This window comes from Actinoplanes sp. NPDC051513, assembly GCF_044454685.1.
Taxonomy (GTDB): domain Bacteria; phylum Actinomycetota; class Actinomycetes; order Mycobacteriales; family Micromonosporaceae; genus Actinoplanes.
In genome coordinates this window covers 38,772-94,704 of the sequence record NZ_JBITDW010000002.1, presented here as the reverse complement: position 1 = coordinate 94,704, position 55,933 = coordinate 38,772, and the positions used below count along the sequence as shown (strand labels likewise).

Annotated in this window: 52 protein-coding genes (1 of these 52 running past the window's edge); 26 read left to right on the top strand and 26 right to left on the bottom strand. The window is 71.5% G+C overall.

Annotation, left to right across the window (positions count from 1 at the left end):
- Positions 1 to 755, top strand: partial view of an ABC transporter permease gene (locus ACIA5D_RS05760; RefSeq protein ID WP_396028693.1) — the 3' portion only. 415 nt of this gene lie to the left of the window's left edge; 755 of the gene's 1,170 nt are visible here — the last part of the coding sequence; its start codon lies off the left edge, out of view; the stop codon is at positions 753 to 755.
- A gap of 151 nt (positions 756 to 906) precedes the next feature.
- Here the strand turns inward: ACIA5D_RS05760 and ACIA5D_RS05755 are convergent, their stop codons facing one another.
- Positions 907 to 1,767 carry a TolB family protein gene (locus ACIA5D_RS05755; protein WP_396028692.1) on the bottom strand — a complete coding sequence of 287 codons (861 nt, stop codon included), beginning with the start codon at positions 1,765 to 1,767 and terminating at the stop codon, positions 907 to 909.
- Positions 1,768 to 1,795: 28 nt separating this feature from the next.
- On the opposite strand from ACIA5D_RS05755, the gene ACIA5D_RS05750 reads away from it, so the two are divergent.
- A complete protein-coding gene (locus ACIA5D_RS05750; RefSeq protein WP_396028691.1) occupies positions 1,796 to 2,722 on the top strand; it encodes a patatin-like phospholipase family protein in 927 nt (308 codons plus the stop codon).
- Here ACIA5D_RS05750 and ACIA5D_RS05745 read toward each other — a convergent pair.
- The 7 genes from ACIA5D_RS05745 to ACIA5D_RS05715 are packed head-to-tail and all read right to left on the bottom strand — an operon-like array spanning position 2,710 to position 11,199.
- The gene (locus ACIA5D_RS05745) at positions 2,710 to 5,007 is read right to left on the bottom strand and encodes a beta-glucosidase (RefSeq protein WP_396028690.1); all 2,298 of its coding nucleotides are present in this window, start codon (positions 5,005 to 5,007) and stop codon (positions 2,710 to 2,712) included. The two genes, ACIA5D_RS05750 and ACIA5D_RS05745, sit on opposite strands and share 13 nt — an antisense overlap.
- Positions 5,008 to 5,015: 8 nt before the next feature.
- A complete protein-coding gene (locus ACIA5D_RS05740) occupies positions 5,016 to 6,020 on the bottom strand; it encodes a BadF/BadG/BcrA/BcrD ATPase family protein (RefSeq protein WP_396028689.1) in 1,005 nt (334 codons plus the stop codon).
- Positions 6,017 to 7,318 (bottom strand): glycoside hydrolase, encoded by a 1,302-nt coding sequence (locus ACIA5D_RS05735; RefSeq protein WP_396028688.1) that lies wholly within the window; start codon positions 7,316 to 7,318, stop codon positions 6,017 to 6,019. Before ACIA5D_RS05735 ends, ACIA5D_RS05740 begins: the two co-directional genes overlap by 4 nt.
- A 2-nt stretch (positions 7,319 to 7,320) precedes the next feature.
- Complete coding sequence (locus ACIA5D_RS05730; protein ID WP_396028687.1) at positions 7,321 to 8,097, bottom strand: 6-phosphogluconolactonase; 777 nt, start codon at positions 8,095 to 8,097, stop codon at positions 7,321 to 7,323.
- A 5-nt stretch (positions 8,098 to 8,102) separates the two neighbouring features.
- Entirely contained in the window at positions 8,103 to 8,915 is an 813-nt protein-coding gene (locus ACIA5D_RS05725; protein ID WP_396028686.1) for a carbohydrate ABC transporter permease, read from the bottom strand.
- Between the two features lie 2 nt (positions 8,916 to 8,917).
- Positions 8,918 to 9,856 (bottom strand): carbohydrate ABC transporter permease, encoded by a 939-nt coding sequence (locus ACIA5D_RS05720; RefSeq protein WP_396028685.1) that lies wholly within the window; start codon positions 9,854 to 9,856, stop codon positions 8,918 to 8,920.
- Positions 9,857 to 9,858: 2 nt separating this feature from the next.
- Complete coding sequence (locus tag ACIA5D_RS05715; RefSeq protein WP_396028684.1) at positions 9,859 to 11,199, bottom strand: ABC transporter substrate-binding protein; 1,341 nt, start codon at positions 11,197 to 11,199, stop codon at positions 9,859 to 9,861.
- A gap of 118 nt (positions 11,200 to 11,317) precedes the next feature.
- On the opposite strand from ACIA5D_RS05715, the gene ACIA5D_RS05710 reads away from it, so the two are divergent.
- The 6 genes from ACIA5D_RS05710 (at position 11,318) to ACIA5D_RS05685 (ending at position 15,603) form a co-directional block, all read left to right on the top strand.
- Positions 11,318 to 12,037, top strand: a complete 720-nt coding sequence (locus ACIA5D_RS05710) for a GntR family transcriptional regulator (RefSeq protein ID WP_396028683.1) — start codon at positions 11,318 to 11,320, stop codon at positions 12,035 to 12,037.
- 38 nt (positions 12,038 to 12,075) lie between these two features.
- Complete coding sequence (locus tag ACIA5D_RS05705) at positions 12,076 to 13,434, top strand: FAD-binding oxidoreductase (protein WP_396028682.1); 1,359 nt, start codon at positions 12,076 to 12,078, stop codon at positions 13,432 to 13,434.
- Positions 13,435 to 13,613: 179 nt separating this feature from the next.
- Complete coding sequence (locus tag ACIA5D_RS05700) at positions 13,614 to 14,153, top strand: hypothetical protein (protein ID WP_396028681.1); 540 nt, start codon at positions 13,614 to 13,616, stop codon at positions 14,151 to 14,153.
- Positions 14,150 to 14,464 (top strand): STAS domain-containing protein, encoded by a 315-nt coding sequence (locus ACIA5D_RS05695; protein WP_396028680.1) that lies wholly within the window; start codon positions 14,150 to 14,152, stop codon positions 14,462 to 14,464. Before ACIA5D_RS05700 ends, ACIA5D_RS05695 begins: the two co-directional genes overlap by 4 nt.
- A 113-nt stretch (positions 14,465 to 14,577) precedes the next feature.
- The gene (locus tag ACIA5D_RS05690) at positions 14,578 to 15,390 is read left to right on the top strand and encodes a BTAD domain-containing putative transcriptional regulator (protein ID WP_396028679.1); all 813 of its coding nucleotides are present in this window, start codon (positions 14,578 to 14,580) and stop codon (positions 15,388 to 15,390) included.
- A 9-nt stretch (positions 15,391 to 15,399) separates the two neighbouring features.
- Positions 15,400 to 15,603 carry a hypothetical protein gene (locus tag ACIA5D_RS05685; RefSeq protein ID WP_396028678.1) on the top strand — a complete coding sequence of 68 codons (204 nt, stop codon included), beginning with the start codon at positions 15,400 to 15,402 and terminating at the stop codon, positions 15,601 to 15,603.
- 51 nt (positions 15,604 to 15,654) lie between these two features.
- Here ACIA5D_RS05685 and ACIA5D_RS05680 read toward each other — a convergent pair whose 3' ends face one another.
- A complete protein-coding gene (locus ACIA5D_RS05680; protein ID WP_396028677.1) occupies positions 15,655 to 16,074 on the bottom strand; it encodes a hypothetical protein in 420 nt (139 codons plus the stop codon).
- A gap of 219 nt (positions 16,075 to 16,293) precedes the next feature.
- Between ACIA5D_RS05680 and ACIA5D_RS05675 the strand changes: the two genes are divergently transcribed.
- The 4 genes from ACIA5D_RS05675 (at position 16,294) to ACIA5D_RS05660 (ending at position 22,204) form a co-directional block, all read left to right on the top strand.
- On the top strand, positions 16,294 to 16,863 hold the full coding sequence (locus tag ACIA5D_RS05675; protein WP_396028676.1) for an RNA polymerase sigma factor: 570 nt from the start codon (positions 16,294 to 16,296) through the stop codon (positions 16,861 to 16,863).
- 96 nt (positions 16,864 to 16,959) lie between these two features.
- Positions 16,960 to 19,899 (top strand): AfsR/SARP family transcriptional regulator, encoded by a 2,940-nt coding sequence (locus tag ACIA5D_RS05670; protein ID WP_396028675.1) that lies wholly within the window; start codon positions 16,960 to 16,962, stop codon positions 19,897 to 19,899.
- A 57-nt stretch (positions 19,900 to 19,956) separates the two neighbouring features.
- Positions 19,957 to 20,337, top strand: a complete 381-nt coding sequence (locus tag ACIA5D_RS05665) for a hypothetical protein (protein WP_396028674.1) — start codon at positions 19,957 to 19,959, stop codon at positions 20,335 to 20,337.
- A 13-nt stretch (positions 20,338 to 20,350) separates the two neighbouring features.
- Positions 20,351 to 22,204 carry a RiPP maturation radical SAM C-methyltransferase gene (locus ACIA5D_RS05660; RefSeq protein ID WP_396028673.1) on the top strand — a complete coding sequence of 618 codons (1,854 nt, stop codon included), beginning with the start codon at positions 20,351 to 20,353 and terminating at the stop codon, positions 22,202 to 22,204.
- Positions 22,205 to 22,238: 34 nt separating this feature from the next.
- Here ACIA5D_RS05660 and ACIA5D_RS05655 read toward each other — a convergent pair whose 3' ends face one another.
- Positions 22,239 to 23,885, bottom strand: a complete 1,647-nt coding sequence (locus tag ACIA5D_RS05655) for a S41 family peptidase (protein ID WP_396028672.1) — start codon at positions 23,883 to 23,885, stop codon at positions 22,239 to 22,241.
- Between the two features lie 151 nt (positions 23,886 to 24,036).
- Between ACIA5D_RS05655 and ACIA5D_RS05650 the strand changes: the two genes are divergently transcribed.
- Positions 24,037 to 24,255, top strand: a complete 219-nt coding sequence (locus ACIA5D_RS05650; protein WP_396028671.1) for a hypothetical protein — start codon at positions 24,037 to 24,039, stop codon at positions 24,253 to 24,255.
- 228 nt (positions 24,256 to 24,483) lie between these two features.
- Positions 24,484 to 24,924 carry an SRPBCC family protein gene (locus tag ACIA5D_RS05645; RefSeq protein WP_396028670.1) on the top strand — a complete coding sequence of 147 codons (441 nt, stop codon included), beginning with the start codon at positions 24,484 to 24,486 and terminating at the stop codon, positions 24,922 to 24,924.
- A gap of 12 nt (positions 24,925 to 24,936) precedes the next feature.
- On the opposite strand, the gene ACIA5D_RS05640 is transcribed toward ACIA5D_RS05645, so the two are convergent.
- On the bottom strand, positions 24,937 to 26,190 hold the full coding sequence (locus ACIA5D_RS05640) for a VanW family protein (protein ID WP_396028669.1): 1,254 nt from the start codon (positions 26,188 to 26,190) through the stop codon (positions 24,937 to 24,939).
- 45 nt (positions 26,191 to 26,235) lie between these two features.
- Positions 26,236 to 28,695 carry a GH36-type glycosyl hydrolase domain-containing protein gene (locus tag ACIA5D_RS05635; protein ID WP_396028668.1) on the bottom strand — a complete coding sequence of 820 codons (2,460 nt, stop codon included), beginning with the start codon at positions 28,693 to 28,695 and terminating at the stop codon, positions 26,236 to 26,238.
- A gap of 139 nt (positions 28,696 to 28,834) precedes the next feature.
- Here ACIA5D_RS05635 and ACIA5D_RS05630 point away from each other — a divergent pair, with 139 nt between their 5' ends.
- From ACIA5D_RS05630 to ACIA5D_RS05620, 3 genes are all read left to right on the top strand, one after another.
- The gene (locus tag ACIA5D_RS05630; protein WP_396028667.1) at positions 28,835 to 29,980 is read left to right on the top strand and encodes a winged helix-turn-helix domain-containing protein; all 1,146 of its coding nucleotides are present in this window, start codon (positions 28,835 to 28,837) and stop codon (positions 29,978 to 29,980) included.
- A 17-nt stretch (positions 29,981 to 29,997) separates the two neighbouring features.
- On the top strand, positions 29,998 to 30,765 hold the full coding sequence (locus ACIA5D_RS05625) for an esterase/lipase family protein (RefSeq protein ID WP_396028666.1): 768 nt from the start codon (positions 29,998 to 30,000) through the stop codon (positions 30,763 to 30,765).
- 249 nt (positions 30,766 to 31,014) lie between these two features.
- Positions 31,015 to 32,004: a hypothetical protein gene (locus ACIA5D_RS05620; RefSeq protein WP_396028665.1), complete on the top strand. Its 990-nt coding sequence runs from the start codon at positions 31,015 to 31,017 to the stop codon at positions 32,002 to 32,004.
- Positions 32,005 to 32,120: 116 nt separating this feature from the next.
- On the opposite strand, the gene ACIA5D_RS05615 is transcribed toward ACIA5D_RS05620, so the two are convergent.
- The 6 genes from ACIA5D_RS05615 to ACIA5D_RS05590 all read right to left on the bottom strand — a co-directional run bounded on the left by ACIA5D_RS05615 (position 32,121) and on the right by ACIA5D_RS05590 (position 37,694).
- Complete coding sequence (locus tag ACIA5D_RS05615) at positions 32,121 to 32,954, bottom strand: ABC transporter permease (RefSeq protein ID WP_396028664.1); 834 nt, start codon at positions 32,952 to 32,954, stop codon at positions 32,121 to 32,123.
- Positions 32,951 to 33,853 (bottom strand): ABC transporter ATP-binding protein, encoded by a 903-nt coding sequence (locus ACIA5D_RS05610; protein WP_396028663.1) that lies wholly within the window; start codon positions 33,851 to 33,853, stop codon positions 32,951 to 32,953. Before ACIA5D_RS05610 ends, ACIA5D_RS05615 begins: the two co-directional genes overlap by 4 nt.
- Positions 33,850 to 34,959 carry a hypothetical protein gene (locus ACIA5D_RS05605; RefSeq protein WP_396028662.1) on the bottom strand — a complete coding sequence of 370 codons (1,110 nt, stop codon included), beginning with the start codon at positions 34,957 to 34,959 and terminating at the stop codon, positions 33,850 to 33,852. Before ACIA5D_RS05605 ends, ACIA5D_RS05610 begins: the two co-directional genes overlap by 4 nt.
- A gap of 35 nt (positions 34,960 to 34,994) precedes the next feature.
- Complete coding sequence (locus ACIA5D_RS05600) at positions 34,995 to 36,224, bottom strand: low temperature requirement protein A (RefSeq protein ID WP_396028661.1); 1,230 nt, start codon at positions 36,222 to 36,224, stop codon at positions 34,995 to 34,997.
- 274 nt (positions 36,225 to 36,498) lie between these two features.
- A complete protein-coding gene (locus ACIA5D_RS05595; protein WP_396028660.1) occupies positions 36,499 to 37,188 on the bottom strand; it encodes a hypothetical protein in 690 nt (229 codons plus the stop codon).
- Positions 37,185 to 37,694 (bottom strand): serine hydrolase, encoded by a 510-nt coding sequence (locus ACIA5D_RS05590; protein ID WP_396028659.1) that lies wholly within the window; start codon positions 37,692 to 37,694, stop codon positions 37,185 to 37,187. The genes ACIA5D_RS05595 and ACIA5D_RS05590 overlap by 4 nt, the downstream gene beginning before the upstream one ends.
- An 82-nt stretch (positions 37,695 to 37,776) precedes the next feature.
- On the opposite strand from ACIA5D_RS05590, the gene ACIA5D_RS05585 reads away from it, so the two are divergent.
- Positions 37,777 to 38,904 carry a PLP-dependent aminotransferase family protein gene (locus tag ACIA5D_RS05585; protein WP_396028658.1) on the top strand — a complete coding sequence of 376 codons (1,128 nt, stop codon included), beginning with the start codon at positions 37,777 to 37,779 and terminating at the stop codon, positions 38,902 to 38,904.
- A gap of 36 nt (positions 38,905 to 38,940) precedes the next feature.
- Here the strand turns inward: ACIA5D_RS05585 and ACIA5D_RS05580 are convergent, their stop codons facing one another.
- On the bottom strand, positions 38,941 to 39,762 hold the full coding sequence (locus ACIA5D_RS05580; protein ID WP_396028657.1) for a helix-turn-helix domain-containing protein: 822 nt from the start codon (positions 39,760 to 39,762) through the stop codon (positions 38,941 to 38,943).
- A gap of 49 nt (positions 39,763 to 39,811) precedes the next feature.
- Between ACIA5D_RS05580 and ACIA5D_RS05575 the strand changes: the two genes are divergently transcribed.
- Positions 39,812 to 40,174 carry a nuclear transport factor 2 family protein gene (locus ACIA5D_RS05575; protein WP_396028656.1) on the top strand — a complete coding sequence of 121 codons (363 nt, stop codon included), beginning with the start codon at positions 39,812 to 39,814 and terminating at the stop codon, positions 40,172 to 40,174.
- 5 nt (positions 40,175 to 40,179) lie between these two features.
- Here ACIA5D_RS05575 and ACIA5D_RS05570 read toward each other — a convergent pair whose 3' ends face one another.
- Positions 40,180 to 40,758 (bottom strand): TetR/AcrR family transcriptional regulator, encoded by a 579-nt coding sequence (locus ACIA5D_RS05570; RefSeq protein ID WP_396028655.1) that lies wholly within the window; start codon positions 40,756 to 40,758, stop codon positions 40,180 to 40,182.
- Between the two features lie 87 nt (positions 40,759 to 40,845).
- Here ACIA5D_RS05570 and ACIA5D_RS05565 point away from each other — a divergent pair, with 87 nt between their 5' ends.
- The 5 genes from ACIA5D_RS05565 (at position 40,846) to ACIA5D_RS05545 (ending at position 46,912) form a co-directional block, all read left to right on the top strand.
- A complete protein-coding gene (locus tag ACIA5D_RS05565) occupies positions 40,846 to 41,727 on the top strand; it encodes an SDR family oxidoreductase (RefSeq protein ID WP_396028654.1) in 882 nt (293 codons plus the stop codon).
- A gap of 146 nt (positions 41,728 to 41,873) precedes the next feature.
- Positions 41,874 to 42,659: an electron transfer flavoprotein subunit beta/FixA family protein gene (locus tag ACIA5D_RS05560; protein ID WP_396028653.1), complete on the top strand. Its 786-nt coding sequence runs from the start codon at positions 41,874 to 41,876 to the stop codon at positions 42,657 to 42,659.
- 20 nt (positions 42,660 to 42,679) lie between these two features.
- Positions 42,680 to 43,663, top strand: coding sequence for an electron transfer flavoprotein subunit alpha/FixB family protein (locus ACIA5D_RS05555; RefSeq protein ID WP_396028652.1), 984 nt, complete (start codon positions 42,680 to 42,682; stop codon positions 43,661 to 43,663).
- A gap of 2 nt (positions 43,664 to 43,665) precedes the next feature.
- Positions 43,666 to 45,786, top strand: coding sequence for a (Fe-S)-binding protein (locus tag ACIA5D_RS05550; protein ID WP_396028651.1), 2,121 nt, complete (start codon positions 43,666 to 43,668; stop codon positions 45,784 to 45,786).
- Between the two features lie 100 nt (positions 45,787 to 45,886).
- Entirely contained in the window at positions 45,887 to 46,912 is a 1,026-nt protein-coding gene (locus ACIA5D_RS05545; protein WP_396028650.1) for a LacI family DNA-binding transcriptional regulator, read from the top strand.
- Here ACIA5D_RS05545 and ACIA5D_RS05540 read toward each other — a convergent pair.
- Genes ACIA5D_RS05540 through ACIA5D_RS05520 form a run of 5 tightly spaced genes read right to left on the bottom strand, consistent with a single transcriptional unit; the run spans position 46,895 to position 52,899 of the window.
- Entirely contained in the window at positions 46,895 to 48,643 is a 1,749-nt protein-coding gene (locus ACIA5D_RS05540; RefSeq protein ID WP_396028649.1) for a glycoside hydrolase family 2 protein, read from the bottom strand. The two genes, ACIA5D_RS05545 and ACIA5D_RS05540, sit on opposite strands and share 18 nt — an antisense overlap.
- Complete coding sequence (locus ACIA5D_RS05535; protein WP_396028648.1) at positions 48,643 to 49,938, bottom strand: family 1 glycosylhydrolase; 1,296 nt, start codon at positions 49,936 to 49,938, stop codon at positions 48,643 to 48,645. Before ACIA5D_RS05535 ends, ACIA5D_RS05540 begins: the two co-directional genes overlap by 1 nt.
- Positions 49,939 to 49,945: 7 nt before the next feature.
- Positions 49,946 to 50,773 (bottom strand): carbohydrate ABC transporter permease, encoded by an 828-nt coding sequence (locus ACIA5D_RS05530; protein WP_396028647.1) that lies wholly within the window; start codon positions 50,771 to 50,773, stop codon positions 49,946 to 49,948.
- Positions 50,763 to 51,623 (bottom strand): carbohydrate ABC transporter permease, encoded by an 861-nt coding sequence (locus tag ACIA5D_RS05525; RefSeq protein WP_396028646.1) that lies wholly within the window; start codon positions 51,621 to 51,623, stop codon positions 50,763 to 50,765. Before ACIA5D_RS05525 ends, ACIA5D_RS05530 begins: the two co-directional genes overlap by 11 nt.
- Positions 51,624 to 51,633: 10 nt before the next feature.
- Complete coding sequence (locus tag ACIA5D_RS05520) at positions 51,634 to 52,899, bottom strand: ABC transporter substrate-binding protein (RefSeq protein WP_396028645.1); 1,266 nt, start codon at positions 52,897 to 52,899, stop codon at positions 51,634 to 51,636.
- Positions 52,900 to 53,264: 365 nt separating this feature from the next.
- Between ACIA5D_RS05520 and ACIA5D_RS05515 the strand changes: the two genes are divergently transcribed.
- Positions 53,265 to 53,750, top strand: coding sequence for a glutathione peroxidase (locus ACIA5D_RS05515; protein ID WP_396028644.1), 486 nt, complete (start codon positions 53,265 to 53,267; stop codon positions 53,748 to 53,750).
- A 31-nt stretch (positions 53,751 to 53,781) separates the two neighbouring features.
- Positions 53,782 to 54,765, top strand: coding sequence for an N-acetylglucosamine kinase (locus tag ACIA5D_RS05510; RefSeq protein WP_396029477.1), 984 nt, complete (start codon positions 53,782 to 53,784; stop codon positions 54,763 to 54,765).
- Positions 54,766 to 54,870: 105 nt separating this feature from the next.
- Here the strand turns inward: ACIA5D_RS05510 and ACIA5D_RS05505 are convergent, their stop codons facing one another.
- Positions 54,871 to 55,791 carry a MurR/RpiR family transcriptional regulator gene (locus ACIA5D_RS05505; protein ID WP_396028643.1) on the bottom strand — a complete coding sequence of 307 codons (921 nt, stop codon included), beginning with the start codon at positions 55,789 to 55,791 and terminating at the stop codon, positions 54,871 to 54,873.
- Positions 55,792 to 55,933: the final 142 nt, after the last annotated feature.

Below are 55,933 nucleotides of genomic sequence, written 5' to 3'. Positions count from 1 at the left end.
CGGCCAAGGTCGCCGCCTCGATCTCGGCGGCGGCGGTGACCGTCACCCCCCTGTCGCCGCCCAAGAACGCCAACGGCCAGCAGCTGATCCTGGGCATCCTCACCAGCATCCTGATCTACATGGCCCTGCTGCTCAACGGGCAGGCCGTGGCCCAGGGCGTCGTGGAGGAGAAGTCCAGCCGCGTCGTCGAGATCATCCTGGCCACCGTACGACCCCGGCAGCTCATGGTCGGCAAGGTGTTCGGCCTTGGCGTCGTCGGCCTGATCCAGGTCGCCGTCATCGCCCTGTCCGGCGTCGCGATCGGCCTCGCCACCGGCTCGCTCGACCTGCACATCACCGCGGCGCTCAGCACCATCATCTGGCTGATCATCTGGTTCCTGCTGGGCTACGCCGCGTACTCGCTCGCCTTCGCCGCGGTCGCCTCCCTCGTCTCCCGGCAGGAGGAGGTCACCGCCGTGGTCACGCCGGTGATGATGCTGCTGATCGTCGGCTACGTCATCGGCATCTCGATCCTGCCGTCCGATCCCGACTCCCAGTTCGTCGCCGTGCTCTCGCTGATCCCGATCTTCGCGCCCACCCTGATGCCCGTCCGGCTGGCGCTCGGCGTGGTCCCGGCCTGGCAGGCCGCGGTCGCCCTGGCCGGCATCATCGCGGTCATCCCGCTGCTGCTCTGGATCGCGTCGCGCATCTACAGCAACGCGGTCCTGCGCAGCGGCGCCCGGGTCCGCCTGCGCGACGCCTGGCGGGCCGCCTAGACACCTCATGAGTGGGTGCGGGCAGGTGGAAGCAGGGTCCCGCTGGCTGAGAGCGGTCGCCACATTGCGAGATACCGGCGGTCAGCGACGGGCCGCACCCGCGGCAACCAGCCACCTCGACCGGGCCATGGCAGCCGGCGCAGAAGCTGCTTCAGCCTGCGGGATAGTCGACGTAGGCGAAGCGGCTCCCGTCCGGGGACCAGCTGTTGACGTTGATGGTTCCCTGGCCGCCGGGCAGTTCGGCGAGCGTTCGCGGCGCGTCCCAGGCGTCGCCGTCGACCAGCCGCAGCTGGACCAGCCGGTCGGCCGGGTGGCCCAGGGTGCCGGGCGGGTAGCTCAGGTAGACCGCCCGGCCGCCGTCGGGGGCGAAGTGCGGGAACCAGTTGACCCGCTCGTCGCCGGTGAGCTGCTGCGGCTCGCGACCGTCCGGGCGGATCCGGGCGATCTGCGCGTGGCCCGAGAACCGCTCGGTGTTGAAATAGATCCAGTCGCCGGCCGGCGTGTACTCGGGGCCGTCGTCCGGTCCGCCGTCCGTCAGCCGGGTGGACGGCCCGCCGTCGCGGCCGATCGTGAAGAGGACGGCGCCCTCCCATCGGTGCTGCTCGATCCCCACGTACACGAGGGTCGCGCCGTCCGGGCTGATGCCGTGCAGGAAATGCAGGCGGTCTTCGTGGGTCACCCGGCGCACCGCGCCACCGCTCAGCGGCGCTTCGTAGATGTGCCCGTCGTCGGCGGAGACGTAGATCGTCTCGCCGCCGGGCGCGAGCACGTGGTCGTTGTTCAACCCCGGCACCCCGGAGAGCGGGATCTGCCGCGGCGGGTCCGAGCCGTCGGCCGGCAGGCGCCAGAGCAGTCCGTCGCCGTTGACGATCAGGTCGCCGTCCGCGGTCCAGTTCGGCGCCTCGAACAACACGGTCGAGCCGGTGTGCGCCGGCGTCGTCGCGCCGGTGCTCACTTCGTACGTGTAAATGCGGCAGACCTGGCCGGCGGCGAGACTGCGTGCGTTCCCCATCGGGAAAGACTCCCACTAGCATCGGATCGTGTCGCGGCGGGTGGCGTTGGCGTTGGGTTCCGGTGGCGCGCGGGGATTCGCGCACATCGGCGTCATCGAGGTGCTCGGCGAGCGCGGCTTCGAGATCGTGGCGGTGGCCGGCTCCTCGATGGGCGCCCTGGTCGGCGGGGTGATGGCCGCAGGGCGGCTGGCCGAGTTCACCGAGTGGGTGACCGGGCTCAAGCAGCGTGACGTGTTGCGGCTGTTCGACCCCAAGTGGTCCGCGCCCGGCATGATCACGGCGGACCGGCTGATCGATCACCTCGACGCCTTTCTCACCGACACACAGATCGAGGACCTGCCGATCCCGTACACGGCGGTGGCCACCGACATCACGGCCCGGCGTGAGGTGTGGTTCCAGCGGGGCTCGCTGCGCTCCGCGATCCGGGCGTCGATCGCCATCCCGGGGCTGATCACCCCGGTGGTCGCCGACGGCCGCGTGCTGGCCGACGGCGGGCTGCTCAACCCCGTGCCCATCGAGCCGACCGCCTCGGTGCCGGCCGATCTCACCGTGGCCGTCTCGCTGCTCGCCCGCCGGCCCGATCACGAGTCCGCCGCTCCGATCCGCACCGCGGCCAAGCGCCCGCGTTCGGCGGAGTGGCGGACCCGTCTGCGGCACGCGATACAGCTGCGCGCCGGCGATCCGGCGGCCCCGGCCACGACGGAGGCTGTCGCGGAGGTGGCCGAGGCTGCCCTTCCGGCCGATCTGCGCCTGGCGGACGTCATCACGAGCTCGCTGGACGCCATGCAGGACATGATTGCCCGGTACCGGATGGCGGGCCTGCCGCCGGACGTGCACATCGCGGTGCCGGTCACCGCGGGCGGCGTGATGGAGTTCCACCGCGCCGCCGAGATGGTCGCCCTCGGCCGCGAGCTCGCCACCAAGGCGCTCGACGACGCGGGCTACCCGCGGTAGCCCTGGGTGAAGCGCGACGAGCCGAGCTCGAGCAGCCGCTCGTCGGGCACCAGCGGCGCGAGGCCGGGGTCGTCGGGCAGCTCGATGCCGGTCCGCAGGCGGATGTCGCGCGACGAGGCGCCCACCTCGATGACGAACTCGCCGCCTTCGCGCCGCCAGGCGCCGTAGCGGCCGTCGCCGCGGTCGGCCGCGACGTCCCAGTAGGCGAAGTCGCGGCCGGCGAGGTCGAAACAGACGCGCGTGCTCTCTCCGGGCTCGAGGGTGACCTTCTCGAACCCGCGCAGCTCGCGCACGGGCCGGCGGACGGCGGCGTCGGGGTCGCCGACGTAGAGCTGGACGATCTCACGCCCGGCGCGGGCGCCGGTGTTCGTCACCGTGCACGAGACGCGTACGGCATCGGCGGTCTCGACGTCGAGGTCGGCGTATTCGAACGTCGTGTACGACAGCCCGTGGCCGAACGGGTAGCGCACGGCCCGGCGAAGCGCGTCGTACCAGCGATACCCGATGAACACGCCTTCCCCGTAGAGCACGGTGCCGCGCTCCCCCGTCCACGTCACGTAGCCGGGGGTGTCCTCGAGCGCCAGCGGGAACGTCTCGGCGACCTTCCCGGCGGGATTCACCCGGCCCAGCAGGACGTCGACGACCGCGCCCGCCCCCGCCTGCCCCGGCAGCCAGGCCTCGACGATCGCGTCGACCCGGTCGTGCCACGGGTCCATGGTCACGGCCGCGCCGTTGGACAGCACCACGACCAGCCGCGCGCCGGTCCGCTCCCGCAGATCCGCCAGCCGCCCGAGGAGAGCGATCTGGTCGGCGGGCAGCGCGAGCGTCGTACGGTCGTCGGCCTCTTGCTCGAAAGCCAGGGGCAGCCCGGCGAAGACGACGATCACGTCGGCGCTCCCGGCCACCGCGACCGCATCGTCGATGAGCCGGACGGCCCGCGCCGACAGCGGACCGGCGGCGACACGTTCGGCCGCCGCGGCCAGGCGCAGCGCCTTCGCGAGCGTGGCCGACCGGCGCGCCGGGCCCGTCCCGTCGTCGACGAAAGCGGCGTCGTGGGCCGCGAGATACGCGTCGAGGTCGTCCTGGTAGGCGTCCTCGGGCGTGTGGACATACCCGGGCGCGTACGCGAGCCGGTCGCCGAAGGCCTCGTTCAGCAGGTCGAGCGCGTTGTCGACCCGGGTCGGGTCGACCCCCGACGATCCGCCGCCCTGGATGCGGGCATGCGCGGCGAATGCGCCGACAACCGCGACCTGGTCGGCGCCTGAGGCATCCATCGGCAGCGCCGGGCCTTCGTTGCGCAGCAGCGTCACACAGCCGGCGGCCGCCTCGCGGGCCAGCTCGTGGTGCTCGTCGGCACGCAGAAGGACAAGCTGCTCACGGGACAGGCGGTCACCGGGCGTCACCCCCAGATCCATGACCGGCCCGTTCACGAGATCGGCGCCCGGGTAGGCACGGGCGACCAGGCGCAGCACCCGGCGGGCCGCCGCGTCGACGACGCGTTCGTCGAGCTCGCCCGAGCGCACGCCGGCCACGATCTCGGCGTCGGTCTTGCCGCCGGCGCCGGGCATCTCGAGGTCGAGCCCCGCGGTCAGCGCGCGGACGCGGTGGTGGACGGCGTTCCAGTCGGAGACGACCAGCCCGTCGTACCCCCACTCGTCGCGCAGCACGTCGGTGAGCAGCCACCGGTTCTCCGACGCGTGCACCCCGTGCAGCCGGTTGTACGAGCACATGACGGTCCACGGATCGGCGGTCGTCACGACCCGCTCGAACGCGGCGAGGTAGATCTCGCGCAGCGTCCGCTCGTCGGCCTCGACCGAGATCCGGGTCCGCTCGATCTCCTGGTTGTTGGCGGCGAAGTGCTTGAGCGACGCCCCCACGCCGACCGATTGCAACCCTTGCACGTACGCGGCGCCGAGCTCACCGGAGAGCAGCGGGTCCTCGGCGAAGTACTCGAAGTTGCGGCCGCACAGCGGCGACCGCTTCATGTTGACGCCCGGCCCGAGCACGACCTGGACGCCCTCGGCCCGGGCCTCCTCGCCGATCGCCACCGCCACCCGGCGGACGAGGTCGCGGTCCCAGGAGGCGCCCATCGCCGACGCGGTCGGGAACCCGGTCGCGGGCACCCACACCATGTCGACGCCGGTTTCCTTGCGCAGCCCGTGCGGGCCGTCGCCGACCTCGATCGCGGGCAGGCCGAGCCGGTCGATGGCCTCGGTGTACCAGTCGTCGCGGCCGGACAGCAGGGACGCCTTCTCCTCCAGGGTGAGGGCGGCGATGTCGATCATGGGGTTCCTTAGAAGGTCGTGAGGAAGTCGTGCGGGTGGTTGTCGCGCACCCGGGCCAGCAGGTCGGGGCCGACAGCGACGCCGCCCTCGGCAAGCGCGTCGAGTACGACGCCGCTCAGCGGTGACGCGTCGGCGACAACCACTCGCGCCGCCGGCGCGACGCGGCCGAGCGCAAGAGTGAGCGCGTCGCGCATCGCCGGGTGCTCGGAGGTGGCGACCGATCCGTTGAGCAGCACCGGCAGCTCGCCGGACGCCAGTTCGACGCCGGCGCGCCGGCTGCACCACTGTGCGTACTTCACGAACGCCTCGGCCTGCGCGGCGACGATGTCCCGGGCGACCGCGTCACCGGCGCCGGCCGCTACGAGCACGAGCCGCGACGCTTGCCACAGGTCCGACGCCGGCCGCGCGCCGAACCGCCGGGTAAAGGCATGGCGCAGCTCCCAGCCGTCCGCCACGCCGTAGAACGAGCACATCGACGAGGTGAGGGCCGTTTCCGGGCCGATTCCCATCCAGGCGCGGCAGACCGCCCGGAGTGCGGCGTCGCCGAGCCCGCTGCCGCCGAGGTGGTCGAAGACGAAGAAGCCGGAGTGCTCCTCGCGCCCGTCCTTGGCACGGGCGGCGACGGCGGGACCGGTACCGACGGTGATCGACGCGGCGACGCCCGATCCGTCGATCAGCCGCAATGAGGCGTACGCGTCGTTCTTGACGCTCCAGCGACCCAGGCCGCCGAGCCGCTCGTGCACGTGGCCGTCCCAGAACTCGGCGTCCTCCGGGTAGTCGACGCCGGCGATCCGGAACGCGGCCGAGGCGACGTCGCCGGGCGTGATGCCGGCGCCGGCCAGCGCGAGGCCGACAGCGCCGAACACGGCCTCGAGCGCGTCGGGAATGCTCGCGGCGCCATAGATGTCGCCGTTGCCGCCGCGGCCGCGGCCCAGGACGGCGCCCTCGGCGTCGGTGACGAGGGCGACCGTCTTGGAGTTCCCGGCGTCGACGGCCAGGTACGCGCGGCTCATTTGAGCAGACGCTCCGGTAGGTAGGCGCGGTGCGCGTACGCCATCTCGTCGTACAGCTCCTCGGCGACCGCGAGCGTGGGCACCATCGGGTTGGCGGCCAGCGCCCGGATGCCGTCGGCCCGGGTGCCCTTCCACGCGGCCTCGGCCGCGAGGTACTGGAACTCGGCGAGCTGCTGCACGAGCCCCCGTACGGCATGCGGCAGTGGCTTCTGCGGCAACGGGCGGACGCCCTGCCCGTCGACGGTGCACCACACTTCCACGACGACATCCTCGTCGAAGCCGGGCAGCGCGCCGCCGATGTTGGGCAGGTTGACCGGCAGCCGGGCGCTCTTGTCGTTGTAGTAGGCGCTCATCACGTCGATCGCCAGCTCGAGCTCGTGAATGCCGCCCCGCGACCGGGCCGGGTCCAGGGAAGGGACGTCGGCGAGCATCTGCTCCTCGTAGTGCTGCCAGTAGCCGGGCAGCGCCGCGAGCAACACTTCGGCTCGCGTCATGGGGGCGGCCTGCGACTCGCGCAGCACCTCCTCGCGGAAGTAGTAGTACTGGAAGTAGTCGGCCGGCACCGACCGCATCGTGGTGGCCAGCCGCAGCATCCGCTTCGCGTGGATGTCGAGGGCCGGGTCGTCCTTGCGCGCCTCCCACGCGGCGTCGAGCAGCGGAATGAGGTCCTGGCCCTCGTACGTGTGCTCGTATGACCAGCAGTTGTGGTTGACCCCGGCCATGACCACGTTCGCCTTGGAAGGGTCGAGACCGGCGGCCCGCAGCACCGTGTTCGGGAACGTGATGGGGCCCTCGCACATCGACCAGATCGTGCGGTCGGTGAACCGGGTGACCGCCTGGGACACGATGTTCACCGGGTTCGTGTAGTTGAAGATGACCGCGTTCGGGGCGACCGCGTCGAGGTCACGGATGATGTCCTCGTAGATGTGGATCGAGCGCAGCGACATGAAGAACCCGCCCGGCCCCTGCGTCTCCTGGCCGATGACGCCGTGCTTGAGCGGGATGCGCTCGTCGAGGGCGCGGGCGGCGAAGTCGCCGGGGCGGAAGCTGGCGAGGACGGCGTCGGCGTCGGTCAGCGCGGCGCGCCGGTCGGTGGTCGACGAGATGGTGATGTCGAGGTCCTGCGCCTTGGCGATCTTCTTGGCGATGGTCTCGACGGCGTGCAGGCGGTCGGGGTTGACGTCCTGGATGACGATCTCGGAGCCGTCGAACTCCTTGCCGTGGGCCAGGATCGACGCCATGGTGCCGGCACCGCGGGAGGATCCGCCACCGATGTACACGAGCTTGATGGATGCCATGATCACTTCTCCGTGAGGGCGGCCGCGTGGTCCGCGATGAGCGTGGGGTTCTTGCATTCGACGACGACGGTGGCCGGCCAGTCCGGCTCGTACTGCTCGGCGGCGGTGATCCGCGCGTACGCCTCGCGCTTGTGCTCGCCGCAGATCACCATGATCACCTCGCGGGAGCTCGCGGCGATCGTGTCGACGCCGACGGTCACCCCGTGGGTGGGCACCATGGCGAGGCGGGTGAACTCGGGGAAGGTCCCCATGTTGTCGCGCCGGGTCGCCTCGCCGAGCGGCGTCACATGCGTACGGGCGTCGCGGGGCGTGCCGGGCTGGTTGAACGCGATGTGCCCGTCCCCGGCCCCGGAGGCCAGCAGGAACAGGTCGATCCCGCCGGCCGCCGCGATGACCTCGTCGTAGCCGGCCGGGTCGGCGGGGTCGGGCACCCAGATCTCGGCCGGCGCCAGGGCGCTCACCTCCGCGATCGGGCCGAGGATCTTTCGCTGCGCGAAGCCGAGGCACGAGTACGGCAGGCCGGCGTCGACGCGCTGGAACGTTCCACTTGCGCCGGGCACGATGTAGTCGTCCATCATCACGATGACCAGGCGCGACAGGTCGGCGCCGCGCGCGGCGTGCCGGGCGAGGGCCCGGTAGGCCGGCATCCCGGTGCGGCCGCTGGGGCAGCCGAGCAGGAAGTGGGCACCGTCGGTCGCGGCCATGCGGTCGAGGATGGTCGTGGCGACCGCGTCGCCCACGGCGTCGGCGTCGGGCAGCACGATGGGTTGAACAGACACGAGGGTTACTCCTTGATCGCGCCGGCCAGCATTCCGGAGATGAATTTGCGCTGGAAGACGACGTAGAGGATGAGCACGGGCGCGGCGACGATGAGGCCGCCGGCGGCCATCAGGTTGATCTGCGTGACGTACCGGCCCTGGAACACGCCGAGGGCGACGGTCGCGGTCTGGTTGTCCCCGTGCAGGAACACCAGCGACAGGAAGTAGTCGTTCCAGGTCCACATGAAGCTGAGCAGGATCAGCGTGTAGATGGCGGGCCGGGCCATCGGCGCCGCCATCGACCGGAGCATGCGCAGCGCGCCGGCGCCGTCGAGCTCGGCCGACTCGAAGGCCGAGCGGGGCAGCGCGCGGAACGCGGCCCGCATCCAGAAGACGCCGAACGGCACGCCCATGCCCAGGTGGATGAGGATGATGCCGGGCAGCGTGTTGGTCAGCCCGTACGTGCGGAACTGGTAGTAGAGCGGGACGATGATGGCCTCGAGGGAGATCATCATGCCGAGCAGGACGACCGGGAACAGCACCTTGTCCCCGACGACGCCCAGCACGCCGAAGGCGTACCCGCCCAGGAGCGCAAGAAGAACCTGGCCCGCAACCACGCACACGGCGATGACGATGGAAATCGTCATGGCCCGCGCGAAGCCGGCGTCGTGCCACGCGGTCGCGAAATTCCCCCACTGGAAGTCGGAGAGCCCGACCGGCTTGCCGGAGCGGTCCGGGCTGAGCGCCGCGACGACGAACGTGCCGACCGGGAAGAGCACCAGCACCGCCAGGATCGTCAGCACGACGTAGTTGACGACGCGTTCCATCTTCGAGGTCATGGTCAGTCCCTCTCCGAGACGCGGGTGATGACGATCGCGATGACCAGGCACAGGGCCGCCATCACCACGCCGATCGCCGCCGCGAGTCCCACTTGCGGGTTCTGGAACGCGGCCTTGTAGAGCGCCACCGCCGGGGTCAGGGTCGAGGTGCCCGGGCCGCCGTGCGTCGTGACCCAGACGAGGTCGAAGGTGCGCAGCGCGGCGGTGATGGTCAGCGTCAGCGCGACGGCCATCTGCCCCCGCAGGCCAGGGAGGGTGACCGCGAAGAACTCGCGGACCGGGCCGGCGCCGTCGATGCGGGCCGCCTCGTACAGCTCGGGGGCGATGGCCGAGGTGCCGGAGATGAACAGCACCATGCAGAAGCCGAAGGTCACCCACGTCCCGATGAGGCCGAGCGCCGGCAGCGCCCAGGTGAAGTCGCCAAGCCAGGTCTTCGCGAGCGAGTCGAGCCCGACCGCGCGCAACGCGGTGTTGAGCGGGCCGTCCGGCGCGTAGATCCGCTTGAAGACCAGCGCGATGACGACGGTGGTCATGACCTGCGGCAGGAAGAAGATCCACCGGTAGACCGCCATGCCCGGCTGCTTCGTCCGGGTGAGCAGCGCCGCGGACAGCAGGCCCAGGGCGATCGGCAGAACAGCGAAAAAGCCGATCAGCACGAGTACGTGTCCGAGCGTCGACCGCAGGACCGGGTCGGTCACGAACGACCGGTAGTTGTCGAACCCGGCCCAGCTCGGCGTGCTGACCCCGTCCCACTTGTAGAAGGAGTACTGCACCGACTGGGCCAGCGGGACGAGCACGGCGAGCGCGTACACGCCGAGCGGGAGCGCGGCGAAGCCGAGGCCGATCCACCGCGTCCTGCGCCGCAGAGAGCGGCGCCGGACGTCGGTTTCGGGCCTTTTGTGAAGGGCCGGGGCTCGCGTGCCGGTGGCGGTGGCCGGCATGGTCAGCCCTGCCCTGCCAGGAAGGTGTCCCGGTCCTTGTCGACGGCCTCGGTGAACTTGTCCGGAGTCATCTTGCCGGCGTACACGAGCTGGAGGTTCTGGCTGATGGTGTCGAGCATCGTCGGGCTGGACCAGTCGAAGTACGGCACGTACCCGTCGTTCTTGTCGAGCGTCGCCGCGCCCGCCGACTCGCCGGTGAGGCTCAGCGACGAGGCCGGCACCTTGACGTCCGGGGACATCGCCGGGACGAGGCCCTCGTCCACGGCCATCTGGCCGGCGGCGGGCGACATCATGTAGTCGAGGAACGCCGCGGCGACGTCCGGATGCTTGCTCTTCGCCGAGACCACCATGGCGCCCGGCGCGGCGCCCACGCCGACCGTGCCGCTACCGCTCTTCTGCGGCAGCTGGATGTAGCCGAAGTGGCCCTGCTGCTGGGCGTTGAGGCCGAGCGAGCCGGTGTACTCCCAGCGGAACACGCCCTTGCCGCCGACGAAGTTGGCGACCGCCGTCTGGTAGTCGATGCCGTTGAACTTCGGGGGGTAGTAGCCCTCGTCGGCCCATTTCTTGGTGAGCGTGATGGCGTCGGTCATCCCGACGTCGGTGGCCTTCACCGAGGTGTCGCCGTAGATGTAGTCGTTGAGCTTCTTCTTGTCGGCCAGCAGCGCCTGCGTGCCGAGCAGCACCGTCGTCGAGCCGTCCAGGCTGCCGTACTCGAACGGGATCTCGCCGGCGGCCTTGGCTTTCGCGGCGGCGGCCTCGAGCTCGTCGAGGGAGGTGGGCGGGGTGATCCCGAGCTTGGTGAGCTTGTCGGCGTTGTAGTAGAGGCCGATCAGCGACGTACGGGCCATGGGCGTGCCGAACCACGAGCCCGCGCCCATCGTCTTGAAGTCGGTGGTGAACGTGTTCTGCCGGGCGATCGTGCTCGGGACCTTCTTGTCCCAGCCGTAGGCCTTCGCGTACGGGTCGAGGTTGACCACCAGGTTGCCCTTGGCCAGGGTGCCCAGCGACTGCCAGCCGTTGTTGGCGGTGGCGATGTCGGGCCCGCTGTCGTCCTGCAGCTGGAGGTTGAGGGTCGAGTTCAGCTGACCCCAGTCCTCGGTCGTGCGCTCGATCTTGACGTTCGGGTACTTCGTCTGAAAGCCGGTGATCAGCGACTTGATCCACTCGCCCTCGGCCGCGCCCCAGAAGTCGGTGAGCTTCAGGGTGACGTTGCCGGCCTTGGCGACGTCGGTCGAGACCGTGCTCGGGGCGTCCTTCTTGTCGTCCGAGGAGCCGCCTCCCGGGGCGCAGGCCGCCAGGCTCAGCGCTATGGCCGCGGCAAGTCCCGCTTTATGAAATCTCATCTTCACTCCGTTGTGTCGCCGGTGTAACGGACACTAGATCCTCCTATACCAGTTAGTCCAGTACTGAACCACAATTCGCTACTGGTCCAGCCAAGCATGCAACTGGTACTCTCTCGGCGTGACGACTGGGACCGCTTCGACGCAGGCCTATGAGCAGCTGACCCGCGACATCACCGTCGGCCGATACGCTCCCGGCTCGCGGCTGCCCGGCGAGCGCGATCTGGCCGCCCAGTTGGGCGTCAGCCGAGCGACGCTGCGCCTGGCGCTGAGCCGTCTCGAGTCGGAAGGCACGCTGCAGCGCTCCGCGCAGCGCGGCTGGTTCGTCCCGACGCAGGTGCTCAGCGAGCCGCCGAGCACGCTGCAGTCGTTCACCGAGATGGCCCGGGCCCGGGGGCTGCGCCCGACCGCGCGCGTCATCCGCCAGGAGGTCCGACCGGCCGGCATCGACGAGGCCGCCAAGCTGCGCATCGCGCCGGCCGCCCCGGTCATCGAGATCGACCGGCTCCGCGGCATGGACGGCACGCCGGTCTGCTTCGACGTGGTCGTGGTCCCCCAGGCGCGCGCGGCCGGCCTGGCCACCGCCGACCTCACCGACGCGTCGCTCTACGACGTGCTCCGCGAGGCTTGCGGCATCGAGGTTCATCGCAGCGCGTACACGCTGATGGCCGAAAGCGCCGACGCGGAACTGGCCCGGCTGCTGGGGATCACCGCCGGGGCGCCGGTGCTGGTCGGCGACGAGGTCGCCTACACGTCCGACGGCACGCCCGTCCTCATCGGACACAACAAGTACCGCGGCGACGCATACCGCTTCGAGGCCGACCTCTTCCGCCGCGCCTGACCCTTTCGCTGCGGTCCGCTGGGTGCGAAGATGCCTCGATGCGGCCCGATCTCACGGCACTTCGCGATGCCTTCCACGGCGACGTCGTGTCCGCCTACGACCCCGGCTTCGAGGCCGTGCGCGTCCTGTTCAACACCCGGATCCGTACCCGCCCCGCCGTGCTGTGCCGATGCGCCGACACCGACGACGTCGTGACCGCCATCCGCTTCGCCCGTGACGCCGGGCTGCCTGTGGCCGTACGCGGGGGCGGGCATCACGCGAGTGGACTGTCCCTTGTCGACCAGGGTCTGGTCATCGACGTCGGTGGGCTGCGGGACGTCGCCTTCGACCGCGACGCCGCCGAAGTCACGGTGGGCGCGGGCGCCGGCTGGCGCGAGATCGACCGCCACACGTACGCCGAAGGCCTTGCCGCCCCGGGCGGCGAATGCCCGACCGTCAGCAACGCCGGATTCAGCCTCGGCGGCGGGTACGGGCTGCTCAGCCGCACGTTCGGGCTGGGCTGCGACCACATCGTGGAGGCCGAGGTCGTCGACGCCGGCGGGCGGGTGCTGCGGGTCACCGAGGACGAGCACGCCGACCTGTTGTGGGCGCTGCGCGGCGCCGGCGGCGCGGGCCTCGGCGTGGTGACCAAGCTGCGCTACCGGCTCGACCCGGTGCCGAACCCCATGGTGGGCGGCTTCATCAGCTGGCCGATCGACCAGGCCGCAGCCGTACTCCGGATGTACCGCGACCTGTACGCCGACCGCGACGACGACCGGCTGTCGCTGTGCCTGTTGCTCAGCGCCGATCCCGAGCCCGGGATCTCCTTGTACGGCATGTATGTCGGCCCGCCCGCCGAGGCGGCGGAAGCCCTCGCGCCGGTCCGCTCGTTCGGCACGCCGTCGATGGACACGTTCGGCGAACTGTCGTATTCGGACCTCATGCAGGCGCTGGGCGAGGAGATACCGTACGGCCTGCAGTCCCGGTGGACCGGCGGCTACTTCCGCGGCCAAGGGCCCGACGACGACGCGATCGGCGTCATGCTCGATGCCTTCGCGCGCATGCCGTCCGCGTACTCGATGATCCGCTTCGACCTCCTCGCCGGCGGCGCGGTCGTCCGCGTGCCGGCCGACGCGACCGCGTTCGTCCACCGGTCGGCCATGCACTACGTCTCGGTCATCTCGCTGTGGCAGGAAGACACCGACACCGCCGCCAACGTGGCCTGGGCCGATGACCTGGCCGGCGCGCTGCGGCCGCATCTGACCGGCGAGGTGTACCAGAACTACGCCGACACCGGCCTCGCGGACTGGGCCGGCGCCTACTACGGCGCCAACTATCCCCGCTTGCAGCAGGTCAAGCGGCGCTACGACCCGGACGACTTCTTCCACCACGCGCAGAGCATCCGGCTACCGGCCTGATACGCGCGGGTGACGGCTCGCCGGCGACCTGTTTGATCATCGACTGTGCGGAGCCGCCCCCCGCGCCCGCCCGCGCGGCGGCGTGGATGCCCTCCAGGTAGCCCGTGGCGTCGAGCCCGTCGTCTGAGGGCTTCGGCAAACAGCGCCCGAGCCCGCCGTTTCGCCGATAGGCTCGTCCCGTGCACGTGACCGTCGAGGTGGGCACCCAACTCGATCCTGACGTCGAATGGCCGGCCGGCGCCGCCCTGAGTATGCCGGCCGGTCAGCCCGTCCAGTTGATGATCTTTCTGAGTCACCCGCACCAGCTGGAGATCGAGGCCGTGACAACGCCTCCGACGCAGTTCGCGTGGGTCGACGGCGAACACGCCGGGGTGCTGCTGTACCGGCTGGGACCGATCCTGTCCTGGTCGCAGGTGCCGTACTCGTCGCATCTCTCCGAGGACGGCCCGGCCGGCGTCGGCCCCGACCCGGTCGTGCAGATCGTGCTCGTCGACCGCGACACCAACACGGTCAAGGCCCTGCACGCGGTGCGCTGGCCGGAGGAGTTCGCCGCCACGGTCCGCGCGTCGGTGGCGAGGATGCGCGACACCCCCTTCAGCCGCTTCTCCTACGAGCACGTCCTCGCCGGGTTGCACCGCCGCTACCCGACTCCGGAAGACCTGCTCACCGACCGCATCGACGCGCACTGCACCGCCACGCCGATCCCGGGCTCGCCATGATCACTGACGTTCTCTGGTCACACGAGGTTCGCCACGATGCCGATCGCGTCGTGGTCGTGCTGGCCGGCGAGCTCGACATGACGGGCGCGGACGGCCTGCTCGATCTCCTGCGGGCGCAGGTGCGGGCGCACGCGACCGTCGAGGTCGACGCCGCCGGCGTCACCTTCATCGACTCCAGCGCCGTCGGCAGCCTGATCACCGGGTACCGCGCGGCGAGCGAGCGCGGCGGCCGGCTCATGGTGGCGAACCCGAGTCCGGTCGTCCGCCGCGTGCTCTCGGTCACCGGGGTGCTGGACGCCCTGACCCTCTGACGCCCTGACCCTCTGACGCTCCGCCGCTGACTTCCGACAGCCCGGCCGGCCGTATCACCGCGATACGAGCCGGCATCTGTTACGGCAGGTTCGGGAGTCGAGAGGAGAGCCCAGTGACGACGACTGAGCACCCGACGGCCAGGTGTCGCGACCGGCCGGTGCTGGCCGCGTACTTCCTCGGCGCCTTCCGGGTGTCGATCGACGGCGTGCCGGTCGACACGAGCTCACGGCGGCGTGCCCGTCAGGTTCTCGCGTACCTGCTGGCCCACCGGCGGGCGCCGGTGCCGCGGGACGTCCTGATCGACGTGTTCTGGCCGGACGCCGGCCTGGCCGCCGGCCGGAACAACCTGCACGTCGCGCTCAGCTCGGTCCGCAAGGTGCTGCGCGCCGCACACCCCGCCGCGACCGTCGAGCGCCGCTTCGACACCTATCGCGTCGCGGACTCGGTGACGATCTGGACGGACGTGGACCAGATGAGCGAGATCCGCAACGGCCGGTTGCGGGCCGAGCGGCGCGGCGACGAGGACGAGGCGCTGCACGGCGAGGAGGCGGCCTGTCAGCTCTACGGCGGGGATTTCCTGGCCGACGAGCCGTACCTGGACTGGGCGGCGCCGATCCGCGAGGCCCTGCGACTCGAGGCGATCGAGATCCAGAGCGATCTCGTCGATCGGTACCTCGAGCGGGGAGCGTACGGGCCGGCGGCCGTGCTCGCCCGGCGCCCGGTGGCCCTCGATCCGTGCAACGAGACGGTGCATCGCCAGCTGATGTCCTGCTACGTCGCCGGTGGCCACCGGCATCTGGCGCTGTCGCAGTACCACCGGCTCGCCGAGCTGCTCTGGACCGGCCTGCGGATCCGGCCGTCGGCGGGCACGACCGCGTTGTTCGAGCGACTTCGCCGGCCGGAGTCCGGCAACCGGGCGGCGTAGAGTCTGCCCATGGGCACATACCATCAGCTCACGGGCGCCATCAGCCCCGGTGGCCTGCTGTTCACCTGCGAAGAAGACGACTGCGGCCGCCGCCTCGTCATCGACCGCGACCGCGGCGAGATGGTGGTGATCGACCACGGTGATCCGTTCGCCCTGCATCAAGGTGTGGTCGGCGGTGTAGAGATGTCCCCGCCGCGGGTCGTCCCCACCTGATCCCGGCGTCGCAAGTGGCGGTCCCGGGAAACGAGACCGCCACTCGAGGAATCAGCCGATGCGGAGAATCGGCCCCTCGACGACGGCCGCCACGTTGGTGATCTTGCCGAAGTTGTCGTGCGTCAGCACGGTGACCAGCTTGTACACGCCGCTGCGCGGCGGCGCCGGATTGTCCGGCAGGGTGCCCGCCTTCACGGTGGCGACCGCGGCGTAGTCGCGGCCACCGTTGAGCAGGACCTGCACGGCCGCGATCGCCCGCTCCGGGCCCTGCCCGATCGACTCTACGTACGCGGTCACCGTCCACTTGCCGCCGAGCAGGAGCGCCGACAGCTCGTCGATCCTCCACTCCGTCTCGACCGTGAAGTCCTTGCTCGCCTCGAGCACTGTCGACGGGGCGCCGTTGTTGTCCTTCACCACGGCCTGGAACTTGCCCGGGCCGAACAACTGGTTGGGGAACTGGATGGCAGCCATCTCTTCCTTTCCGCGACAGCGCGGTGCTGTCGTCCGTGGAGAGGATCGCCCGGGACTCTTGCACGAGTCATAGCCCGCGCGTAACCGGTGAGCCGGATCGGTTAAGCGCGCCGGCCACTGCCGGTTGGAGTGAGAGGTCCAGCGCGCGGTCCAGCGAGAGGTCCAAAGCCTGTCGCCATGCTGACGTCGTCCCATCGACGACAAACGGCAGGTGGCGTCATGAACGTATTGCCAATCCTGGTCGACCAGGCCGGCCACGGAGACGAAGACGCATGGACCGAGCTGGTCCGGCGGTACCACCCCATGCTGCGATCGATTGCGCGAGGAATGCGCCTCACGCCGGAGGAGGGCGCCGACGCGGCCCAGACCACCTGGCTCGAGCTGACCCGCAGCCTGAACCGGATCCGCGATCCGGACCGGCTGGGCAGCTGGCTGGCGACGACGATGCGGCACGAGTCCCTGCGCCTGCTGAGCCGCCGCCGGCGGGAACACCTGACGGACGACTGGTCGGGCATTCCCGAGCGGTCGGGCGGCAGCCTCGACGCGGAGATCGTCCGGATGGAACGCGACCGGCTGCTGTGGCAGGCGGTGGACGACCTCCCCGCGCATCAGCGCAGGCTGATCCGCCTGCTGTCGCGCGCCGCGAAACCGTCCTACCGGGAGATCGCGCGGACGATGGCGATGCCGGTCGGTAGCATCGGGCCGACGCGCGCGCGGGCTCTGCTGCGCCTGCGGGACCTTCTCGCCGAGCGCGGGATCAGTGCCGACAGCTTCGACCTGACGGCGTGACCGGCGCCGCCGGCCGTCAGTGGCCAACCGCACCCTGTCGTTCATCACGTACGCTCGGTTAGATTTGGCGCGTTCTCCCTGTAGGAGGAGGCGCGCATGGGCGGCACGCAGGAGCCGGCCGTTCGTTTCAAGCTGCTGGGCCCGCTCGTCGCCCGGCGTGCGGGCACCGACCTGAGTCTCGGGCCGGCGCAACAGCGCGTGATCCTGGCGGTTCTCCTGCTCCATGCCAACCGGCCCGTCGATCGCGACCGTCTCGTCACCGCGGTATGGGGCGAGGCGGCGCCGGCGTACGCGGTGAACCTGCTCCAGAAGCACATCTCGGCCCTGCGCCGGATCCTCGAGCCCGACCGTGACCCCCGCTCCCGCACGGGCCTCATCACCTGGATCGACGTCGGGTACCAGCTGAACATCGCGCCCGGCGGCCTCGACCTGCACGACTTCGAGGCCGCCGTGCGGCAGGCGCACCAGGCCCGGGCCGCGCACGACCTGCCCGCCACCGCCGAAGCGCTGCGGGCGGCACTGGCGCTGTGGCGGGGTCTCCCGTTCGCCGGACTGGGCAGCCCGCTGCTGGACACCGAACGCGACCGGCTGCTGGAGATGCGGGCCGACGTTCAGCAGGACCGCATCCACGCCGACCTCGAGCTGGGCCGGGACGCCAGCATCGTTGCCGAGCTGCGTCAGCTCGTCGCCGAGCATCCGCTGCGGGAACGACCGCACCGGCTGCTGATGCTGGCGTTGTACCGCGCCGGGCGGCAGGCCGACGCCCTGACCGCCTACCACGACGCCCGCCGTCACCTGCGCGAACAGCTCGGCGTCGAGCCGGGCCCGGAACTGGCCCATCTGCACCAGCAGATGCTCAAGGCCGACCCGGCGCTCGACCTGGCGATCGTGCGGGAGCCCGGGCGAAGCGCGCAGGCATCGACGGAACCGGCCGACGACGGTACGGCGCTGCGGCCACGACCGGCGCAGCTGCCGCACGGCACCGCCGATTTCGTGGGCCGCGCCAAGGCCCTCAGCCAGCTGAACGCGCTGCTCGGGGACGATGGAACCGCGGGCGGCCGGGCACTGGTGATCACGGCGATCTCCGGCACCGCCGGCGTCGGGAAGACCGCCCTGGCGGTGCACTGGTCGCATCAGATCCGCCGCCGCTTCCCCGACGGGCAGCTGTACGTGAACCTGCGCGGCTTCGATCCGAACGGCCCGCCGATGAACCCCGGCGAGGCGATCCGCGGCTTCCTCGACGCGCTCGGCGTCCCGGAGCACAAGATCCCCACGGGAATCGACAGCCAGTCCGGCCTCTACCGGAGCCTGCTCGCCGACCGCCGGGGGCTGATCCTGCTCGACAACGCCCACGACGCCGAGCAGGTCAGGCCGCTGCTTCCGGGCGCGCCGGGCTGCCTCGTGCTGATCACCAGCCGCAGCGACCTGCCCGGGCTGGTGGCCGCCGAGGGCGCGCGTCCGGTCGCGATCGACCTGCTCTCGGTCGACGAGGCGCGAGCCCTGCTGCGCCGGCGGCTCGGCGCCGCCCGGACCGAGGCGGAACCGCGCGAGCTGGACGAGATCATCGAGCTCTGCGCACGGCTGCCGCTCGCGCTCACGGTGGTCGCCGCGCGCGCCGCGTCGCACCCCCAGTTCTCGCTCCGCGACCTCGCCGAGGAGCTCCGCGAGTCGGCGAGCCGGCTGGACATCTTCGAGGAGGGCGACCGGGCCACCGACGTCCGCTGCGTCTTCTCCTGGTCCTACCACAAGCTCGGCGCCCGGGCGGCGCGCGTCTTCCGGCTGATGGGGCTGCAGGCCGGGCCGGAGATCACCACCCGGGCCACGGCCAGCCTGGCCGGCATAGCGCTCGACGAGGCGCGGCCGGCGCTCGTCGAGCTCGCCCGCACCCACCTGGTCACCGAGCGCGCGCCCGGCAGCTTCGTGCTCCACGACCTCCTGCGCGCGTACGCGACCGAGCTGGCCCACGCGCACGACCCGCCCGCCGAGCACGACGAGGCGCTCCGGCGGGTGCTGGACCACTACGTCCAGACGGGCTATCAGGCCCTTCGGCTGCTCAACCCCCACCACTACGACGCGATCACGGTGCCGTCGCCGCGGCCGGGGGTGACGCCCGAGCGCATCACCGGCATCCGCCAGGCGCGATCCTGGTTCACCGGCCAGTACCCCGTCCTGCTCGCCGCCCTGCGCCAGGGCTTCGACGGCGGGCTGACCGATGAGGTCTGGTACCTCACCTGCGTCCTGTGGCCCTTCCTCGAATATCACGGCCTCTGGCTGGAGTCGCAGACCGCGTTGCAGGCCGCTCACCTGTCGGCCGATCCGCGGCGATCGGCCCTGGCGCACCGGCTGCTGGGCCGGGCATACAGCAAGGCGGGCCGCTATGCCGAGGCCGACGGCCACCTCCGCCAGGCGCTCGAGCGCTACCGGATGCTCGACGACCTCGCCGGTCAGGCCGAGGCGTTCCGTGATCTCGCGTTGAAGCTCGACCGGCAGGAGTCGCACCGGGAGGCGCTCGCCGCGGCCGAGCAGTCGCTGCGCCTGTTCCGGGCGGCCGGGCACGCGATCGGCCAGGCCCGGGCCGAGAACGCGATCGGCTGGTTCCACAACAAGCTCGGCGACCACGAGACCGCGCTCGTGCACTGCCGGGAGGCGCTCGCCCTGCAGACCCGGCTCGGCGATCGGCCCGGGCAGGCGGAGACCCTCGACAGCCTCGGGTACATCTACCTGAAGCTGCGCGACTGGGCGAAGGCGCGGGTCAGTTACGAGCGGGCGCTGGAGCTCTACCACGAGTTCGACGACCGCTACGACGAGGCCGAGACGCTGGTGTCGCTGGGCGACACGCTGCAGGCCGCGGGATCCTCCGGTGAGGCGTACGCGGCCTGGCGGAAGGCGTTGTCGATCCTGGATCAGCTGCGGCAGCCGTACGCCGACCGCCTGCGCGCGAATCTCGAACGCAAGCTCGGCGGCGACGGCGGCGCGGTGTCGGCCTTTGGCGCAGCGCTTGACGAGGCCCGGCCCGGCGCTGCAAGTTCGCTGTGAAGGCCTCGCATCGGCTCCGCGGACGGCATCGATCGACCTGGAGGGATCATGGCACAGATGACGCGGGTAGAGATCAACCGCGCTGACATCAAGCGGCTGGGCAACAAGCTCATGGGGCTTCAGCACTTGCTCACCCCCAGGGAGCGCGCGATTCTCTGGAGCGCGCTGGGCGTGGCCGCCGACGCCCTGAGCGAAGCCGAGTCCGGACACGGTCAGACCACGAAGGTGCGGTCGCTCGGCCGCAACGAGACGGCGTTTGTCGAGGTGGACGGCTCGCTGACCGCCGCCGACCTGGATGCGGATTTTCCCGACATGCTCGCCCGGTCGTTCCATCCGGGGAGGCAGCCGCAGGACGGCCAAGGCCAGGACGGCGGGGGCAACCAGGGGAAGATCGGCGGCCTCGTCGGGAGCGTCTCGCTCCCCTCGGACCAGAACTGACGGTGAACCGCCCGTGCTCTCGCGGCGCGCGGACCTCACCGTAACCCTCGTCTCGATGCCGTTCGTCAGCGTTCAAGGCCCCTCCCTCCAGCTCGGGCTGCTCGCCGCGATCGGCTCGGCGCACGGGTTCCCGGTCCGCACCCTGCACGCCGGCCTCGACCTCGCCGCGCGCCTCGGCACCGGCCTCTACGAGGAGCTCGCCCACATGCGCGGCCGGCTGGTGGGCGACTGGTTGTTCTCGGTCGAGGCCTTCGGCGACGCGGCGCCGGATCTCGACGGCCGGTTGCTCGACGACTTCGCCGCCGACCTCGGCTACCTCGAGCCGGTGACCGGCGGCGTCCGCGATCGCCTGCTGGCCGTACGCCGGACCGACATCCCGGCCTACCTGGACGAGCTCGCCGATCTCGACGTGTGGGCCGGCACCCGCGTCGTGGGGCTCACCTCGACGTTCCAGCAGACCGTGGCCTCGCTGGCACTGGCGCGCCGGCTGAAGCGCCGGCACCCGCGCATCGTCACCGTCTTCGGCGGCGCCAACTTCGAAGGCGAGATGGGCCCCGAGCTGGTCCGCGCGTTCCCCGACATCGACTTCGCCGTGGTGGGCGAGGGCGACCACGCCTTTCCCGCACTCCTGCAAGCGCTCGCCGACGGCGGCGACGCCGCGGCGGTACCCGGCGTGGCGGCCCGCCGGAACGGCGAAGTGCGCCTGACGGAGCCCGCGCCGCCCACGCGACAACTCGACGACCTCCCGACGCCGGAGTACGCGGAGTACTTCGATCGGGCCGAGGCGCTCGGGCTGCTCGAGCCCACGAGCCATCGCACCGTCTCGTTGCCGTTCGAATCGGCGCGCGGATGCTGGTGGGGCGCCCGCCACCACTGCACGTTCTGCGGCCTCAACGGCACGACCATGGCGTTCCGCAGCAAGTCGCCCGGCCGGGTGCTCGACGAGCTGGCCGACCTCGCGCGACGTCATCGCACGTTCCGCTTCGAGGCCGTGGACAACATCGTCGACTCGCACTACCTGACGACGCTTTTCCCGGCCATCGTGGCCAGCGGCGCCGACTACGAGCTCTTCTACGAGATGAAGGCCAACCTCGGCCGCGAGCAGCTCCGGCTTCTCGCCCAGGCCGGGGTGACCCACATCCAGCCCGGGATCGAGTCGCTCGACTCGGGCGTTCTGGCGCTCATGGACAAGGGCGTGCGGGCCCTGCAGAACGTCAACGTGTTGCGCTGGGCGCTCTACTACGGGATGAAGGTGTCCTGGAACATCCTCTGGGGATTCCCGGCCGAGACCGCCGCGCAGTACGCGAGCCAGGCCGCGACCGTGCCGCATCTCGTCCATCTTCCACCCCCGTCCTACACCGGGCCGATCTGGATGGAGCGCTTCAGCCCCCTGTTCACCGGGGCGCACGTGCGGATCAAGAAACCCGAGGCCAGCTATCGGTACGTCTATCCCGGCGACGTCGACCTGAACCGGGTCGCGTACTTCTTCGACTACGCGACGCACGACGCCCTGCCGGCCGGCACGTACGACGCCCTGGCCAAGGCCGTCGCCGCCTGGTCCGAGGCCTGGGCCGAGCCGGCCCGGCCCGTGCTGAAGTACTGGTCGGCGCCGGGCATCCTGCAGATCTACGACGGTCGGCACCCGGGCGGCGAGGGCACCTACACCCTTTCCGGCACGAGTGCCCGGGTCTATCTCGCCACCTCCGATCGTCCGACCACGGCCGCCGCGGTACGCCGGCGACTGGGCCTGGCCGAGCCGGCCGCCGTGATCGAGGACATGCTCCGCGCGTTCGCCGATCGCGGACTGATGGTGCTGGACGACACCTACGCGCTGGCGCTCGCCATTCCCGCCACGAGAGGCCGGTGAGCACCCGCCTCCCGTGGCCGCACGACGTTCTCGCTCAGCTCGGCTGCGGGCCCCTGAGCAATTCGATGGCGCGGCCGATCAGATCGGCGTTGTACTCCAGTAGGTCCCGGCGCGTGAGCTTGTGCCTCTCGTCCGCCCGGACACCGAAGTCTTCCAGCGGCTGGCCGGCGAGATTCCCCACGCGCAGGCTGCGGCGCAGCGCCACGCTGAACTGCGCGTCGTTGGGCAGTGCGGTGAAGGGCCCGTCCGGCCACGCCTCCCGCAAGTCCCGGTGGGTCCAGACGTTCGCCCCGCCGGCCCCGGTGGTGTCGTCGGTTCCCAGCACCCAGCCAAGCTTGTTGTCCTGGAAGCCGGCCGCGAACATGTCCGTCGCGCTGTAGCACAGCGCGTCCGTGACCAGGACCACCGGCGCGTTGTAGATCTGGCCGGAGGAATTGACTTCGTCCTGCGTCCAGAGGGCGATGCCGTCGGAGTACGGCGCCGCGGCCTGGATCGACTCTTGGATCGACTCCACCCACGGATGGAGCCCTGCGACGTTCCGGCAGAGATCCAGGGTGACTTCGGAACTGATGAGCTGCATGGGCTCGGGATGGATTTCTCGGGGGGTGAAGAATCGCAGCAGGAACTCGGCCGCATTGATGTATCCGCCGCCGTTGCCCCGCACGTCGATGATCAGCCCGTTCTCCGGCAGGAGCCCTACCAGCCGTTGCACCTCCTCGAAGAAGGCGTCCACCTGTTCGTCCTTCATGTAGAAGGAGTAGATCCGCAGGTAGCCGTAGTCGCCGTCCGGCGTGGGCACGCGGCGGGCCCGCACCTCGCGGGCCCGGAAGCTGAGGATCTCGCCGGGCATCGGGGCGCCGTCGAACAATTGCTTCTTCACCTGACGGACCGCCTCGGTACGAACGTCGAGCCCGACCGTCTGGGCCAGGAGAGGATTCTCGTCCTGGGCTCCGAGGGGAGCGCCGACGGCTATGTCGATGCCCGGCGCCAGCTCGTCGAGCTGATCCTGCCGCAGAACCCGCCAGGGGAGACGAACCGGGCGGCGGACACCGCCGACGAGGTGGACGAGATCGACCCAGTCCTCGCCCGGCACCGGGGACACGGCGAGCTTGCGCATGGTCATCCGCTCCATGCCGCGCGCTCGGCGCGCCGCGGGGTTGCTGCCCGGCTCACGCTCGCCGTTGCGGATCACGGCCTCCGCGATGGGCACGCCGTTCCATTCGACGACCTCGGAGCCGCGTTCCAGGCCGGTGTCGCCGGTGATCTTGTCGTAGACCTTCGACACCATCCAGTGCGGATTGTTGTCATTCTCGAGGAAGTACTGCTCGAGCAGAATGCCGAGGAACGCGACCGGCCCAAGATACGGCGTGGGCAGAATGTAGATCGTGTGCAGATCGCGCAGCTCGACGAAGGTCTGCAACAGCTCCGCGTGGAACTCCGCATCGGTCATCTCCGCCGCCCGGGACCGTAGCAGCCGCAGCCGCGCCTGGGGATCGATCCGGTATATCTCCCGCTTTTGCCTGAGGTGCACATAGATCCGGTCGATGAGGAGCAGCGCTTGGTCCACGAGCGCTATCCGGTCCACCGGCGGAAGGTTGTCTCCCTGGATCAGTTTGCGAAACGCCGCGATCTCGTTCGCCGCCCCGCCAGGTACGGCGGGCTCGTTGGGGTCGTCCGACATCAGTGTCTCCGTCCGCCTCGAATGCTGCGTTCGATCAGAGGGAGGGGTGAACGGCTTCCCGTGATACATCGCCCGGATGTATCACCCGCCGCCGGCCGGCCTCAGATCCATCGTCTCGTGCCGGAACTCAGCAACGGCGGAAGGAAAGGTCATGACGAACTCCGGGCAGTACCTCAAGGCGATCTGGGCGGCCTTCGCCAGCGGCGCCATCGCGTTCCTGTCGGCTCTGCTCACCGCGCTGCAGGGCGAGCACACCGGCTGGGACACGATCACCCCTGGTCAATGGTGCACCGCGCTGCTCGCCTTCTTCATCGGCGCCCTGGGCGCCGGCGGCGTCGCGTTTCGGGTGCCGAACCGGCCGGCCCCCTAGGGAGCAGATGTGCCGGGGCCCTCGCTGGCCCCGGCATCCAACCTCAGCCGCCGGGCCGAGGGGCGAGGATCTGGGGCCAGTCGGTGTCGGCCGCGGTGGGCGCCTCGTCGTGCAGAGCGGCGATGGCGGCCTGGATCTGGTAGGCCCCCACTGGCACGGCGCCGAGCGTACGCGTGAGGAGATGCCCCCGCGAGGGATTCTCCTCGTCTTCCGGGCCGGGGCGCGCCGGTGAAGGATGTGGTGGTGGCCGTCGACGTGCTGACCGAGATCGTGATCGATCGTCCCTGCGCGGAAGTGGCGGCGTACGCGGCCGACCCTTCGAACGCGCCGCAGTGGTACGTCAACATCGAGTCGGTGGTGCAGCGCTCGCCCTCGCAGGTCGATTTCGTGGCGCGATTCCTCGGGCGGCGGCTGGCCTACACCTACGAGGTGGTGGAGCTGGTGCCGGGCGAGCGGCTGGTGATGCGCACCGCGCAGGGGCCTTTCCCGATGGAGACCACCTACACCTGGGAATCGGTGGCCGCCGGCCGTACCCGGATGACCCTGCGCAACCGGGGCGAGCCCGCCGGCTTCGCGAAGGTGACCGCGCCGGTGATGGCGGCGTCGATCCGCCGCGCCAACCAGAAGGACCTGGCGAATCTCAAACGCCTCCTGGAAGAGCGGCGCTGAGCAGGCTGCCGATCAGTCCAGGCCGTCGTACCGCCAGCGCAGCGTCGCCGTGCCGGTCTTGCGGCCGTCGTCGTAGACGGTGCGGGTCACCCGGATGCTGAAGCCGCCGTCGGCGCCCACCGGGTTGCGCGGGCCGGTGACCGAGACGACCCGGCGCTCGCCGGTGTGGCCGTACAGGCCGACCGTGACCGAGGTGCCGGTGGTCTTCGCGCGGATCACCACCGGCGCGCCGGTGTCGTTGCGGAAGACGTTGTCGATGTTGCCCCAGTCGAGCGTCGCCTCGCGGCCCGGCGGGTAGCGCGAGATGTACTTGCTGTGCGGCTGATGCTGGAGGCTCGGCAGCCCGGCGAACCAGACGGCGTTGAACAACGTGGTCGAGAACTGCGAGACTCCCCCGCCGAGTTGGTCTTCCAATTCGCCGTCGACGATCGCGGGCGCGGGCACGAAGCCCTTGTCGCGGGTGCGCTCGCCGACCTTCTCGTTGAGCGAGAAGGTCGCGCCGGGCGCGACGACCGTGCCGTCGACGATCTTCGCGATCAGGTGGATGTTGGTCACCCGGGGCGCGCAGCAGGGGTGGTACGTGGTGAACGTGCCGATCAGCTGGTCGACGCCGGCCAGGTTCGCCGGTGCGGTGCCGGGCGCCGCCGCGGTGCTCGGCACCGACGCCTCGCCGAGGCCCGACCGGACCGCGGCCTCGACCGCGGAGGCCGCCGGCGCCGGGTCGACGGTCCAGCCGGCGGTGCCGGCGGTGCGGGTGACGCCCGCCGCGGAGGCGGTGTACGAGGTGTCGCCCTTGGCCTCCAGCCGGGGCGACGGGGCTGCCAGCTTCACCACGGTGTCGGTCGCCGCCTGCCGATGCGCGGCCAGCGCGGAACGCAGCTTCGCGGAGTCCACAGCCAGGACCGCGGGCAGGGCAGCCGCCGATCCGGCGAGCCCCGCCCGCACCGTGGCATCGGCGTCGAGCGCGATTCCCGCGGCCGCCGCGTCGAGGACGAAGGTCCGGGCAGCGCCGGTGACCCGTACGGTGATCGGCTGTTCCACCCGCGCGCGTACCGACGACTCGACCGCGGCCCGTAGCGCGCGCTCGTCGAGGCCGCCGACCGCGACGCCGGCGATCGTCCGCCCGGCCGGAACCAGCGGCGACCGCCGGGCCATCACGACCACGGCGACCACCGCCGCCACGACGATCAGCACCAGCACGGCCGAGATCAAGATCCACAGGCGGGTGTACCAGGGACGCTTGACCTCGTACACCGCGCCGACCATGACAGAGATCGTGAAGGATCCCCGCGTTCCGCACAGCGGTGACGATCACACCCCCGGCGATCCGATGACGGCCTCCACCCGCACCACCGTCCCGGGCGCCGCGGGCGGCGCGACCGAGCCGTCCACCCGCTCCCCGTTCACGAGCAGGGCCCCGACCCGCCCGGTCGCCCCGGCCGCCTTGCGTACCGTGATCTCGTAGGTGGCGCCGCGGAAGACCCGGGTGGCCCGGAAGCCGGTCCACTCCGCCGGCAGCACCGGGTCGACGCGCAGCCCGGTGAGCTCCGGGCGGATGCCGAGGATCCACTGGCTGATCGCGACGAAGTTCCACGCCGCGGTGCCGCTGAGCCACGAGTTCTTCGCCTCGCCGTGGGTCGGCGCGTCCCGGCCGGCGATCATCTGGGCGTACACGTACGGCTCGCACCGGTGCAGCTCGCTGATCTCCTCCCGGACCGACGGGTTGATCCGCCGGTAGTAGTCGAAGGCGACGTCGCCGTTGCCCACCATCGCCTCGGCGATCATGATCCACGGGTTGGTGTGGCAGAAGATGCCGGCGTTCTCCTTGTAGCCGGGCGGGTAGGACGAGATCTCGCCCAGCTCGATCCGGTAACTCGAGTACGCGGGCTGCTGCAGGACGATGCCGTGCGGGGTGGCCAGCCGCTCGGCCACGCTGCGCAGCGCCCGCACGGCCAGCCCGTCGTCGATGCCGACCCCGCCGAGCACGCACATCCCCTGCGGCTCGATGAAGATCTGTCCCTCGTCGTTCTCGCTCGAGCCGATCGGGTGGCCGTAGAAGTCGTACGCCCGGCGGAACCAGCCGCCGTCCCAGCCGTGCTCGATGATGACGGCGGTCATCTTCTCGGCGGCGGCCCGGTACTCGGTCGTCTCCCCGTCCAGCCCACGCAGCTCGGCGATCGCGGCCAACTCCTTGGCGGCCAGCACGAACTGCCCGGCGATGAAGACCGATTCGGCCGCGCCGCCGCTGGCGTTCTCGGTGGTCTGGAACGGCTCGCCCGGCGTGTCGGAGAAACAGTTGAGGTTGAGACAGTCGTTCCAGTCGGCCCGCCCGATCAGCGGCAGGCCGTGCGGGCCGAGCCGCTCCTGGGTGTAGCGCAACGAGCGACGCAGATGCTCGTACAGCGGCACCTCGCTGCCGGGCACGTTGTCGAAGGTGACCGGCTCGTCCAGGATCGACTCGTCCCCGGTCTCCTTCAGGTACGCCGAGACGCCGAGGATCAGCCACAGCGGGTCGTCGTTGAAGCCCTGGCCGATGTCGTTGTTCCCCCGCTTGGTCAGCGGCTGGTACTGGTGGTACGCCCCGCCGGTCGTCATCTGGGTGGCCGCGATGTCCAGGATCCGTTCCCGGGCGCGCTGCGGGATCATGTGCACGAAGCCCAGCAGATCCTGGTTGGAGTCGCGGAACCCCATGCCCCGGCCGATCCCCGACTCGTAGAACGACGCCGACCGGCTCATGTTGAAGGTCACCATGCACTGGTACGCGTTCCAGATGTTGACCATCCGGTCGGTGTCCGCGTCCGGCGTCGTCACCTGCAGGCCGCCGAGCAGCCGGTCCCAGTACGCGCCGAGCGCCGCGAACCCGTCGGCCACCGTCGAGGGCCGCAGCCAGCGCTCGATGACCGGGCGCACGTACCGCTTGTTGAGCGTCTGCGATCCGCGCGGGTCGAACTTCTCGTCGCGCGGGTTCTCGGCGTACCCGAGCACGAAGACGACCTCGCGGCTCTCGCCCGGCGCCAGGGCGAGCCGTACGTGGTGGCTGCCGATCGGCGCCCAGCCGTGCGCGATGGAGTCGCCCGAGGCGCCGCGCTCGACCGCCGCCGGCTGGTCCCAGCCGCGGTAGGCGCCGAGGAAGGCGTCGCGCTGGGTGTCGAACCCGGCGAGCGGTTCCGAGCAGGCGAAGTACGCGAAATGGTCGCGCCGCTCCCGATACTCGGTCTTGTGGTAGATCACCCCGTCGGCCACCTCGACCTGGCCGGTGGAGAAGTTGCGCTGGAAGTTCGTCGCGTCGTCCTGCGCGTCCCACAGGCAGAACTCCACCGAGGAGAACAGCGAGAGGTCGGCCGGGGTGTCGCGCTCGTTGGTGACCCGGACGCGCCACACCTCGAGGGTCTCGCCGAGCGGCACGAAGTAGAGCGTCTCGGCCCGGATCCCGCCGCGGGCGGAGGCGATCCGGGTGTACGACAGGCCGTGCCGGCACTCGTACTCGTCCAGATCGCTGCGGGTCGGTTGCCACGACGGGGACCAGAAATCACCGGTGGCGTCGTCGCGCACGTACACGTAGCGGCCGCCGACGTCGAACGGGGCGTTGTTGTAGCGGTAGCGGGTGAGCCGGCGCAGCCGGGCGTCACGGTAGAACGAATATCCGCCGGCGGTGTTGGAGACGATGCCGAAGTACGCGTCGGTGCCCAGGTAGTTGATCCAGGGCAGCGGCGTGTCCGGCCGGTCGATGACGTACTCACGCCGCTCGTCGTCGAAGTGTCCGTAGCGCACAGGTCCTCCCGGCTCTATTTGGGAGCGCTCCCAAATGCGAGCGCAGACGTCCCTGTCGCGCTCGGTTCGTCAGGACATGCTATGTGTGATGCCGCTCACCCGCGACCCTCCCGGGGTGGGGAGTTACGGTCGGAGATCCATGACAACTCGTGGCGTGACAGTGCCGGCCGACGCGGCCCGGCGTATCTGGCTGCATGCCCAGCGGCTCGACGTCGCCGAGCCGTTCGGGCACGGCCCGCGGAGCACGCTCGCCGCGATCGAGCATCTCGGCTACGTGCAGATCGACTCGATCAACGTGATCGAGCGCGCCCACCACCACATCCTGTTCAGCCGGATCCCCGGTTACCGGCGGGCCGATCTCCACCGGGCTCAGACCGTCGACAAGACGGTCTTCGAGACGTGGACGCACGCGCTCTCCTACGTGCCGGTCGGCGACTACAAATACTTCGTCCCGGCGATGCGCAGCTTGCGCACCGGGCCGTGGCTGCCCTGGAACAAAGGGATCACGGCCGACGACGTACGCGTCGCGGTGAAGCGCATCCGGGACCACGGCCCGCTGAAGATCAGCGACATCAAGGACGACGTGCTCGTGGAGAAGGACTGGGCGTGGGCCAGCCGCAAGCCCTCGAAGCGGGCCCTGGACATCGCGTGCACCTGGGGCCTGATCACGGTCAGCGAGCGCACCGGCATCATCAAGACCTTCGAGCTGACCGAGCGTCAATTCGGCTGGGAGAAAAAGCCGCGGGCGGCCACCGAGAAGCAGGTCATCGCGTACGGCCTCGATCGCGCCCTGCGCGCGCAGGGCCTGGTCAGCGTCGCCTCCGTCGTCCACCGCGAGACGAAGGCCAAGGCCGCGGTCCGCGAGCTCATCGAGCAACGCGTACGCCGCCGCGAGCTCGTGCCCGTGACCGTCGGCGACGTGGAGCACTGGGCCACTCCGGAGACCCTCGACACGGTCCCCCGGCCCGTCCCGGGAACCGTGCACCTGCTCTCCCCCTTCGACCCGCTGGTCATCCAGCGCAAGCGCCTCGAGCTGTTCTTCGGGTACACCCACCTGTTCGAGGCGTACGTGCCCAGACAGAAGCGCGTCTTCGGGTACTTCGCGCTGCCCGTACTCGTGAATGACGAGATCGTGGCGGTCATCGACCTCAAGACCGACCGCTCCGCCGGTGCGATGCTGATCCAGCAGTGGACGTGGGTGGGCAACGGCCGCGAGAGCACCCATCGGCAGCCGATCGAGGACGCCCTGGCCCGGTTCGAGCAGTTCCAGCTGAACCGCGCCTGACCCGGCATGATGGAGTGGTGTCACCCCGGCGGCGGTTCCTGCTTCTCGGCGTCGCCGCCGTCGTGGTCGTCGCGCTGGTGGTCGTGCTCGGCGCGCGGCTGCTGAACGGCGGAGGCGACGGCGTTCGCCCCGATCAGGCGCGGCCCGGCACCGTGCTGCTGGTCCCCGGCTACGGCGGCAGCCGCACCGCCCTGACCAGGCTCGCCGACCGCCTCGCCGCCGAGGGCCGCACCACCGACGTGCTGACCCTGCCCGGCGACGGCACCGGCGACCTGCTGGCGCAGGCCGACACCCTCGACGCGGCCGTCCGCGACGCGCTGCGCGACGGCTCCCCGTCGGTCGACGTGATCGGCTATTCGGCCGGCGGCGTGGTGACCCGGCTCTGGGTCGACCGGCACGACGGCGCCGAGGTGGCCCGGCGGATCGTCACGCTCGGGTCGCCGCTGCACGGCGCGACGATCGCCGGTCAGGGCGCCGCGCTGGCGCCGGATGCCTGCCCGCAGGCCTGCCGCGAGCTCGCCCCCGGCAGCGACCTGCTGGACAGCATCGACGGCCCGCTGCCGGACGGCCTGCCCTGGCTGTCGATCTGGACCGAGAACGACGAGACGGTGCAGCCACCCGACTCGGCCCGCCTGGACGGCGCGGTCAACCTGTCGCTGCAGAGCATCTGCCCGTCGGCGCGGGTGGCGCACGGCGACCTGCCCACCGACCCGGCCGTGACCGCGCTGGTGCTGAACGCCCTCGGCACCGACCCCTTGACCCGGCCGACGAGCTGTCCGGGTTAGACACCTTCTGTCGGTCGCCGGTCGTGGACAGCTTTGTCATCCCGCCAGGGCTTTGAGTGCGGCTGGTACGGCGCGATGGTGGCCGGGCGGGATGCCATCGCGCGGCGCGGCCGACGCGGGTGAGGCTGTCCCAGCAATTCCGGATATCACCATTGTTGACCGTGACGCCGGGTGAGAATGGCATGATCTAAAACGGTTCTGGACTTACCGCCGAATTCTCTGAGGTGGGATAATTCTGGGGTGCGACAGATGGAGTTCTTCACCAAATCCCAGCTAGCGCAAATGCGTGATCCCACCCGGTCTCGCCGCTATTCTCTGGCGCGTGAAGTGTTCCGCCGCGAACATGCCCGGCAGCGCGCGTGGGGCCTCGTCGAGCGGCACGCGCGCAAGCTGCGCCGCCTGCACGGCGGCGACGACGGTTCACCACTGACGGCAGCCGAGCGTCGGCTCTGGTCCGGCCGCCCGGGCACGCCCACGCCGCCAACGGCACCGACCGCCCGCACCAGCCAAGACCTCGACTCACCAGCACGCCCGGCGGGCAACCAGATCAGGCAGCCCACCCCGGCGGTGCCCGCCCCGGCCGAGCACGTCACGCAGCCCGCACCCACCGAACAGGCCACGCCCGCCGCGGCCGAGCACGTCACGCAGCCCGCACCGACCGAACAGGCCGCATCGGCCACGGCCGAGCGGATGGCCTCCGCCGGCCAGAAACCGAATCTCTCGGCGAACAGGCGGGTCACAGCTCGGCCGCGCCGGGTCGTTGCGGAACAACCGCGGCTCGGCCTCGTGCGCTCGCCGGCCAAGACCGCACACCACCCGACCGGCGGCGCCGACCATATTTCGGCCGCCGCGCACGCCATTCCGTCAACGGTGTTCCGCACCATTCTTCCGCAACGGCAAACACCATTAAAGCGCCTCCACCGACGACGGCAAACACCGATCGCATCGGCGTGTGACAGGCCGGGCGAAATCGACGCCGACCACAGCCGAGACACGCGCAGCCCACCGCGCCCGGCACATCAAGCCCGGCACACCGCACGCCCCACCCGCATATCGCGCCCGGCACACCGCACGCCCCGCATTCCGCACACCCCACCTCGCATACCTCGCCGCCACAGTCGACGCACAGCGCTGCCGGCGCCCGCCGTGGCGAGACCTGGCGGCCGCCATGGCCCGGGGCGTCGATGGGCGCGGCCCGCCACCGCCGGGCCGACCCGTCGGTGCGCCGGCAGTCGATGAGGGCAGCCAACGGTGATGAGTACCGCACCGTGGCCGAGGCATCAGACGCCGGCGCAGGCCCCCGGCGGGGCCATCACAGCCAAAGCCCGCTCAAACAGGCCCCCATCCCAAGGTGTTCAGACGGAGATGTCCTTGGTGAGGAAGTTGGCCCAGGCCGCGCCGAGCAGCACCACCAGATACACCAGCTGGATGCCGGCGCCGCGCTCGATGTCGCGCCACAGCACCGGCTCGCGGAAGAAGTCGATCCAGGCCAGCCAGTAGCGGGTCGGCAGGTAGGGCCGGATCGCCGCCGCCGCGTCCAGCGTCACCAGCACCTGGCTGGTGACCAGCACGGCCAGGGCGCCCATCGCGGCGCCGAGCGCCGAGTCGGTGACGGTGGAGAGGAACAGCGCGATCGCGGCCACCCCGAGCATCGAGATCACGATGTAGGCCACCGTGCCGAGCAGCCGCAGGACCAGACCGGCCGGGCTGATGGTGACGCCGGACAGCGAGGTCACGTCGGCCGGCAAGGCGACTCCCGCCGCGCTCGTGTCCACCCCGAAGAGCGCAAGGCCCGTCACGTACGAGGTGAGCAGCACCGCCATGATCGCGAACAACACGAACGTGATCAGCGAGATCAGCTTGGCGACCAGCAGCCGGGTGCGGCCGACGGGGCGGATCAGCAGGTAGCGCAGCGTGCCCGCGGCCGCCTCGCCCGCCACCGCGTCGCCGGCCAGCACCGCCACCGACACCGGCAGGAAGACCGGCAGCACCAGCGCCATCGCGGCGGCCGGGTAGAGCGAGCCGTTGCTCAGCACCGCGGACAGGAACGCGCCGCCCTGACCGGGCGGTGGCGGGATCCGGGTGGTGGCCAGGAAGACGGCCACGATGAGCGGCAGGGCGCAGAGCAGACTCGCGATCACGTACGTCCGGGGGCGCCGGAACAGCTTCGCGAGCTCGACCCGGATCATGCGACCCGGTCCGAACTGGTCGTGGTCGCGTCGAGGACGATCTGTTCCAGGGTTCGCCGCTCGACCGCGAGCGCGGTGACCGTCACCCCGGCCGCGGTCAGCTCCGCGTTCAACCGGCCCGGGTCGTCGTGGCGCACGGTCAAGGTCTCGCCGGATGAGGCTTCGACGCGACCGTCCAGCAGGGCCCGCGCCTTGTCCGGCGTCGGCGTGCCGACGGTGACCCGTCCGGTGGGCGCGCGCAGATCGTCCAGGTCGTCCTGCAGCACCAGGCGGCCGCGGTCCATCACGCCGACCCGGGTGCAGAGCGCGTCGATCTCGGCGAGCAGGTGGCTGGAGAGGAACACCGTGGCGCCGTCGGCGTTCAGCTCGGCGAGCAGGTCGCGGATCTCCCGGATGCCGCGCGGGTCGAGCCCGTTGGTCGGCTCGTCGAGGATCAGCAGTCGCGGTTTGCGCAGCAGCGCGCCGGCCAGCCCGAGCCGCTGCCGCATGCCCAGCGAGTAGGCCCGTACCGGCCGCCGGTCGATGCCGGCCAGACCGACCCGTTCCAAGGCTTCGTCGATCCGCTTGCGGCGGCCCCGTCGCGAGGCGCCGGGCCCGGCCGCGTCGAACAGCGTCAGGTTCGTGCGCCCGGACATGTTCGGGTACGCGCCCGGGCCCTCGACCAGGGCGCCGATCGAGGGCAGCACCTCGTGGACCCGTTTGGGCACCGGCCGCCCGAGCACCTCGATCTCGCCGCGCGTCGCGAAGACCAGACCGAGCAGCATGCGTACGAGGGTGGTCTTGCCGGAGCCGTTCGGGCCGAGCAGGCCGTACCGATCGCCTTCGCGCACTTCGAGGTCGACGCCGTCGACCGCGACGGTGCGACCGAAGCGCTTGGTCAGATCGCGGGTGGTGATCATCCGGTGACCTCGGCCAGGCCGACGGCGACCCGCTGCATCATTGCCGTCCCGACCAGACCGGCGACCAGGAACGTACGGTTGCCGGCCCGCACGGCGAGCACGCTGAGCAAGCCCGTCGCGATCACGGCGGCGTCGGCCCCTTCGATCTTCTGCCCGTACGTCTCGATCTGCTGATACGCGGGCGCGCCGAAGCGCCCGGGCAGCGCGGCCACCACCACCGAGCTCAAGCCGGTCCCGTAGACCCCGGCCGCGGACAGGCCGGCGACGGCGTCGCGGCGCGGAAGCCCGGCCAGCGTGTCCGGCAGCGACACCGGCCGCCGCCGGTTGATCGCGCTGAGGATGTCCGGCGCCGAGGTGGTCGTGTAGCCGATGCCCGGCCGCGGCGCCGGCGGGGTCAGCACCGCGGCGTCCGGAGCGCCGAAGTGGAGTTCCAGGAAACGGGTGACGAAGACCGGCCGGACCCCGCCCTTCGCGGTGACCTCGGCCTGCACCGGCAGCCCGCTTTCCGGGTCGGCCCAGATGTCCACGTGGGCCACGGTGGTGTCGGCGCCGGCCGGGATCAGCCGCAGACCGGCCGCCTCGACGCCGGCGACCCGCTTGCCGCCCAGCGGCTCGATCCGGTCGCCGGCGGCCGCGCCCAGCACGCGCCGGACGAGCTCGGGCGGGGTGAGGTCGGCGGCCCGGGGCAGGCGCACCGGCTGCTCGCCGTCGATCCGGGTGAGCCGGTTGTCGCCGAAATCCCAGACGAACTGCGCCTGCGGGGTCTGGTAGAGGTCGCGCTCGGTGCCCTCGCCGAGGACGTCGACCCGCCAGCGGTCGGGCGCGGCGTACCACGTACGCATCTCGGTGGTCCCGCTGACCAGGGCGGTGACCTGCGCCAGGTTGGGCAGCGAGGGCAGCCCGAGCAGGCCGGTGCTCTGCGCGTACCCGTGAAAGGCCTGCGCACCGGAGGCCGCGATGCGGGCCCGCAGCGTCGCGGGCTCGACGCCGGACGCCCGGGCGGGCCAGACCGCGATCGTCACCGGAACAGCGGCCAGCACGACGACGAGCCCCAGCACGAGGGCCCACCGGCGCAGGCCGTGCGCGGTGACGACGGTGCGGACCATAGGCCAGCAAACGTACCCGCGTCACCTGGCAACGCTCAGGTGCGCGCGGTGCGGATCTCGCCGGCGCGATGCTGGGCGACCCCGGTGGCCACCCCGGCCACCAGGATCACCGCGAGCAGGGCGAGCAGCACCGGCGGGCGGAGGTCCAGCAGGGCCACGCCGAGGGCGACGGGTACGCCGAGACCGGGCCACACCAGCGCCGCGCGGACCTGCCGGGACAGCCCCGCCTGGATCACCGTGGCGCTGGCCAGGTACCCCGAGACGCCGGCGGCCAGCACCGCCCGTGTGCCGGCCGACAGATGGTCGTCGGCGCCGTGCAGGATGGCGTGCTCCATGCCCACCGCTACCGCGGCCAGGCTGATAGCGACCGGGAGATGCGCGTACACGTAGAAGTCGTGCACGCCCTGGCGGGTCCGGTCGTGGCCCTCCTCGAGCAGGCGGCGTTTCGCCGCGCCGCCGGACAGGTCGAAGTACGACCACCAGAGCGCGGCGGTGGCCACGAACGCGAGCGCCGCGGTCAGGGTGACGCCGCCTTTCCAGCCGCCCTCGTGCACGCCGATCACCGCGGCCGCCACCGATTCGCCGAGCACCAGGATGACGAACAGGCCGAAGCGTTCCGGCAGATGCTCCATGTGCAGCGGAATCGCGTCCTTTTGCCGGGCGGCGAGGGTGGGGCCGAGCAGGTCCACCGCGACGCCCACGCCCCAGAGGACGTACCGCCCGGGCGCCGGCACGGCCAGCGAGGTCAGCCAGAAGACGGCGCCGAAGGCGTGGCCGAGCAGGTACGGCCGCACCGTCGGCCGGGCGTCCGGCAGGTGGCGCCAGGCCCGTAGGTAGCCCGCCACCAGGACGAGCCGCAGCAGCACGTACGCCAGCGCGAACCACCGGCTCTCCGCCCCACCGATCCGGCTGAGCGAGGCGGCCATGGCGATCACCGCGCCCATGCCGGTCAGGGTGAGCAGCCGGAACACCGCGTCGTCGGTGTCGAACCGGTTCGCGTACAGGGTCGTGCTGGCCCAGGCCCACCAGCCCACCACCAGCACGGCGGCGAAGGTCAGCCCGCCGAGCCAGGACTCGTTCTTGGCCAGCACGTCGGCGCACCGCGCGACGAACAGCACGAAGGCGAGGTCGAAGAAGAGCTCCAGCCGGGTCGCCGACCGGTTCGACTCCTGGTTGACGTCCGGCGGCCGGACGATCTCGCGCTCCTCCCGGTCCTCCTGGTCGAGCTCGGCCATCTCCCGCGGCGTGGCGCCCTGCTCTGGCATGACCTCAACAGTGCCCACCCGGGCGGCGAATGATGTCGGCCACCCGGCACGCGCATCTCCGCGGGCACGTCACGCATCGATAATGACCGCGTGCGCCAGGTGCTGTGTCCTGTGCTCGTCGGGCGGGAGGGCTCGCCTCGATCCTCGGGTCCGATGGGTGCCGGGCGACGCGGCCGCGCGGCCTTTCGCCGACCACAGCTTCGATCTGGCCGGCCACCTCGACGAGAACGGCTCCAGTTCCCGGCCGAGACTCATGTCTTCACCGCACGTTGATCTACCACGGCGCCGCGGCCAGCCGCTCGCGGCAGATCCGGCGGTCCTCGGGGTCGGCGACCGCTTCGATGGCGCGGATCGCCTCGGCCCTGAGCCCGGCCGCGCCGGGGTCGCCGGACCGGGACGCCACCCGGGCGCGTGCCTCGGCGGCGAACGCCCGGTCCCAGTCGGCGAACGCCGCCGGGTGCGCGTCGATCAGCTCGGCGTACCGGGAAGCGTGCCGGGCGGCCACCTCGAGAAGGCCGATGGCGACCGCCACGCTGGCGATCATGTATTCGCCGCGGCCGTGATTGGCCACGGTGCCCGCCTGCATCCAGTGATACGTGGAGGCGTACGCCGCGTACAGCGCACGCTCGCGCTCGATCTGCGGGCTGTCGTCGGAGAGGCCTGCGTTCAGCACATCCCAGGTGCCGTTGTTCAACTCGACGCCGAACCAGCGGTGCAGGTCGTTGCCGCCGCTCTGCTGGGCGACGACCGCCGCGACGAGGTCGCGCCAGCCCGGGAAGTCGTGCTCCCGCGCGATCACCAGCTGGGCGTCCCGCAACGAGATCTCGCCGTCCGCCTCCGGATGCACGGCCCGGACCCGCGCCGCGGCGGCCGGATTGCCACCGGCGTACGCGCGGCGCAACTCCTTGGCCTGCGCTCGCAGCTGGCTGGTGTCCGCGTGATCGGGCAGCTTCCTGACGTTCATGGTCTCTCCATCGTCACCCGGGCCCGCTGCGAACCGGGCGCGATCGGACGACGCGCATGGATACGCACAATGGTGAGAAATCCAGGTGCACTCGGTGCTTGCCGCGGACGGGAGGCGCCCTGGTACGCGCTGCCGATCAAGATACACGGCTCATGGCTCCTCGCGCGGCACCGCCCGGGTGTTGTAGAGGTAGCGGCCGTTCCCGAGGAAGGCGATCTGCGGCCGAGGCGCACGAGCCTCCGGCAGGTAGCGGCGAACCGGCTCGTCCAGGCCGACCAGCCCTCGTCGACGAGCTGCATGACCAGCGACGCCGTCCAGACCTTGGTGACCGATCCGATCTGGAACACGGCGTCCGGGGTGGCCTCGACCCCACTGTTGCGGTTGACCACCCCGGTGGCCGCCTCGGCCAGCTCACCGCCCGCCCCGACGGCGACCCCCGCCCCCGGCACGCCATGCCGCTCGGCGGCCCGATCGATCCGTTCCTGCCGGTCCGGCAGCAGCGTCATATCGACGACCGTACGCGGCTGATGAGTCATTCTTCAGCAACGGAATCCTCCCCGCACGGGCCATACCTGGTACGGAGTCCTGATGATCCAGTTCGAGCACCGACCCGGCATCCTCGACCTGAGTTGGGGGCATCCGCGCCCCGGCCTGCTGCCCGTCGAGGAGTGGGCCGCGGCCACCGCCACCGCGGCCCGCGAATTCGGCTGGCGGCAACTGACGTACGGATATCCCACCGGCCCCGCCCCGCTGCTGGAGTGGCTGACCGCCCACCTGAACGCCATCGAGGACGGCGGCGCCGAGGCCCGGCAGCTGTTCGTCACCGCGGGCGCCTCACACGGCATGGCGCTGGCCGCATCGCTGCTCGCCGGGCCGGGCGACGTGATCCTGGTCGACTCCCCCACCTACCACCTGGCGTTCCGCATCCTCGCCGACACCGGCGCCACCCTGCTGCGGGCCCCCGCCGACGCGGACGGCGTCGACCCCGCCGCCCTGGCCGGCCTGCTCGCCACGTTGCGCGCCGAGGGCCGCCGCGTCCCGCTGCTCTACCTGGTGCCGACGTTCGCCAACCCGACCGGCCGGAGCCTGCCCCTCGACCGGCGGCGTGACCTGGTCTCACTCGCCCAGCGCAGCGGCCTCACGCTGCTGGAGGACGACACGTACCGCGAGCTGACCTACGACGGCGAGGCGCCGCCCTCGCTGTGGCGCCTGTCCGGCGGTGAGGGCGTCGTCCGGCTCGGCTCCTTCGCCAAGACGGTCGCGCCCGGCCTGCGCCTGGGCTGGATCAACGCCGCCCCCGCGCTGATCGCCCGCCTGGCCACGCTGGGCTATGTGCACAGCGGCGGCGGCGTCAACCACGCGGTCGCCACCACCATGTCCTGCTTCGGCGCGTCCGGCGCCTACGACCGGCACGTAGCCACGGTCCGCGCCGAGTACCGCACGCAGCGGGACGCCCTGGTGGCGGCCCTGCGGCCACACCTGCCGGTCGCCGCGCCGGCGGGTGGCTGGTTCCTGTGGGCCGCGCTGCCGCCCGGCCTCAGCGCAACCCGGCTCCTGCCGGAGGCCGAGCGGCGAGGCACATCGTTCGCTCCCGGCCCGCTCTTCTACGCCGACGGCAACGGCGGCGAGGACCGCATCCGGCTCAGCTTCTCCCACCTCACCCCCGCCCACCTGACCACCGCCGCGAACCGGCTCGGCGCGGCCCTCGCCCCGTAAGTGGGCGCTTGCCCACTTCAAGTGGGCAAGCGCCCACTACAGCGAGGACCACCCTGAAGGCCCGGCACCAGCGGCGTCCTCCCCGGCGATGCGGAACATGCGAGCGGTCTCGTCGTCGGCCGGCAGATACGCCTCGACGGCAATGTCGTCGAGCGCGACGCCGAAGGCCGCGCCGAAGGTGGTGACCGTGCTGAGCAGCCTCAGCTCGGCGCCCGCGTGGTCGAGGCGGATCGTGAGGGCGATGTCGGCCGGGTCGGGTGCCGGGGCCGGCGCGTCCGAGCCGTAGGACACCATCTCGGCGTGCAGGGCGGCCAGCTCCGGGTCGCCGCTGTTGTCCGCCTGGCGGGCGAGCCGGGGCAGCAGGTGGGCGCGCACCTCGTCCAGGTTGCGGATCCGGGCGGCCAGGCCCCGCGGGTGCAGGCCCAGCCGCATCATGTTGACCGGCGGGCGCAGCAGCTCTTCGGCGACGCCGTCGAGGAACACGGCCAGGCCCGAGTTCGCCAGCACGATGTTCCACCGGCGATCCACGGCCGCCGCCGGGAACGGCTCGTGCGCTCGCAGGATCCGGGACAGCGCGTCGCGTACCCGCCCGAAGGAAGGCTCTTCCCCCGCGGAATGCCGGAAGGCGGGCGCGTGCCCGGCCGCGACCAGCAGACGGTTGCGATCGCCCAGCGGAACCGCCAGGTGCTCGGCCAGCAGCAGCACCATGGCGCTGCTCGGAACGGTGCGGCCGGTCTCGACGAAGCTGACGTGCCGGGCCGAGACACCGGCCCGCAGCGCCAGCTCGAGCTGGCTCAGGTTGCGCGACCGCCGCCAGCGGCGCAGCAGGTCACCGAACGTCTCCGGCACGCTCCCCATTACATCCCATGTAATCGACACGGCCAGGCGGCGCTGCCACGGTGACGGCATGACGAGCAACAAGGAACTGGCCCTGTACGGCTTCCGCGAGTTCGCAGCGGGCAACACCGGCGTGCTGCGCACCCTGCTGCGGGAGGACTTCATCGAGCACAGCCCGGGCAACCCGTCGGGACGCGACGCCTTCATCGACTTCATCGCGACCGCGCCCGTCGCCGGGGCGGAGCTCGAGCTCAAGCGGGTGGTCGCCGAGGGCGACCTCGTCGTGATGCACTACTTCATGCGTACGGCGGAAGACGAGCGCGGCGTGGCGGTCGTGGACATCTGGCGGTTCACGGACGGGCAGATCGCCGAGCACTGGGACGTGGTCCAGCCCGTCCCCGCCGCGGCCGAGACACCGCAAGGCATGTTCTGATCGGGTCAGCCCAGCGACGCGCTGGCCGCCCGCAGTTCGTCGAGGGCGGCCAGCGCGTGCTGCGCGAGATCGTCCGCGGCGTCACGGTCGCCTTCGGACCAGGCCGCGTAGCCGCGCTTGAAGGCCAGGACGCCCAGCTCGCCCGCGAGGGCCGCGGTCGGCCCGGCCACACCCCGGTCGATGAGGGCGGCGGTCATCGCGGCCGCGAGGCCGACGCTCTTGAGGGCGTCGCGCTCCTGCAGCTCGGCGCTGGCGGCGACGGCCGCCTTGAGGCGGGGGCCGAGCTCCCGGTTCCAGGGGCCCATGGCGCTCGACGCGCGCTCGAGACCGGCCGCGACCGCCTCGAGCGGAGTGGCGCCGGCGGGCGCCTCGCCGATCCCCTCGGTCAGCAGCTTGCTCAGCACCTCTTGCCCGGCCGCCAGCAGCTCGCGCTTGTCGGCGAAGTGCCGGAAGAAAGTGCTCTTGGTGACCCCGGCCCGCTCCGCGATCTGGGTGACCGTGGTGGCGTCGTAACCCTGCTCGGTGAACAGGTCGACGGCGGCGACGACGAGTCGTTCGCGCGCTCCTGGTTCCCACCGTGCCATGGTTGCCATCATAGGTGATGGGACTCTTGTCCCGTCGCGGTGTAGCGTGTGACGGGACAAGAGTCCCATCACTTGCGGGAGAGATCCATGCACGTCTTCATCACCGGCGGCACCGGCCTGATCGGCTCCGCCGTGGTCGCCGAGCTCCTCGCCAACGGCCACACCGTCCTCGGGCTCGCCCGCTCCGACGCGTCCGCGAAAGCCCTCGAGGCGGCCGGCGCCGAGCCGCTGCCGGGAAGCCTCGCCGATCTCGACGCCGTGCGCGCCGGCGCGGCCCGGGCCGACGGCGTGATCCACCTGGCCTTCTCCAACGATTTCAGCAGCCCCGAGGCGCTCGGGCGGGCCATCGCCGAGGAGACCGCCGCCCTCACGGTCCTAGGTGAGGAGCTCCTCGGCAGCGACCGGCCCCTCGTCACGGTCTCGGGCACGCCGTGGGTGCCGGGCCGCCCTTCCACCGAGGCCGACCCGCTGCCGACCGACGGACCGGTCGGCGGTCGCGGCCGCACGGTCACGGCGATCCTGGGGCTGGCCGCGCGCGGGGTCCGCAGCACGGCCGTGCGCATGCCGCGCACCGTCCACAACCAGGGTGACGGCGGCTTCGCCGGCCTGCTGACCGGCATCGCCCGCCGCACCGGCGTGTCCGGCTACGCGGGCGACGGCGCCCAGCGCTGGCCGGCCGTGCACGCGCTCGACGCGGCGGTCCTCTTCCGGCTGGCCCTGGAGCAGGCGCCGGCCGGATCCTCCTGGCACGCCGTGGCCGACGAGGGCGACGCGGTCCGCGACATCGCCGCGGTCATCGGCCGGCGGCTGGGCCTGCCGGTCGAGCCGGTGCCGGCCGAGACGTACGGCCCACTCGGCCCGATCTTCGCCACCGACCAGCCCTCGTCCAGCGCGCACACCCGGCAGGCGCTCGGCTGGAAGCCGGTCCACCCGAGCCTGCTCGAGGACCTGGAGAACATCCAGCCCTGACCGGCGACCGACAGACGGCCAACACGTCAGCGCGACCTCCCTGACCTGCCCGCCACAAGCCGGCGGCCGAGGCTCTGGCCAGATCGACAACGATCGTCCTAAACTCGCGTTCAGCCCCGTGCGGGGACGGACGGGAGGTCCACGCGATGAGGATCGTGGTGCTCGTCAAGCAGGTGCCGTCCACCGACGCGGGCCTGTCTTTCGCGCCCGACCTCACGGTGATCCGCGACTCCGGCCCGGCCGGGCTCAACGCCGCCGACTGGTGCGCCGTCGATCAGAGCCTGCAGATCGCCGTACGCCGCCGGGACGTGCAGATCACGGCGGTCACGATGGGTCCGCCCGGCGCGGTGGGCGCCCTGCGGACCGCGCTGGTGCTCGGCGCCGGCACCGCCGTCCACGTCCAGGACGACGCGCTGCACGGGTCGGACGCGCTGGCCACCTCGCGGGTGCTCGCCGCCGCGGTCGACCGCCTCGGGTTCGACCTGGTGCTGTGCGGAGCCGCATCGGCCGACTCGGGCATGTCGGCGGTGCCGGCCATGGTCGCCGAGCGGCTGGGCGTGCCGGCGCTCTGCTTCGCCGACCAGCTGATCGTGCGCGAGCGGAGCGTCGAGATCCACCGCGACGACGGGTGCGGTGACCGGCGGGTGTTCGTCGCCGCGCCGCCGCTGGTGGTCTCGGTGACCGAGCGCTGCGGCGAGCCGCACTATCCGAGGTACATGTCCCGGCTGGATGCCCGGGACAAACCGATCTCCGTCTGGACGCTGGCCACCCTCGGCATCGAGCCGGCCGAGGTCGGCCTGGCCGGCTCGGCGTCGGTCGTCCGCGCGGCGACGCCGCGACGGGGTGGCCGGCGCGACGTGCTCGCCATGGGCGACCCGGCGAGCGTGGCGGTCCGCCTCGCCGATTTCCTGGCCGAGCGCCAGTTCCTGTAGGCCGAGACCGGGAGGCGTGCATGGCGGAGGTCCTGGTGCTGGCCGGACCGGGCAAGGCCCGCGCCACCTGCGCGCTGCTCACCCTCGCCCGGCGGATCGGCACGCCGGCGGTCGTGCTCGGCGGCTCACCCGACCAGGCGAGCACCGCGACGCTGGGCCGCTTCGGCGCGACGACGATCTACGCGGTGACGGCCCCCGAGGTGGACGAGCACCCGGTGGCCGCCCGGGTCGAGATGCTGGTCCATCTGGCGCGCCGCCGGCCGTCGCCCGCCGCGATCCTGATCGCCTCCGGCCGCGACGGCCTGGAGATCGCCGGGCGCGTCGCGGTACGCCTGGACTCCGGGATCCTGAGCGACGTGACCGGCGTGACGGCCGGGAGGGACGGCCCCGTCGCCGTGCAGTCGGTCCATGGCGGCGCCTACCTGGTGGAGTCCAGCGTCGTGCGCGGCGTCCCGATCCTCGCCGTACGGACCGAGCACGTCGCGGTCACTCCCGCGCCGGCGACCCCGGCGATCAACCCGATCCGGGTGCCCTTTCCCGACCGCGTACGCGCCGTCCGGCTGCTCGCCCGGGGCCGCACGAGGCCGCGGGAACTGTCCACCGCCGCGGTGATCGTCGCCGGCGGCCGCGGCGTCGGGTCCCGGGCCGGGTTCGAGCTGGTCCGGCAGCTCGCCGCGGCGCTCGACGGGGTGCCCGCCGGATCGCACGCCGCGGCCGAACTGGGATGGTGCCCGCCGGAGATGCAGGTCGACCAGGTGGGCACGATCGTCCATCCCAGCCTCTACCTGACCCTGGGGATCTCCGGCTCGCTGCGGCACCGCGCGGGCATGCGCGGCGCCGGGACGATCGTCGCGATCGACAGCGATGTGTCCGCCCCGATCTTCCAGCTGTCCGATCTCGGCGCGGTCGGCGACGTGCACCGGGTCGTGCCGGAGCTGCTCGCCGAGATCGAACGACGCCGGGCTCAACCCATGATCGGCACCACGGACGATTCGGAGGCATAAGGGTGGTCGTACGACTCGTGCTCGGCCTGGTGATCACGCTGGCCGTGTTCGCCGTGGCCGGTCGCCGCGCGTTCATGCTCTACCGGCTCGGGCGTAGCGGGCAGCCGGTGGAGCCCGGCCGTACGCAGGGCGTGGGAAAGCGCTCGCTGGCGGTGGCGACCGAGGTCCTCGGGCAGCGCAAGCTCCTGAAGTGGAGCGTTCCCGGCGCGGCGCACTTCGCGGTGTTCTGGGGATTCACCGTCCTGCTCGCCACGATCGTCGAGGGGTTCGGCGCGCTGTTCCAGCGCGACTTCCACATCCCGCTCATCGGCACCCAGGCCTGGCTGGGGTTCCTCGAGGACCTCTTCATCGTGGCGGTGCTCTGCGGCCTGGCCGTGTTCGCCGTCATCCGCCTGCGCCAGAGCCCCGAGCGCGAGGGCCGCCGATCCCGGTTCTTCGGTTCGCACCTGGGACCCGCCTGGCTCGTCCTGTTCATGATCTTCAACGTGATGTGGACCCTGCTTCTCTACCGGGGAGCACAGATCAACACCGGCAATTTCCCGTACGCCAATGGCGCGTTCGCGTCCGAAGCGGTGGCCCGCCTGCTGGCGCCGGCCGGTCGCACGGCCAACGACGTGTTCGAGACCGTGGGCCTGCTTCTCTCGCTGGGTGTCGTGCTCGGCTTCCTGGTGCTCGTCCTCTACTCGAAGCATCTGCACATCTTCCTGGCGCCGCTCAACGTGGCGTTCTCCCGCCGGCCGCGGGCGCTGGGCGCGCTGCTGCCGGTGTACTCCGGCGGCAAGGAAGTCGACTTCGAGGATCCCGGCGAGGACGACAAGATCGGCCGCGGGGTCATCGAGGACTTCACCTGGAAGGGCATGCTGGACTTCGGCACCTGCACCGAGTGCGGGCGCTGCCAGTCGCAATGCCCGGCGTGGAACACCGAGAAGCCGCTGAGCCCCAAGTTGCTGATCATGAGCCTGCGCGACCACGCCGCGGCCAAGGCGCCGTACCTGCTCGCCACCTCGGACGAGGAGCGGGCGGCCCTGCCCAAGGACGTGCTGGCCGAGCTCGAGCGTCCGCTGGTCGGGACGGCCGACGAGGGCGGCGTGATCGACCCGGACGTCCTGTGGTCGTGCGTCACCTGCGGCGCCTGCGTCGAGCAGTGCCCCGTCGACATCGAGCACGTCGATCACATCGTCGACATGCGCCGGTACCAGGTCCTGATCGAGTCGCAGTTCCCCAAGGAGGCCCACACGCTGCTGCGCAACCTCGAGCGCAGCGGCGACCCGTGGGGCCGGGGCGCGCAGGCGCGGCTCGAGTGGATGTCCGGGCTTCCCTTCGACGTACGCGTGCTCGAAGAGGGACAGACCCTCCCCGACGACGTCGACCACCTGCTCTGGGTCGGCTGCGCCGGCGCGCTGGACGAGAACGCCAAGAAGACCACCCGCGCGGTGGCGGAACTGCTGCACGAGGCCGGCGTCCAGTTCATGGTTCTCGGGGGCGCCGAGACCTGCACCGGCGACGCGGCCCGCCGGCTGGGCCAGGAGCTGCTGTTCCAGGAGCTTGCCAAGCAGAACATCGAGACCCTCGACGCCGCCGGCGCGAAGCGGATCGTGGTCACCTGCGCCCACTGCTTCAACGCGCTGGGCAACGAGTACCGGCAGCTCGGCGGCAACTACGAGGTCCTGCACCACACCCAGCTGCTCTCCCGCCTGGTCGCCGAGCACAAGCTCGTGCCCGTGCACCCGGTCGACGCCGACGTCACCTACCACGACCCGTGTTACCTCGGCCGGCACAACCGCGTCTTCAGCCCGCCCCGCGAAATCCTCGCCGGCGTCCCCGGCGTACGCCTAACCGAGATGCCCAGGAACCGCGAGACGTCCTTCTGCTGCGGCGCCGGCGGCGCCCGCATGTGGATGGAGGAGACCATCGGCACCCGCATCAACGAGACCCGCACCGACGAGGCGATCGGCACCGGCGCCGAGCTGATCACCGCGGCCTGCCCGTTCTGCATCGTCATGCTCACCGACGGCGCAGCCGTCCGCAAACAGCAGGGCAAGGCCCCCGAGGAGCTTCAGGTCATCGACGTCTCGCGGGTCCTGCTGCGCTCACTCCGCAACAACGGCGACGGCAACGGATGAACGGACGCGGCGTGCGGACGGCCGAGCATTAGGGTCTGCCTTGCCGGGCCCGGAAAGGCGGGCGGCCTGGCTAAGATTAATCGATGAAGCGGACACGGTCGTGAGCCCGGCCAAGCGCGCCGACCGGCGGGTCACCCTGCAAGATGTGGCCGACCGCGTCGGGATCACGGCGGCGGCGTGCTCGATGGCGTTGCGCGACAGCGACCGGATCAGCCCCGCGACCAAGGCGCAGGTCCGCGCCGTCGCGGCCGAGATCGGGTACGTGGGCAGTTCCGCCGCGCGGGCTCTGCGGCGGCAGCGGGCCGGGGCGGTCGCCCTGATCGTCCCGACCACCTCGAAGCATGTCTTCGGCCACAGCTATTTCATGCATGTGCTCAGCGGCGTGACGTCGGTGGCCAACGAGCACGACACCCAGGTGCTCATCGCCACCAACGCCGACGAGGCGCGCGGGCTCACGGCGTACGAGCGGGTGATGCGCTCGCACAGCGCCGACGGCGCGATCCTGACCAGCGCGGCGATCGAGGACGAGACGGTCGGCCGGCTGCTGGCCAGCGGGCTGCCGCTGGTGCTGATCGGCAATTTCCCGCAGCTCGCCGACGCGATCACGGTCGGCGTCGACGATCGGACGGCGTCCCGGCAGGCGACCGAGCACCTGATCGTGGCACACGGCCGCCGCCGTCTGCTGCACCTGACCGGCCCGCTCGACCACCAGACCGGCGTCGACCGGCGCGACGGCTTCCGCGACGCGGTCGCCGCGCACGGCATCGAGGCGGAGGCGGTAGCGCTGGAGGGCGACTTCAGCGAGGAGTCCGGCCGCCGGCTGGCCGAGGGCGACTGGTTCGACGGGATCGTGGCCGCCAACGACGACATGGCGTTCGGCGCGCTGACCGCGTTGCGCGGGCGCGGGCGCGACGTGCCGGGGGACGTGGCGCTGATCGGGTTCGACGACTTCGGGCTGTCCCGGGTCACCACCCCGGCCATCTCGACGGTGGCGGTGCCGGCCGAGGAGATGGCCGCGGTGGCGACCGGGCGGCTGCTGGAGCTCATCGACGGCCGTACCGGCGGCTGGAGCCGGCGTCAGATGGACGTCACCTTCCGGTACCGGGCCTCATGCGGGTGTGCCTGACACGATCGAGCGGATCAGCGCGATGTCGAGCTTCGGTTCACGGTCGGCGGTGAGCAGGCCGTTCGCCTCCTGCATGGTGTCGGTGAGCTGGGTGTAGCAGGTGCCGGCCAGCGTCGGCGACGCCCGCAGCGCGTCGTAGATCGCCCGCAGCTGCGACTCGAACTGCGATCGGGACGCGGCCACCGAGTAGCCCCACGACGACGATTCCGGCGCGTACTTGACGCCGCCGAACTCGGTGAGCATCAGCGGCGCCGAAGGATCGAATTCCGGACCTACTGTCATCTGCCGCCCCGCCGGCCCGATGCCGCGAGCCAGGCGAGAAGGCGCGCCCGGCCCGTAGCGCTCCCGCAGCGACGAAGGGTCGGCGTCGTAGTCGTGCACGGTGAGGATGTCGGATCCGGCGTGCTCCCAGCCGTCGTTGGAGATCACCGGCCGGGTGCCGTCGACGGCCCGGGTCAGCTCGGCCAGTCCCCGGGCGAAGGCGGCCTGCCGCGGGTCGTGGGCGATGTGCTGGATGCCCCAGCTCTCGTTGTGCGGGACCCAGGTGACGATCGACGGGTGCGAGCGGTCGCGTTCGAGCACCTCGAGCCATTCGCGGGTGGTGCGCCCGATGGAAACCGGCGAGAACTCGTACGCGGCCGGCGCCTCGCCCCACAGCAGCAGGCCGTGCCGGTCGGCCCAGTAGAGGAAGCGCGGGTCCTCGGCCTTCTGGTGCACCCGGGCCGCGTTGAAGCCGAGGGCGAGGATGAGCCGCACCTCGTCCTCGAGGGCCTGCGGGCTCGGCGCGGCGAGGTGGGACCGCGGCCAGAATCCTTGGCTCAGCACCGATCGCAGATACAGCGGCCGGTCGTTGAGCAGAAACCGCCCGTCGGCCACCGAGACCGAGCGCAGGCCCAGATAGGAGGCGACCTGGTCGCCGCCGATCCGCACAGTCGCGTCGATCAGCGTCGGCCGCTGCGGGGACCAGAGCAGTTCCTCGTACGCCTGACCGTTGGCCTGCCCCGGAAGGGTGACCGTGGCGGTCGCGCGCTGTTCGCCCAGCCCGAAAGACAGAGCCCCCAGCACGGTGTCACCGTGCCGCAGCTCGATCTCGCACGAAGTGCCCGGCAGCGGCGGCCGGTTGAGCCCGATCTCGGCCCGCACGGTCGCGCCGGGCAGGTCGACCGTCCAATGCAGACTCTCGACGGCCACCGCGGCGGTCGCCTCGAGCCACACCGGTTGCCAGATCCCGGTCGTCCGGTCGTACCAGACGACGTGCGCGTCCCGCTGCCAGTCCTGCTTGCCGCGCGGCTGCCCCACATCGCCGGCGCGGTCCTCCGCCCGTACGGTGAGAATCTGGTCTTGGTCTTGACGCAGGTGATCCTGGATGTCGAAGCCGAACGGCGTGTGGCCGCCCTCGTGGTCGCCGAGCTTGGCGCCGTTGAGCCAGACCGTGCAGCGGTAGTCGACCGCGCCGAACCGCAGCACCAGGCGGGGCCGGCTCACGGCGTCGAAACCCGCCGCCGCGATCTGCTCCCAACTCAGATTCCGTTGGTACCAAACGACATCGTGGATGCCGGTGTCGCCGATCCCGGACAGCGGCGACTCGGGCGGGAACGGCACGACGATGGTGCGCTCCCAGGTCTCGGGGAGCCGGTCGTAGGCGAACCGCCACTCCCCCGACAGGTCGGCCCAATGCTCGCGGATCAGCTGCGGCCGCGGCGCCGGCGCAGTCTGGCGAGAGGCACGCATCACGCCCCGGCCTCCTTTGTGTACGCGGCGGCCGCCTCGGTGTCGGACCGCAGCAGGTTCCCGTCGGCGTCCTCGGTCAGGCCGATCAGCCCCATCCGGCGCAGGAACGGCGTGACCCCGTCGGCCACGTCGGCATACATCTCGGCGGCCGGCGTAGCGGCCCCGGTGGGGTCGAGCACGAACTCCTCGACGTTGCGGCCGCCGGACGCGTAGGACCAGTCGACGAAGTCGAGCAGCGGCCACCAGGTGTAGCCGCGGATGTCGAGGCCGTCCGCGCGCAGCCGCCGCACCGCCGCGATCGATTCCTCGGCCCAGCGCCGGCGGGTGCTCTCGTCGCCCTCGATGCTGGTCTCGGTGACCGTCAGCGGCAGGCCGAACCGCTCGGCCGCGGTGCGCAGCGCCTCCTCCAGGCCGGCGGTCCAGCGGTTGGCGGTGACCTGGCGGATCTGACCGTCCACCCGCTCGATCACCCTGGGCGTCAGGTCGGGGTAGTAGTTCACGCCGAGCACGTCGAGCGTGGGCGGGTCGGCCAGGAAGCCGTCGAGGGCGGCCACCGGCGCGCCGTGCGAGATCAGCCAGGCTCGCAGCGGGTGGTCGGCGAAGACCCGGCCGAGGAGCAATTCCGTTGGCAGGTAACCGATTCCCGCGAGCAGCCCGGTGTGCTCGGCCAGGGTGTCGTCCTGCGTCTCGTACAGGGTCGCCGCCTCGACGTGCACGATCACCGCGTCCGGGTTGACGGACCGCACCCCGGCGACCGTGCGGCGAATTCCGTCCACGATGGACATGGTGACCGTCACCCAGCCCGGCCAGCCGGTCAGGGCGGGCGGCCAGACGCCGCGCAGGCCGCAGAACGACGCGGTGGTGAGCGGCTCGTTCAGCGGCGTGATGTGGTCGACCATCCCGCGGTACCGGGCGGCGAACGCGGACGCGAATTCCGCGATCGCCGACGGGTAGCGCGGGTCGGCGAAGGCGCCGTCCAGCCACGTCGGGGTTCCGTAGTGGACGAGGTCGGCGATGACGGTCAGGCCCAGTTCGCGGGTGGCGAACTCGAGCCGTTCGTCGAGCTCCGACCAGTCGTGGACGCCGGGCGCCGGGCTGATGCGGGGCCAGCTCACGCCGTACCGCAAACCGCTCGCGCCGAAGCGCGCGGCCGCCGCCATGTCCTCGCGCCAGTTCCGGTCGTGGCCGGTCAGGGCGTGCTCGTCGAGCCGGGCCATGGCCGAGCCGGCCGGTGGGTAGACACAGGTGTCCTCGATTCCCACCAGCAGGCGGAAATCGTCGTGGTTCAGATACACGTGGCGCTCATTTCAGGCCGCTGGTCGAGATGCCGGCAACGAAGTAGCGCTGCGCGAGGAAGAAGGCGACCGCGATCGGTAGGAGGGAGATGACGGCGCCCGCGAGCAGCACCGCGTGATCGGTGACGTGCTGGCCGCCGAAGAGGGCGAGACCGGCCGGCAGCGTCTGCATGTCCGGCGAGCTGCTGACCACCAGGGGCCACAGCAGGTCGTTCCAGAGGTTGGTGAAGTTGAGCAGGGCGACCGTGGCGATGGCCGGCTTGGCCAGCGGCAGGATGATCCGCCAGTAGATGCGCAGGTGCCCGGCGCCGTCGATGCGCGCGGCCTCGTCCAGCTCGCGCGGGATGCTCATGAAGAACTGGCGGAACAGGAAGATGCCGAACGCGCTGGTCGCCCGGGGGACGATCAGGCCCTGGTAGGTGTCGAGCCAGCCGAGGTGGAACAGCTCGACGAAGACCGGGATCAGGGTCACCTGGAACGGCACCATGAGCGTCACCAGCACCAGCCAGAAGGCCACGTTGCGGCCGCGAAATTCCAGGCGGGCCAACGCGTACGCGCACAGCGAGTCGAACAGGATGGTGAGCGCCGTGGTGATGCCCGCGAAGACCACGCTGTTCCCGAGCAACCGCAGGAACGGCAGCTGGCTCCAGACGCCCTCGTAGCCGTGCAGCGTCCAGTGATGCGGGATCAGGCCGGCCGGGTGCCCGAAAAGGTCGGTCTCGGTGCGGAACGAGCCGGCCACGGTCCAGATGATCGGCACGAGGGCCAGCACCAGGCCGATGCCGACGTAGACCCACTTGAGTGTTCTGGTCGGTCCCGTTGCTTTAGTCAGCATCGTTGTACCTGAAGATCCGTAGCTGGAGGACCGAGACGAGCACGACGACGATGAACAGCACCCACGAGGTGGCCGCGGCGTACCCGGTCTGGTAGTTGGTGAACCCGTCGCGGTAGAGCTTGGTGACCAGGGTGTCGGTGTGGAACAGCGGCCCGCCGCCGGTCATCACGTAGACGAGGTCGAACAGCTGCAGCGACTGGATCGTGACGATGAACGTGACGAACAGCATCGTGGGGCGCAGCGCGGGCAGCGTCACGTACCGCAAAAGTTGCAGGCGTCTGGCCCCGTCGAGCGCCGCCGCCTCGTAGTACTCGCCCGGGATGGCCTTGAGGCCGGCCACCAGCACGATCATCACGAAGCCGGCGCTCTTCCACACGTTCACGAAGATGACCGTCGGCAGGGCGAGCGCGGTCGACTGCAGCCAGTTGACCGCGCCCAGCCCCAGCGCCCGGCTCACGCCGCCGACCAGGCCGATGTCCGGGTCGAGCAGGAACCGCCACACCATGCCGACCGTGGTCAGCGAGATGACCGTCGGGAAGAAGAACGCCGACCGGATCACCCGGCTGACGATGTTCTCCGAGGTCAGCGCGAGCGCCAGGCCGAGTCCGACGGTGACCAGCACGGCCGTCGAGGCGACCGTGATGATCAGCGTGTTGCCCAGCGCCCGCTGGAACTGCGGGTCCTGGAACAGCTTGGTGTAGTTGCCGAGCCCGACCCACGGCTGCTCCGCGGCGCCGATCGTCCAGTCGTGCAGGCTGTACCACAGCGACTGGACGATCGGCCACAGCACGAACAGGCCGAGGATCAGCAGGCTGGGGCCCATGAAGAACCATGGCCGTGCCTTGGTCACTTGCCTTCCCTCACTTGGCGCAGCCGGTCAGTTGGTTGATCTGGCTCGCGGCCGCCGCCGTCCCGCCGGCGATGTCGCCGTCGCGGGTGATCTTCTGGATCAGCGGCACGTACGCGTCGCTGTCGACCTTGGTGGCGTTCGGCACCTGCGGCAGGTAGAGCCTGGCGTTCGGCACCTGGCCGGCGAAGACGCTCACCGTCGGGTCGGATTTGAGCTGGGCGTCGTCGGCCAGGTCGGTGCGCAGCGGCGGGAAGCCGGTCGACTGCGAGAACTTCAGCTGCGCGGTCTTGCTGGTCCAGTAGGCGAGGAACTGCTGCGCCTGGCCGGCGTGCTTGGTCTTGGCGCTCACGGCGAGCGGCGCGGTCGAGCCGAGGGTGACCGATTGGCCGTTCGTACCGGTCGGGATGGCGGCGATGCCGAGGTCGACGCCGGCCGACTTGTAGCCGGGCGCCGCCCACGGTCCGTTGATCTCCATGGCCGCCTTGCCGGCCGAGAAGATCGAGTCGGCCTCGGCGCCGGTCAGGCCGATCGGCGAGATTTTCTTGTTCTTGACCAGGTCGACCCAGGGCTGGAGGCTGGCCTGGCCCTCCGGCGTGCCGATGACGCTGCAGTTGTCGGCGCCGACGATGTCGCCGCCGCTGAGCCATTGCAGGACCGGCCACATCTGGATGGTGTTGTTGTCGGCCAGCACCAGGCCGTAGTTTCCGCCCGTGGTCAGCTTGGCGGCGTCCTCCTGGAGCTCGGCCACCGTGGCCGGGGGCTTGCTGATGCCCGCGGCGGCGAACATCTTCTTGTTGTAGTAGAGGCTCAGCGTCGCGTAGTTCGCCGGCACCGCGTACAGCTTGTCGTTGTAGGTGAACTCCTTGACCAGCGCCGGGGCGAACTGATCAGAGTTGATCTTGTCGTCGCCCGCGCCGGTCGCGGTCAGCGCGAGGACCGAGTTGGTCTTGACGTACTGCGCGATCGCGTTCGGGTCGGACGAGGGCGCCGCGATGTCCGGGCCCTGGCCGGTGAGCCAGGCCGACGGCAGCTTCTGCTGGATCGTGTCCCACGGCTGCACGGTCATCGTCACCTTGATGTCCGGGTGCGCCGCGTTGAAGTCGGTGACGATCTGCTCGTAGCCGGGGCGGTCGCCGCCGGTGAAGCCGGTCCAGACCGTCAGGCTCACCGGGCCCGATCCCGCATCGCTGCCGCCTCCTCCGCCGCCGCAGGCGCTCAGCAGCAGCCCGGCAGCGGCGGAGGCTGCCAGGGCGGCTAGGACTCGCTTGTTCTTCATGACTCTCCTTCATGACAGCCCAGCACAGGGATGGCACGGCCTCGGCCGCTTCGTCGCAGGTCACGCGTGCTTCATCGATTCAGCTCTTCCGGTGCTTCATCGATTAAGCAGAGGCTACGCCCGGCAGCACGGACGGTTCAAGACTTTGTTTCGAGCTCTTTACGAGCAGTCCGGCTTCCGGTCGCCCCGGCAGCGACTCGACGACGGCCCGGGGGGCGCCCGCGGTGAACGGCGAGCAGGTCGCGATCGCGATTCCGCCCGGCGACGATCCGGCCGACCGGGCCGGCCAGCAGATCCCGCGGGGACCGGCCTGGGGCAGGCCACAGAAAATCGGCTGATCCCGCGACGCCACTATCCTGGCCTTCATGACGATCTTCGACGTGACCATTCCCGGTGGGACCGACCCCTCGATCCGGCTCGGCCCCCGCCCCGGCGTTGCCACTCTCGTGGTGAACGTGGCGTCCAAGTGCGGCCTCACGCCGCAGTACAACGGCCTCGAGCGGCTGCAGGAGCGGTACGCCGGCCGTGGCTTCACTGTCCTTGGCGTCCCGTGCAACCAGTTCGGCGGCCAGGAGCCGGGCACCGCGGACGAGATCGCCGAGTTCTGCTCGGCCACCTACGGCGTCACCTTCCCACTCACCGAGAAGATCGAGGTCAACGGCGACAACCGGCACGCCCTGTACGCCGAGCTGGTGACCGTGCCCGACGCCGAGGGCTACGCCGGCGACATCCGCTGGAACTTCGAGAAGTTCCTGGTCGCTCCGGACGGCTCGGTCGTCCGGTTCGGCCCGCGGACGGCGCCCGAGGACGAGTCGGTGGTGTCCGCGATCGAGGCAGCTCTGCCGGCCTGACCGTCGAGTGGGAGGCGACGCCGTGGATGAGATGGTCATCGGCGCCGACCTCGGCGGCACGTCGACCCGCCTCACGGTAGCCACCACCGCCGGAGCGCGGCTGGCCACCGTGCAGGGCGCCGGCGGGAATCCCACCACGCACGGCGTGGAGCGGGCCGCCGCCGAGCTCGGCAGCGCGACCCGGCGGGCCCTGGCGGGCCTCGACCCGCGCGCGGTGGCCGCCGTCGTCATCGGCGTCGCGGGGCGCGCGACCCTCGACGACGAGCGGGCGGCGCAGGCCTTCGCCGGCGCGCTGGCCGCCGCGCACGTCGCGGCCCGGCCCGAGTTCGTGGGGGACGCCGAGGTCGCGTTCAGCTCGGCCACGCCCCACCCGGACGGCACGGTGCTGCTGGCCGGCACCGGCGCCATGGCCGTGCGGATCCGGGACCGCCACACCACGTCGACCTCCGACGGACTGGGCTGGCTGCTGGGCGACGAGGGCTCGGCGTACTGGATCGGCCGGGAGGCGGTGCGGGCGGCGATCGCCGCGATCGGCGGCACCGGGCCGGAGACGGCGCTGACCGGCACGGTGTCCGACCGACTGCTCGACGGACCGCCGATCGGCCCGGCACACCGATACCGGTCCGCGCTGATCCGCGCGGTCGCCGCCCGGCCGCCGATCGAGCTGGCCACGCTGGCGCCCCTGGTGGTCGAGGCCGAAGCGGCTGGGGACGCGGTGGCCGCTGCCATCTGCGACGACGCCGCGGCGCGGCTGGCCCGGCTCGTCGGCGACGTCCGCGGGCCGCACGAGACCGGCCCGCTGGTGCTGAACGGCAGCGTGGTGCGCGAGGCGGATTCTCCGGTTGGCCGGCGGGTCCGGCGCCTGATCGCCGAGCGGTTCCCGGGCGACGTGCTGACAGCGGCCGACGGGATCGCCGGCGCCGCGTGGCTGGCCGTGCGAAGCATCCGCCCGCACTGGTCCGACGAGCGGCTCGCGCAAGTGCACGCGCTCCTGGCGGGCCGACCGCCAGGGTGAGGACGTGCGGCACGCGCTGCCAGCGGGCCGACCGCCGGGGTGAGGACGTGCGGCACGCGCTGCCAGCGGGGTGACCGCCGGGGTGAGGACGTGCGGCACGCGCTCCTAGCGAGGTGACCGCCGGGGTGAGGACGTGTGCCGGGAGCCGACCGCGGCGCGGGTGGCGTCGAGGGCGGCCAGCGTCCGGTCGTACGTCCGCTGCGCCACCCCGACGAACAGGCAGTCCACCACCGTGAGCTGGGCCAGGCGGCTCGCGGTGGCGCCCGACCGGAAGGTGGTCTCCCGCGCGGCCGTGGTGAGGACGTGCTCGGCGGCCCGGGCGATCGGCGAGCGCGGGAAGTTGGTCAGGGCGACGGTGGTGGCGCCGTGCGCGCGGGCCTCGGTCACCGCGTCGATGGTGTCGGTGGTGGTGCCGGTGTGCGAGATTCCGATCGCCACGTCGCCCGGCCGCAGCAGAGCCGCGCTGGTCAGCGCGACGTGGGTGTCCGGCCAGGCGAACGCCACCCGGCCGATGCGGTGCAGCTTCTGCTGGAAGTCGAGGGCGACGAAGGCGCTGGCGCCCACCCCGTACAGGTCGACCCGCTCGGCCCGGACCAGAGCCTCGACGACCCGCTCGAGCGCGACGATGTCGAGCTGGGCGCCGGTCTCCTCGACGGCGCGGGCGTCGGCGAAGGCGATCTTCTCGACCACCCGGGCGAGGTCGTCGCCGCGCTCGATGTCGGTGTCGAGCTCGCGGCCGTTGCGGTCGGCGCCCTCCGCCCGCCCGGCCTCGGCCGCCAGCGCCAGCCTCAGTTGCGGGTAGCCCGGGAAGCCGATCGCCTTGCAGAACCGGACGACCGTCGTCTCGGACACCCCGGAGGCGAGCGCGAGCTCGGTGACCGTGAGCGTGGCCGTGGCGGTGGCGTCGGCCAGCACCTTTTCGCCCACCTGCCGCATCGACGGCTGCAGGCTCGGCAACAGCGCCCGGATGTGCACGGCGGTGGCGGTCGCCGTGGGCGCTGGCGCGGTCTTTCGCGTACGTGCCATGGCGCTCAACGTAGTCGAGTGGCCGGCCCGCGGGGGGGGGGGGGGGCCGCCGCGGGGGGCGGGCCCCCCCCCCCCCGGCCCCCCCCGACAACCCCGGGGGGGGGGGGGGCAAGGGGAGAACCCCCCCCCCGCCCCCCCCCGC

Bases quoted from the DNA above. Each gene is read 5' to 3' on its own strand.
- ACIA5D_RS05695 (WP_396028680.1), top strand. From the start codon at position 14,150: ATGATCACTGACGTTCTCTGGTCACACGAGGTTCGCCACGATGCCGAT.
- ACIA5D_RS05665 (WP_396028674.1), top strand. From the start codon at position 19,957: ATGACGCGGGTAGAGATCAACCGCGCTGACATCAAGCGGCTGGGCAAC.
- ACIA5D_RS05680 (WP_396028677.1), bottom strand. From the start codon at position 16,074: ATGGCTGCCATCCAGTTCCCCAACCAGTTGTTCGGCCCGGGCAAGTTC.
- ACIA5D_RS05590 (WP_396028659.1), bottom strand. From the start codon at position 37,694: ATGACGCTGCTGCCGGACCGGCAGGAACGGATCGATCGGGCCGCCGAG.
- ACIA5D_RS05615 (WP_396028664.1), bottom strand. From the start codon at position 32,954: ATGATCCGGGTCGAGCTCGCGAAGCTGTTCCGGCGCCCCCGGACGTAC.
- ACIA5D_RS05745 (WP_396028690.1), bottom strand. From the start codon at position 5,007: ATGATCGACATCGCCGCCCTCACCCTGGAGGAGAAGGCGTCCCTGCTG.
- ACIA5D_RS05560 (WP_396028653.1), top strand. From the start codon at position 41,874: ATGAGGATCGTGGTGCTCGTCAAGCAGGTGCCGTCCACCGACGCGGGC.
- ACIA5D_RS05670 (WP_396028675.1), top strand. From the start codon at position 16,960: ATGGGCGGCACGCAGGAGCCGGCCGTTCGTTTCAAGCTGCTGGGCCCG.
- ACIA5D_RS05585 (WP_396028658.1), top strand. From the start codon at position 37,777: ATGATCCAGTTCGAGCACCGACCCGGCATCCTCGACCTGAGTTGGGGG.
- ACIA5D_RS05620 (WP_396028665.1), top strand. From the start codon at position 31,015: ATGGAGTTCTTCACCAAATCCCAGCTAGCGCAAATGCGTGATCCCACC.
- ACIA5D_RS05555 (WP_396028652.1), top strand. From the start codon at position 42,680: ATGGCGGAGGTCCTGGTGCTGGCCGGACCGGGCAAGGCCCGCGCCACC.
- ACIA5D_RS05740 (WP_396028689.1), bottom strand. From the start codon at position 6,020: ATGAGCCGCGCGTACCTGGCCGTCGACGCCGGGAACTCCAAGACGGTC.
- ACIA5D_RS05640 (WP_396028669.1), bottom strand. From the start codon at position 26,190: ATGGTCGGCGCGGTGTACGAGGTCAAGCGTCCCTGGTACACCCGCCTG.
- ACIA5D_RS05720 (WP_396028685.1), bottom strand. From the start codon at position 9,856: ATGCCGGCCACCGCCACCGGCACGCGAGCCCCGGCCCTTCACAAAAGG.
- ACIA5D_RS05735 (WP_396028688.1), bottom strand. From the start codon at position 7,318: ATGGCATCCATCAAGCTCGTGTACATCGGTGGCGGATCCTCCCGCGGT.
- ACIA5D_RS05580 (WP_396028657.1), bottom strand. From the start codon at position 39,762: ATGGGGAGCGTGCCGGAGACGTTCGGTGACCTGCTGCGCCGCTGGCGG.
- ACIA5D_RS05540 (WP_396028649.1), bottom strand. From the start codon at position 48,643: ATGCGTGCCTCTCGCCAGACTGCGCCGGCGCCGCGGCCGCAGCTGATC.
- ACIA5D_RS05510 (WP_396029477.1), top strand. From the start codon at position 53,782: ATGGTCATCGGCGCCGACCTCGGCGGCACGTCGACCCGCCTCACGGTA.
- ACIA5D_RS05605 (WP_396028662.1), bottom strand. From the start codon at position 34,959: ATGGTCCGCACCGTCGTCACCGCGCACGGCCTGCGCCGGTGGGCCCTC.
- ACIA5D_RS05685 (WP_396028678.1), top strand. From the start codon at position 15,400: ATGGGCACATACCATCAGCTCACGGGCGCCATCAGCCCCGGTGGCCTG.
- ACIA5D_RS05600 (WP_396028661.1), bottom strand. From the start codon at position 36,224: ATGCCAGAGCAGGGCGCCACGCCGCGGGAGATGGCCGAGCTCGACCAG.
- ACIA5D_RS05520 (WP_396028645.1), bottom strand. From the start codon at position 52,899: ATGAAGAACAAGCGAGTCCTAGCCGCCCTGGCAGCCTCCGCCGCTGCC.
- ACIA5D_RS05650 (WP_396028671.1), top strand. From the start codon at position 24,037: ATGACGAACTCCGGGCAGTACCTCAAGGCGATCTGGGCGGCCTTCGCC.
- ACIA5D_RS05725 (WP_396028686.1), bottom strand. From the start codon at position 8,915: ATGACCTCGAAGATGGAACGCGTCGTCAACTACGTCGTGCTGACGATC.
- ACIA5D_RS05675 (WP_396028676.1), top strand. From the start codon at position 16,294: ATGAACGTATTGCCAATCCTGGTCGACCAGGCCGGCCACGGAGACGAA.
- ACIA5D_RS05565 (WP_396028654.1), top strand. From the start codon at position 40,846: ATGCACGTCTTCATCACCGGCGGCACCGGCCTGATCGGCTCCGCCGTG.
- ACIA5D_RS05595 (WP_396028660.1), bottom strand. From the start codon at position 37,188: ATGAACGTCAGGAAGCTGCCCGATCACGCGGACACCAGCCAGCTGCGA.
- ACIA5D_RS05570 (WP_396028655.1), bottom strand. From the start codon at position 40,758: ATGGCACGGTGGGAACCAGGAGCGCGCGAACGACTCGTCGTCGCCGCC.
- ACIA5D_RS05755 (WP_396028692.1), bottom strand. From the start codon at position 1,767: ATGGGGAACGCACGCAGTCTCGCCGCCGGCCAGGTCTGCCGCATTTAC.
- ACIA5D_RS05705 (WP_396028682.1), top strand. From the start codon at position 12,076: ATGCGGCCCGATCTCACGGCACTTCGCGATGCCTTCCACGGCGACGTC.
- ACIA5D_RS05505 (WP_396028643.1), bottom strand. From the start codon at position 55,791: ATGGCACGTACGCGAAAGACCGCGCCAGCGCCCACGGCGACCGCCACC.
- ACIA5D_RS05715 (WP_396028684.1), bottom strand. From the start codon at position 11,199: ATGAGATTTCATAAAGCGGGACTTGCCGCGGCCATAGCGCTGAGCCTG.
- ACIA5D_RS05610 (WP_396028663.1), bottom strand. From the start codon at position 33,853: ATGATCACCACCCGCGATCTGACCAAGCGCTTCGGTCGCACCGTCGCG.
- ACIA5D_RS05655 (WP_396028672.1), bottom strand. From the start codon at position 23,885: ATGTCGGACGACCCCAACGAGCCCGCCGTACCTGGCGGGGCGGCGAAC.
- ACIA5D_RS05575 (WP_396028656.1), top strand. From the start codon at position 39,812: ATGACGAGCAACAAGGAACTGGCCCTGTACGGCTTCCGCGAGTTCGCA.
- ACIA5D_RS05630 (WP_396028667.1), top strand. From the start codon at position 28,835: ATGACAACTCGTGGCGTGACAGTGCCGGCCGACGCGGCCCGGCGTATC.
- ACIA5D_RS05515 (WP_396028644.1), top strand. From the start codon at position 53,265: ATGACGATCTTCGACGTGACCATTCCCGGTGGGACCGACCCCTCGATC.
- ACIA5D_RS05530 (WP_396028647.1), bottom strand. From the start codon at position 50,773: ATGCTGACTAAAGCAACGGGACCGACCAGAACACTCAAGTGGGTCTAC.